Below are 57,671 nucleotides of genomic sequence, written 5' to 3'. Positions count from 1 at the left end.
CATAAAAACAGAGGAATATATAAAGAATCGTAGTCGGTTAGCGGAACAAAAAATTGCTCAAGCCGAAGCTAATGCAGTTCGGGTGGTTTCTTCATCTGCTATTGATTTAGCAATTTCTGCTGCAAATAGAGTTCTTACGAAAGAATTAGATGCTGAGCAAGCTAATAACTTGATTAAAGAACCTTTTGTTCAAGAATCCCTAAAAAAAATAGAAACATATTTTAATTAATATGTTTTTATTAGCGTTTTTTTAACATATTGAGAATGAATATTGCGTTTGTTGATTATCAAGATTTTTCTTAGCTTTTTAGCTATATTATTGATGTAAAATCTTTCTTATCATAAACGGATCTTAAGAGAAAAATTGTTTGGTGAAGCATTGGATTGAGATAATAAAGAAGCAATTGATCGTTTAAATTTTACTTATTTTAATTTTATCACAAATTTTACAATAAATAAGGTAGTGATTAATATAGACCTTTCTTTATGACTTGAAATTGCTGGTTGAAATAACGGAGAGCTTTAATTTGATTAACAATAAAAGCTTTATTTGTCAGAAGTGAGATACAAAAGCTCAACACTAAGGGTTTCTCTTTCTCAAAAGAGAAATACTTTTAGTTCAGAAAATAATATTAAAGTTAGAGTTTAATCATAGCTTTATAAAAAGGCATTTTATAATGCACGTAAACTGTGTGAACATTGGGAGTAAAATATGAATTTATATATTAAGTAAATATCGTTCTAATAATACTCTTTTATTAATAAAAAAATTTTATAATCGCAATTAATTTTTATCAAGATAGAAACTACTATCTTACACTAGCTATCAAAGTGAGCAACCTACCATAACTTTATAATTTATTATAATAAGAAAAAATAGCAATCTTTCTTAGTTTACAGATTATGAATAATTTGATGAATTAAATATTAAGTTACCACATAAAAAATAAAAAGATATACTATATCTAAAAACTTGCAATCCAAAAGATGAATTTCTAGAAGAAATAAAATAATAACTGATAATTATAAACTTTATTGTACCAGAGCTCCTAAAAACTCCAGAAACATACAAGAAAGTAATTTCAGTGAATTTTACTGAAGTAAAAAACTATCACACAAGGGCAATTGCTTGATCTATTATAGACTAGAATCTATGAAGATGCAGAAATTTTCAATAGTATGGAAATTTCTAGGAGAACTAAAATTAATAAAAAGGTTTAGATGGTAGCACTAAGGTTATAAAAACTTAAATTTACAGCGAAATTATATTTGTGATAATGCGCAGGTTTGTGAGATATTATATTTTATGGAAAGAGGCTGTTTTATAAGAAAGTAAAATTATCAATAAATAATAAAAATTATATCAATAATAAACATAAAAAAGTCGATAATCTCAATACGAAAATTATTCTTCAAAAATGCTTTTATCCGTTGTATGCAATATCTGGCTTGTCATAGTTCCAGCTAACATTGAACCATTTACATTAAGAGCCGTACGTCCCATGTCAATTAAAGGTTCAACAGAAATGAGTACAGCTACCAAAGTAACAGGAAGCCCCATAATTGGCAAAACAATTAACGCAGCAAAAATAGCTCCTCCTCCAACACCAGCAACACCAATAGAACTTAATGTTACAACACAAACAAGGGTAGCTATCCAGAGAGGATCGAGAGGATTAATGCCAACAGAAGGAGCTATCATAGTCGCAAGCATTGCTGGATAAAGACCTGCACAACCATTTTGACCAATTGTTGCACCAAAAGAAGCTGCAAAACTTGCAATTGAATGCGGAACACCAATCCATTGAGTTTGTGCCTCGATATTTAAAGGAATACTAGCGGCACTTGAACGACTACTAAAAGCGAATGTTAAAACAGGAAAAACTTTTTTGAAAAAACGGAATGGATTAATACCTGATATACCAAGTAATATGCCATGAACTCCAAACATAAGAGTAATACCAATATAAGAAATAACAATAAAAACTAGTAATTTTAAGATATCCGCAACATTTGAAGTTGCTCCCACCTTAGTCATAAGAGCAAAAATACCGTAAGGTGTTAAAGAAATTATAATACGCACTAATCGCATAATCCAAGACTGTATAATTTGAATCAATAAAAGGGCTTTCTCCCCTTTATCTGGTTCATCCTTTTTTAAAAGAATAACCGCTGCTCCTAAAAAAGCTGAAAAAATAACAACGCTAATAATTGATGTAGCCTTTGTTCCTATTAACTCAGCGAATAAATTTTGAGGAATAAATGATAAAATCAACTTTGGTATACTGATATCTTTAAGCTGAGAAGTATGACTTGCAAGAATAGTAGATGTATCTTCTCCTCCATGTACTAAACTACTTGCAGTGAGTCCAAAGAAATTAACCATAAAGATACCAATCAACGCAGAAAAAGATGTTGTCAAAAGGAGTATTGAAATTGTTATTATGCCAATTCTGCCGACAGCATAAACAGAATGCAAATGTGCTACTGCCGAAACGATAGAGATAAAAACCAATGGTATAACAATCATTTTTAATAACGATATATATCCATCACCAACAATGTTAAACCATTCAACAGACTCTAATAGAATAGGATTGCCTTCTTTATAAATAATCTGCAAAACACTACCAAAAATTAAACCAACGATAAGACCTAGTATAACGTGCAATGTAAAATTTTTTTTAATTTTTTTGTAACGAACAAGACATAACAAAAAAATAACAAATAAAAATACATTAATAAAAAAACTAAATGTCATTATTTATTCCTATTATTATTTTTTAACATTAAAAAATAACTCACAAATAAAATGTAAATATTATAATAATAAATAAAATATTTTTTATCTATAAATAATTTATTTCTAATAATTATTTTATCTAAAATAAATTGACTTAATAAAAATAAATGTACATATAATAAATCTCGTATTCCAACACAAAACAATGTACAACAATAATCAAGCAATTTATCTTTAAAAAAATAGGTTAATCTCTTCCTGATTATCTCAAAAACCTTACTTTAAAAATACAGTTGCCTAAGATTCCTTACCCCCCCCGAATATTTAGTGAAAGAAATTTCCCATTGCTTATCAATATTTTCCCTTTATCAACACATTAAAGAAGAAGATTTTTTAGAACTTGAATCAATGGCTTATCAGCGTCAGGCATAGAATATTCATCAAGACTGCTAATGAAAACCCATTCTAAATTTTGTCCTTCTCGTCCTTTTGGGGTTCCTTCATAACGGCGGCAAATATATAAAGGCATTAACAGATGAAAAGTTTCATAATTATAGCTTGCAAATGTTAAGGGTGATAAATTATTCGGTTGAACATAAATATCAAGCTCTTCTGCTAACTCACGAATTAATGATACCTCTGGCGTTTCACCATTTTCAATCTTTCCACCAGGAAATTCCCATAAACCAGCTAATGATTTTCCTTGAGGCCGTTGTGCAAGTAACACCCGATTATCCGGGTCTAATAAAGCACATGCAACAACAAGAAGGAGTGATTTTTTTATATGCATACTAATGACCAAAAAAGTAATAGATGACTATCATTCTTACTATTGTAAAGCCCTACCCCAGAATAAACAACTAAATATCCAGTATTTTTCAAAAGTATATAAATACTAAATATTCAAGTTTATGTTTTATTAATCAACTTCTATAATCACTATTGACCGCAACATATTCCTTCGTTAAATCACAAGACCAAACTGTTGCTTTCCCACTCCCAAGACCGATATCAACACAAATTGTAATATGTTGACTTTTCATATAAGCACTCACTGCTTCTTCGCTATAATGAGGATCACGTTCACCATTAAAAGCCAAACGATGTTCACCAAACCAAATTTTTAATCGATCACGGTCTGCTTCAACACCTGCTTTACCAATTGCCATAACAACTCTCCCCCAATTAGCGTCTTCGCCCGCAATAGCTGTTTTTACAAGGGGTGAATTTGCAATTGATAGAGCAATAGTCTTAGCAGCACTATTTGTTGTAGCACCAATAACAGATACCTCAATTAAATGACGGGCTCCTTCACCATCACAAACAACTTGTAATGCAAGTTCATGCAAAAGCTCACGCAAGTACTTTGAAAATGTCCAATAACGAGGATCTGATCGGCTTGTCAAACAAGGGAGACAGCCCTTCGCTTGTCCTGTTGCAAAGATCATTAATGTATCAGACGTCGAAGTATCACTATCAACAGTAATCGAATTGAAAGTCTCCTGAACAGCTTCTGATAACATCATTTGGAGTATATCTGAAGAAATCTCTGCATCACTTACCACAAAAGAAAGCATTGTTGCCATATCTGGTGCAATCATACCAGCACCTTTTGCAATTCCATTAATAGTAACAAGCTCTCCCCCAAAATCAAATTGACGCGTTGCAAGTTTTGGAAACGTATCGGTTGTCATAATAGCTTTCGCAGCTTCTAACCAGCATCCTTCCTTTGCTTTAGAAACCATATCAGGTAAAAGATTTAAAATACAAGCCTCATCCATTGGTTCACCAATAACACCCGTAGAAGCTATAAAAATTTCATTTTCTCTCGCTTTTAAAGCACTGGATGCAGAATGTACTATTGCATTTGTTGTCTGCTTACCTTTGCACCCTGTAAAAGCATTTGCATTTCCAGAATTAACAACAAGACCCCTAGCAACCCCATAAAGAAGCGATTCACGACAATGATCTACAGCAGAAGATCTACACTTTGAACGTGTAAAAACACCTGCTGCATTAGCTGGCTCATCAAACACAATAAAAAGAAGATCTGTACGACCTTTATATTTAATACCAGCTTCAGCTGTAGCTATCCGCACACCAGATAATGGTGGAAGCTCTTGTATTTGTTTAGGTGATAAAGGCGATATCTTTACAGCCATTACACGCTTTTCCATAAATGTGATTGAATACAATCTATAAAGGTGCTGGGCCTTGTAAAAATAGACCCAGCATAAGAAAAAGACTATTCTCCTCCCTCTAAATTGGATGCTTCACCTAGAAATGGTGCTTCATCTTTATTAAGAGATTGCATACGTTTTGCAATATTAGAATCAGGGTATTCTACATTGACCTTACTCCGTAAGTCAGTGATAAGTGTTTGATAATGCTCTCTTATAAGCTGTGTACGCAATACATCTTTAACATCATCAAAGACAGGAGGTTGTTTCAAACGACGATCCTCTATCTTAATAACATGCCAACCAAATGGACTTTCAATAGGTTTTTTAGTATACTCCCCTACTTTCAAATTAAACGCAGCTTCTTCAAATGATTTAACCATCTGACCACGACTAAAATAACCAAGATCTCCACCAACAGCAGAAGAACCGTCTGTTGAATCTTTTTTTGCAATTTCCTCAAAGTTTTCACCTTTATTCAAACGCTTAATAATTTTTTCTGCTTCTTCTTTTGTCTTGACTAAAATATGGCGCGCTTTAATTTCATCTTCTTTAGGCAAAGCAGCAATTTCCTTATTATAAAGGGCTTTCACATCAGCATCTGCAATCTTGTCAACAACCATCTCTTTAAAATAAAGTTGCTGAAGAATATTATCGCGCATTATTGCCATACGTTTATCATAAGCTTCTGTCTTATCTACACCTTTTTGCAGGGCTGCTTTAGCAAGTGCTTGCATATCCAAATAAGCTTTTAAGACCGTGACACGACGTTGTTCATCCGGAACACGAACTAAATTAGGATTTATTTCTAGTGCTAGCTCATCCAATTGCCCCGCTGTAATATTTTTCCCATCAATCACTGCTATTACATGAGAAAGAGAAACTGGTTTTTCAGTAGCGTTCTCTAAAGTACTTAAATCATTTTTCGCAGACTTTACACTTTCTTGGGCTATCACGCCCGCATGTATGCTAACTAATAAAGTTGAGGCTAAACATAGTGTGCTAAAATTGAATTTCATAAATATACTCCCTTTAAAAAATTAATGCATTTTCAAATTTAAATTTTCTTCACCATAGCACTTTAAAATCTAGACATAGATAAATTTGATAATTTTATTTCACAAAAACAAAAAATAATCCTTCCATTCTATTACACTTTATTCCAGATAATACAAAATATGATAATATAGAAAAATGTCACATTATACCCTAAATTACTTCATACCTTAATTATTCAAATAATATCACTAAAGTTGACATGATGCTTGTAGGCCCTTAATCTCTACTTTTAGAAAAAAATGAAAAAAACATATATTACTTAACATAAAACACTGCACGCACCTCATTATATCAAGCGTTTTAGGTGATGCAGAGCGATAGGTACAATTTATAAACACCCATTGCGGTGATAACAAATGAAAGAAAGGACCAGAAATGGTCAATTTAGGTGCTCTTGCGCATAAATTTTTTGGTTCGGCTCATGAACGCCGCATAAAAGCACTTCGCCAAAAAGCAATACAAATTAATGCCTTAGAAGAACAATTGCAGAAATTAAGCGATAAGCAATTACACCAAAAAACCGCTGAATTTCGTAAAAGATTAACTGAAGGAGCAACGGTTGATTCGCTATTACCAGAAGCATTTGCAACTGTTCGTGAAGCAGCGAAACGTGTTTACGGCATGCGCCCCTTTGATGTACAGCTTATTGGTGGAATGGTTCTTCATAACCGAGGAATTGCTGAAATGCGTACTGGTGAAGGTAAAACATTAATGGCAACCTTACCAGTATATCTTAATGCCTTAGAAGGAAAAGGGGTCCATGTTGTCACGGTTAATGATTATCTTGCCAGTCGTGATGCTGAAACAATGGGGAAAATCTACGATTTTTTAGGTATGACAACTGGCGTTATTCTCAACCACCTTGATAACGATTCTCGTCGAGCAGCTTATGCGTGTGATATTACTTATGCAACAAATAATGAATTAGGATTTGATTATCTTCGCGATAATATGGCTTTTGACCGTAGCCAAATGGTACAGCGTGGCCATCATTATGCAATTATTGATGAAGTTGATTCAATTCTCATTGATGAAGCACGAACCCCGCTTATTATTTCTGGTCCCTTAGAAGATCGTACTGATTTTTATAATCTTATTGATGAATTTATTGCTTTCCTAACACCAGAGGATTACGAAATAGATGAAAAACAAAAAACAACAACTTTTACTGAAATTGGTACTGAAAAAATTGAGGAAATACTTAAAAAAGCTGGGCATCTTAAAAATGAAAGCCTCTACGACATAGAAAATGTTACAATTGTTCACCATATTAATAACGCTCTAAAAGCGCATAAATTGTTTATTCGTGATAAAGATTATATTGTCCGCAATGGTGAGATCGTTATAATTGATGAATTTACTGGTCGTATGATGCCAGGACGGCGTTATTCTGAAGGATTACATCAGGCATTAGAAGCCAAAGAACATGTCACTATTCAACCAGAAAACCAAACCTTAGCTTCTATTACTTTCCAAAATTATTTTCGTATGTATCAAAAATTATCTGGTATGACTGGCACAGCTATAACGGAAGCTGAAGAATTTAATAATACATATGATCTTGAGGTTGTTGAAGTCCCTACAAATTTACCCGTTCAACGCCGCGATGAAGATGATGAAATTTATCGAACAGCAGAGGAAAAATATCGAGCCATTGTTCGCGATATTCGTCAAGCTCATGAAAAAGGACAACCTATTCTAGTTGGAACTACTTCTATTGAAAAGTCGGAACAATTAGCAGAACGCTTACGAAAAGAAGGTATTACTGATTTTCAAGTTTTGAACGCCCGGTATCATGAACAGGAAGCACATATTATAGCGCAAGCAGGTGTTCCTAAAGCGTTGACTATTGCAACCAATATGGCAGGTCGTGGTACCGATATACAACTTGGTGGTAATATTGAAATACGTATTCGGCAAGAATTGCAGAATATACCTGAAGGCCCAGAACGAACTGCTAAAATTGAAGAAATCAAAAAAGATGTTCAACAACTTAAAGAGAAAGCGTTAGCTGCTGGGGGTCTTTATGTCATCGCTACTGAACGCCACGAAAGTCGTCGAATTGACAACCAACTTCGCGGTCGTTCTGGTCGCCAGGGTGATCCTGGACGTTCAAAATTTTTTCTTTCTCTTCAAGATGATCTCATGCGTATCTTCGGTTCTGACCGTATGGATAGTATGCTGCAAAAGCTTGGGCTAAAAGAAAATGAAGCCATTATCCATCCATGGATTAATAAAGCTCTTGAGAAAGCTCAAAAAAAGGTTGAAGCGCGAAACTTCGAAATTCGTAAAAATCTTTTAAAATATGACGATGTGATGAATAATCAACGCCAAGTTATTTTTGAGCAACGCATGGAAGTTATGAATGCAGAAAATTTAACTGAAATGACCATTGAAATGCGTAATGAAGTCATTGAAGATCTAGTAGAAACGCACATTCCATATGGAACATACGCAGAAAAATGGAATGTGAAAGATTTACAAAAGGAACTATATCAGGTTTTCAATTTAAACCTTCCAATAGAACAATGGGCAAACGAAGAAGGAATTGCAGAAGAACAAATTGTAGAACGCATAACAAAGGCTGTTGAAAAATTTGAAAAGGAACGCTCTGAACGCTATAGTCCAGAAATAATCGCTTACTTTCGTAAAGCTATACTACTTGAAACAATTGATATGTTATGGCGTGAGCATTTAGTTCATTTAGATCATTTACGTTCTGCTGTTGGCTTCCGTGGTTATGCACAACGAGATCCTCTCAATGAGTATAAAACAGAGTCATTCGAACTCTTTCAAACTATGCTTATCAATCTCCGTAAAAATTTTATTTCTAAATTCATGCATTTTGAAATTATTCAACAACACGTAGAATCAAAAATACCGGAAAGATCTCGCTCCCAATATTCTTCCAGTACTCAGAGCGAAAAAAATAACACTACAGCATGGATGCAGATAAACGAAAATAGGTTAGTTAATCCCCAAAAACACAATCCTAATGATCCAAAAACATGGGGGAAAATTGGACGAAATGAATCTTGTCCTTGTGGTTCAGGAAAAAAATATAAGCATTGTCATGGATCCTTCACCTGAAAAATAAAAAAATTAAAATGAATAAACAAAGTTATGAAAAAGAATTACGAATTGCCGGTCTAAGAGTAACGCGTCAAAGACGTATCATTCTTGACGTTTTAGCCGATACAGATGATCATCCGAATGCGTTTGAAATTTTTCAGCGTGTTCATGAAATAGACTCTAGTATTTCGCTATCAACTGTTTACCGCACAATGAAAACATTAGAAGAAAATGGAACTATTCATCGCCATGCCTTCAATGGGGGACCTTCTCGTTTTGAGCAAGCAAAAAGCGAACATCACGATCATCTTATTGATATAGACACAGGAGAAGCTATTGAATTTCAATCTGCTATCATTGAAAAGTTGCAAGAAGAAATTGCCCATTCTCTTGGCTATAATATTGTTCATCATCGTCTTGAAATTTATGGAAAAAAACGCACATCCTAAATTAATAAACCTATGTGTATAATGAAAAAAACTACTTATGCACATCAAGTTTTACATAAATTATTCTAAAATTTGGTTGGCAGGAGTATTTTTCTTCTTTATTACCCGCTACAATAATATAATGGTGTAATATTATCAACTTCTAACATTCAATAAATTAGGCCGATACTGCCATGGTTTCTTTGCCACAAGACCGCATGAAGCAACTTGAAAAACGCTTCAAAATAATTGAAAGCCAAATGGCTGAGAACCCAAATGCGGAAACATATGTAAAATTAGCTTCCGAATACGCAGAATTACAGCCAATTATAGTTCCTATACGAGCATTAAATTCTCTCTGTAAAGAAATAGAAGATATCGAAACTATAATAAGTGATACACAAACAGACACAGAATTGCGTAATTTAGCTCAAGAAGAGCTATCATCATTATATCAAAAAATTCAGGAACTTGAGCAAAAACTCCAAATTCTTCTTTTGCCCAAAGATATTGCTGATGAAAAAAGCGTTATTATTGAAATTCGAGCAGGAACGGGAGGATCAGAAGCAGCACTTTTTGCAGGAAACCTTTTCCGTATGTATGAACGTTATGCTAATACTCATAACTGGAAAGTTGAAGTCATTTCTTTGAGTGATGGTGAAGTTGGTGGATATAAAGAAATTATAGCAGCCATTTCAGGAAAAGGCGTATTTTCTAAGCTTAAGTTTGAATCAGGTGTCCATCGCGTACAACGCATCCCTGAAACAGAGACAGGAGGACGCATCCACACATCAGCCGCCACTGTTGCAGTTTTACCAGAAGCGGAAGAAATTGATATTGAAATTTGCCCAGAAGATATCCGCATTGATACAATGCGTGCATCTGGTGCAGGTGGGCAGCATGTCAATACAACTGATTCAGCTGTCCGTATTACGCATATACCAACAGGAATTATGGTTGTTCAAGCAGAAAAATCACAACATCAAAACCGCGCACGCGCACTCCAAATTTTACGTGCGCGTTTATTCGATATTGAACGACAAAAAGCAGAGAGTGAACGTTCAGCATCCCGCAAAACTCAAGTTGGCTCTGGTGATCGATCAGAACGTATTCGCACCTATAATTTTCCACAAGGACGTGTAACTGACCATCGTATTAATCTGACTCTATATAAACTTGATCGTATCATGGAAGGAGATTTAAATGAGCTGATTAATGCACTCATTTCTGATCATCAGACGACACTCCTTACAGAAATGGATCAACGTAGATGAATGATCATTCGCTCAGTAAAACCATCCAAATAACACAAAAGAAATTGCAATATCAAGGAATTTCTGAAGCCGATCTTAACGCAAAAATACTCGTTGAATGGGTAACAGGAACTACTGCATCTGATAGAATTCTTCAACCAAATATGTGTCTATCTTCTGATCAGCTCGCACAATTAGAGCAAGCTATAAATCGACGTATTGCAGGTGAACCCGTCTACCGTATTATCGGAACACGAGAATTTTACGGTATACCTTTTACCTTGTCTAAAGATACGTTAGAACCACGTTCGGATACAGAAACACTTGTTGATCTTGTTTTACCAATTCTTAAAACATATCTAGAGAAATCAGAACAAACTACACTGCTTGATATGGGAACAGGAAGTGGAGCTATCGCTATAGCAATTCTCAAGCAAATTCCTCAAATCTATGCTGTAGCCGTTGATATTTCCGAAGATGCTTTAAAGACAGCTACAAAAAATGCACAGCATGCGAATGTTGCCCACCGTTTTACACCTCTTCTCAGCAACTGGTTTGATTCCGTCAAGGGACAATTTGATCTCATTATTTCCAATCCTCCTTATATTCCAGAAAAAGAAATCAAAAACCTTGCAAAAGAAGTGCGCCAACACGACCCTTTGCGTGCCCTAATTGGTGGAGAAGATGGCCTTGATTTTTATCGAAAATTGGCGCATGAATCAGCAAATTATTTAAAAGAAAAGGGCTATATCGCTGTTGAAATTGGCTATTCTCAAGAAAAAGAAGTTTGTGATTTATTTAAAAAAAATGGATTTAAATGTTTAAAAATACGTGAAGATTTAAATAGAATACCTCGTGCGCTTCTCTTTTCCTTCACTCATTAAAACGCCCAATCCTCATCCACAGTTGCAACTGCTTTACCAATAATATAAGAAGAACCTGATCCTGAAAAGAAGTCATGATTTTCATCAGAATTCGGTGACAAAGCTGCTAAAATAGCAGGGTTAACACGGCACACTTCAGGTGGAAAAAGAGCTTCAAAACCTAAATTCATTAATGCTTTATTTGCATTATAATGAAGAAAAACCTTAACATCCTCTGTTAACCCAATAGCATCATAAAGATCTTCAGTATATTTACACTCAATATTATAAAGATCAAAAAGTATATTAAAAGCAAAATCTTTTATTTCTTGTTTTTTAGCTTCATCAAGCTTCACAAAACCTAATTGAAATTTATAACCGATATAATAACCGTGAACAGCCTCATCACGGATAATAAGCCGAATTAAATCAGCGGTATTAGTCAGCTTAGCACGACTTGACCAATACATGGGTAAATAAAAACCAGAATAAAATAAAAAGCTCTCAAGCAAAGTCGAAGCAATTTTTTTCTTTAGCGGTTCATTCGCCTCATAATGCTCAAGTATTAATCTCGCTTTTTTTTGCAAATAGGTATTTTCTTCCGACCATCTAAATGCATCATCAACTTCCACTGTCGAACATAAAGTTGAGAAAATAGAGGAATAAGAACGTGCATGAACCGCTTCCATAAATGCAATATTGGTTAATACTGCTTCCTCATGTTCTGTTACAGCATCGGCCATAAGGGAAATAGCTCCCACAGTATTCTGAACCGTATCAAGAAGAGTAAGACCTGTGAAAACACGAATTGTCAGTTTTCGTTCTTCCTCCGTCAAACTAGCCCATGAAGGAATATCATTGGACAATGGTACTTTCTCAGGCAACCAAAAATTACCAGTTAAACGATTCCAAACTTCAAGATCTTTTTCGTCATGGAGTCTATTCCAATTTACAGCGCAAACAACAGGATTTTTGGTTGTAATTTTGGTCATATAATCATCTCCTATAAACTACATGAAACACAACCATCAACTTCTGTTCCACTCAATGCCATCTGCCGTAACCGTACATAATAAATACTCTTTATGCCTTTTTTCCAGGCATAAATTTGCGCACGATTAATATCACGTGTGGTTGCTGTATCAGGAAAAAACAACGTTAACGAAAGACCCTGATCGACATGCTGCGTAGCAACAGCATAAGTATCAATAATTTTTTCAGGCCCAATTTCATAAGCATCCTGATAAAACTCTAAATTCGTATTATCCATATAAGGAGCAGGATAATAAACACGTCCTATTTTTCCCTCTTTGCGAATTTCAATCTTCGAAGCAATTGGATGAATAGAAGAAGTTGCATAGTTAATATAGGAAATAGATCCTGTAGGTGGTACAGCCTGAAGATAGCGATTATAAAGCCCATATTGAGCAACTAATTGCTTGAGCTCTTGCCAATCTCTTTGGTTCGGAATAACAATATTATTACGTGTAAAAAGCTCTTGTACTAACTCAAATTGTGGTTTCCATTCTTTCTCAATATACTTTGTAAAAAAATGTCCATCTGCGTAAGCTGATTTTTCAAATCCTACGAACATTTTTTTACGTTCACGCGCAATTAAATTAGAAGCACGCAATGCATGATATGTAACTGTGTAAAAATAGATATTGGTAAAATCGATTGCTTCTGGCGTTCCATAATAGATCTTTTCACGCGCTAGAAAACCATGCAAATTCATTTGTCCCAAACCAATCGCATGACTCTCAGCATTGCCTTTTGCAATAGAAGGCACACAAGCAATATTACTCATATCAGAAACAGCTGTTAGAGCACGTACAGCTATTTCCACTGTTCTCCCAAAGTTATCACTCTCCATTGCTTTTGCAATATTCATTGAGCCAAGATTACATGATATATCATTGCCAACAGCACGATAAGTTAAATCTATTTCCAGCTCACTCGCTCCACTTACCTGCAAAATTTCTGTACACAAATTGCTCATACTAATACGACCTGCTATTGGATTTGCCCGATTGACCGTATCTTCAAATAAAATATATGGATATCCTGATTCAAACTGAATTTCCGCTAACGTTTGGAAGAAAACTCGCGCACTTATTTTCTTTTTGCGTATCTTTGAATTATCAACAAAAGAGCGATAATGCTCTGTCAAAGAAATATCACTAAAAGGTTTTCCTGTAACCCGCTCAATATCATAAGATGAGAAAAGATACATATCCTCATTATTGCGGGCAAGCTCAAAAGTGATATCAGGGATAATAACACCAAGAGAAAGTGTTTTAATTCTGACTTTTTCGTCAGCATTTTCTCGTTTTGTATCCAAAAATTTCATAATATCTAAATGATGTGCATGTAAATAAACAGCACCAGCGCCTTGTCGTGCACCAAGTTGATTAGCATAAGAAAATACATCTTCTAACATTTTCATCACAGGTAGGACACCTGATGATTGATTTTCTATTTTCTTAATTGGTGCCCCTGCTTCTCGTAAATTTGTCAAACAAAGTGCTACGCCTCCACCGCGTTTCGAAAGCTGTAAAGCTGAGTTAATCGAACGACCTATCGATTCCATATTGTCTTCAACGCGCAACAAAAAGCACGATACTAATTCACCTCTTTGTTTTTTGCCCGCATTTAAAAATGTTGGTGTTGCTGGTTGAAACCGTCCTGTAATAATTTCATCAACCAATCCCTCAGCAAGGGCTTTAATCCCCTGTGCTAAATATAAAGCAACAAGACAAACACGATCCTCATAACGCTCAAGATAGCGTTTACCATCAAAAGTCTTTAATGTATAACTCGTGTAATACTTGAACGCACCCAGAAAAGTAGGAAAACGAAATTTAAATGCGTAAGCGCGTTTAAAAAGCTTTTTAATAAAAGAAAAATCATAAAGTTCAAATAATTCTCTCTCATAATAATTTTCTTCTATCAAGTAATCTATTTTCTCCTTTAAATTATGAAAAAAAACCGTATTCTGATTAACATGTTGGAGAAAATATTGCCGGGCAGCAAGTCTATCCATATCAAATTGAATATGACCATTCTCATCATAAAGATTAAGCATCGCATTAAGTGCATGATAATCTGTAATTTGATCTGGCGTCTCCAGTTTTTTTACACTTATTGTTTCCAAAACTTTTCCAATCCCTTTTTAACACAAATAACGTCTTCCTCAGTTCCTCGAAGCTCAAAACGATAGAGACAAGGTATACAACATTTCTCTGCAATTATCTTGCTCGCTAAATTATAATAACAACCGAAATTGCGATTTCCACCACCAATGACACCACGAACCAATTCACGGTTTTCCACTTCATTAAGAAAATGAATCACTGCTTTTGGTACAGCCAATCTACCTTTACCATCTGCATAAGTAGGTACAGCTAACACGTACGGCTCATTAACCAATATTGATGGATTTTTTTTATCAATTTTGAAAAGTCGTTGATCAAGCTGAGAAACAAAATATTCAGTATTACCCGTTGCACTCGAATAATAAACAATAAGCCCCATTAGCCACAAAGACCATTAATCATATCTGGTCTAAAACCAGACCAATGATTATCATCGCAAACTACTACAGGCACTTGACGATATCCTAAAGATTGAACAAAATTATACGCTTGTTCATCACGAGAAATATCAATAACATTATAATCAACACCCTTAGCATCAAAAGCACGATAGGTAGCATCACATTGAACACAAGATGGTTTACTATAAATAGTGATCATTCTTTTCAACTTTCATAATTTAAAAAATAATTTAGAAACAAATTAATTATGATAATTTCATAACATTTACACAATAATTACATACCAAAATACTTAGTCATATTTCAATTAAAATGACTTACAAGCTGACGAACGTAGCTTTAAATCACTACATTTCCTTAAAATAAACATAGCACAAACGAAGAAACGGCTTACAGTCCTAAAATAACTGTTCTCCGTTATACAACAACTACCTACTAGCATTTTCTCGTTTCACTGTTTTTAATTAAAAGTACCATAAAGCCAACTGTCTTTTTAGCCTTTACAGCCACTTTGTTGGTGCTTTCGTTTGTTTTCCAGCACAAAAAACTTTAATACATAGACAATGAACAAAAAAACTCCCCTAAGGTGACATTCTAATTGAACTGCTACTCTAAAAATATATGGTACTTCACTATGAAATAATCTGATTGCGATAAAATGAACAATGTATTCACATTTAGCATTTAGCATTTATTTTGAATCACTGACCATTCTAATACTATATATAGTATACATAGACATGATTTCGTCAAGAGAAATTCAAAGCTATTTTAAATTTTCTACAATATTCCCATTGCCATGAAAAGTCTCCTAAAAGCAAAAGATATAATATAACATTTTATTGACATATGTAATTATATAACATAACATATTTGAAAATATTTTAAAAAGAATGGTATCAATATGAGCTTACAATTCAATAATGTGGTATTAGGTTACACAAACAGAATTGTTATAAAAAAGTTTTCAGCAAAACTGACAAAAAATTCATTAATTGCAATAACCGGTGATAACGGTTCTGGGAAATCTACACTTCTTAAAGCTATTGCCGGATTAATTAAACCGATCAGTGGTAAAATTACAAAACTAACGAAAAGCCGTATTGCTTACCTTGGCCAATACTGTGACATTGATCGAACATTCCCAGTTGATGTAGAAACACTCGTTAAAATGGGATTATGGTCTTTCTGTGGATTATGGAAAAGCCAACATTCCTACCAATATAAAATTCAAAATGCACTAGAAATAGTTGGACTTACAGCACTTGCTCACCGTTCACTTAACACACTATCAAATGGGCAATTACAACGTGCTCTTTTTGCACGTATTATTGTCCAAGATTCGGATATTATATTGCTTGATGAGCCTTTCAACGGTGTGGATCTTAAAACCCAAAAGGATCTCCTAAAACTGATTACTCATTGGCAACAAAAAGGTCGCACAATTCTTATAGCGCTTCATGATTCTCTTACTGTTCAAGAATATTTTCCACAAATGATTCATATCAATAAACAACACGCTTTTTATGGAGAAACGACACACTTATTAAGCGCCAATAATCATCCTATCACGTCACCTCTCATACCTAATTTTTCCATATCAATTCACAAACACGAGCCTTTTCTGTCAAGTAATTTTATCTAATCTGGATTATCTACACGTGTACGCATTTTTTCTCGCACCTTTTATTGATTTCCAATTTATGCAAAATGCTTTAATTGGCTCCATTTTATTAACGATCAGTGCCTGCCCTATTGGGGTATTTTTAATGTTACGTGGTATGAGTTTAACAGGTGACGCAATATCACACGCTATTCTTCCTGGTGTCGCCGTCGCTTTTCTTTTCTGTGGTTTTTCTCCCATATTCATGACTCTTGGTGGAGTTGGAGCTGGTATTATTGTCGCATTAGCAGCTACCTTGATTTCGCGAAATAGTTTTCAAAAAGAAGATGCCTCAATGACTGTCTTCTATCTTTTTGCATTAGCAATAGGTGTCATGATTATTTCTCTCAAAGGATCAACAATTGACTTATTGCATCTTTTATTCGGTTCAGTGCTTTCTATTAATACACAGGCCATTTGGCTAATTACTGTTATAATGCTCATAACAATAACTAATCTGTGTATTTTTTGGCGAGCTCTTGTAGTAGAAAGCTTTGATTCACTATTTTTTAAATCACTCTCTCCACTAGGAAAATATGTTCACATGTTATTACTTGGACTTATGGTATTAAACCTAGTTGGTGGTTTTCAATCATTAGGAACACTTATGTCCATCGGCATTATGATGATTCCAGCGATCACTGCCCGTTTTTGGCTTTCGCGTTTGGGCCCTATCTGTATATTATCAATTATTTTAGGAATAACTTCCAGTGTATTTGGTCTCCTGCTCTCTTTTCATACATCCTTGCCCTCTGGTGCGTCTATCATTACAGTTGCAGGATCTATCTATCTTCTTACCTGTCTTATAAGCCCACCTGGACTCATTGCAACCTGGTTCCCTCGCCCTTTTCTATACATCCTTTCCATCATAAGAAAACAACATGCATAAATTTGCTAAACAATTTGTTCTGCTGAACTCTATTCTATTACTTCTCTTTCCACTTTCTGCCACTGCGCATCAAAAAATTAATGTTGTCACAAGCTTTTCCATTCTTACAGACTTAGTAAAAAATGTAGGAGACCATCATATCTCGATCACTACCTTTGTTGGTCCCAATACAAGCATCCATAGTTACGAGCCTACACCTCGTGATGCAAAAACTATTAAAAATGCTCATATTATTTTCATCAACGGTCTATATTTAGAAGATTTCATAAATCGGCTTACGATAGCAACTGGAACAAAAGCGCTTCTTGTGGAAGTCAGTGCTAATATTCCCCCATTAGAAATTAAATACGAAAAACGCAATAGGACACATCACCACAGCAATATTGATCCACATGCTTGGCAAGCTATTCCTAATGTTGAAACTTACGTCAAAAATATTGCCGCCGCTCTTTGTAAAATCGATCAACAATCATGTGAAAATTATAATAAAAATGCTCAGACTTATATTCAAAAACTAAAAGCACTGCATACAACCATTACAACACGAATTTCCACTATCCCGAAAGATAAGAGAACCATTATTACATCTCACGATGCCTTTGGTTATTTTGCTCATGAATATGGACTCACCATCATTTCTCCCGAAAGCGCTTCAAAAGAAGCTACTGCAGCAGATGTTGCTAAACTTATTAAACAAATTAAAAACAATAAAGTATCCGCATTATTTGTTGAAAATATCTCTAATCCTCGTCTTATAGAACAAATTTCAAAAGAAACAGGTTTAAAAATTGGTGGCATACTTTATTCCGATGCCTTATCCGAAAAAGGAGGCCCTGCTGCAACTTACCTTGATATGATGGAATACAATGTTAACACCATCATTAACGCTATAACTGAACGTTAAGACAGGTAATATTATTGGAATGTAAACAATCAACCTAAAGATTATATCACCTCATATGAGAATCCTTGACTGTTTGCCTCTCTGATTATCTTTTTTCATTTTTTTTGGAATCATTGCCATTTTATAATGCCGGCTATTACAATCACATCCAGACAATTACAAAAGTTGAAAACTGGTCAATTTACACAAATTCGTTTGACCTTTGCATAGTTCATGTTTAAATGAATTGGCATCTTTCTGAAAGAGAACCATCATGATATATTTATGAATTACATTAATAGTCCTGAGAAAACCGTGCTCCATCAATTCAAAAAGGGATGAATCATGAATCGTCTTTATCTTTCCTTAGCAGCATTTATGATTGCTATAACTGCGGCAACAACGGGTTTCACACAAACAAAAATCAGCTTTTGGCACTCTATGAGTGGAGACCTAGGAAAACAAACAGAAAATCTTATTAATGATTTTAATAAAACCCAATCTGATTATAAAATTGTTCCTTCATTCCGCGGTGAGTATGAAGAAAGTATGGTATCACTTATCGCAGCATTTCGAGGGAAACAACAACCGGTTCTTGCCCAAATTTATGACGTTGGCACAGGTACTATGATGGCTGCAAAAGGTGCGGTCTATCCACTTTACCAGCTCATGGCTGATACACAGCAAGAATTCGATACCTTAGACTATTTACCTGCTATTAGTAGCTATTATTCTGACGCTCAGGGACGGATGCTCTCTATGCCATTTAATGTTTCAGCACCAATTCTTTTTTATAATAAGGATATTTTTAAAAAAGCTGGGCTTAATCCAGAACAACCGCCTAAAACATGGAAAGATATAGAAAATTTTTCAAAAAAAATTATTGATAACAAAGCTGCGAATTGTGGTTTCACAATGACTTATGCTGCACAATGGATTGGCATAGAAAATTTTTCAGTATTTCATAACATTCCTGTAGGAACAAAAAGAAATGGTCTTGATGGACTTGATGCAGAACTAACATTGAACGGTCCTTTGCAAATACGCATGTGGACAGATCTTAAAAAATGGTCAGATAAAGGAATCTTTCGTTACGGTGGTCCAGCTGGTGCACTCGATTCAGTACCAATGTTTATGGCACAAAGCTGTGCAATTTTAATACAATCATCAGGATCACTCGGTGGAATTATTTCAGAAGCCCAATTTAATGTTGGATTTGGTATGCTTCCCTATTATGATGATGTAAAAGATGCACCACAAAACTCAATTATTGGTGGCGCCTCTATTTGGACTTTGAAAGGTCATACATCTAAAGAATATGCAGGTGCAGCAGCTTTTCTTAAATTTCTCTCGCAAACAAATAATCAAGTTAAGTGGCATCAAAAAACAGGATACCTTCCTCTCACAAAAGCTGCTTACGAATTAAGTAGAGACCAAAATTTTTATGATAAGAATCCAGGTATAAATATTGCTATTCAACAAATCAATTTAAATCCACAAACAGAAAATTCAAAAGGAATAAGATTTGGTAGCTTACCACAAATTCGTTCGATCCTTGATCAAGAATTGGAAGCTGTTCTGAATGGTTCTAAATCACCAAAAGAGGGGTTAGATGAAGTAGTTAAACGTGGTAATAAACTTTTACGTGAATTTGAAAAAGCTAATCATTAACATTTCATGATCATTATTCAAAGTTGAAAAATTAGATCTTGAAAATCGATATATTTCAATTCTCTTTTCCCGATGACTCTTATTAAAGAGCCCTGCACATGCAAGAAAAACACGCATATTTCAAAAATAGCCTACTTCCTTATTGGCTACTTTTTCCTCAACTTGCGGTAACTTTTTTATTTTTTCTTTGGCCCGGCGCTCAAGCAATAAAATCATCCTTTGAGCGTGAAGACCCTTTTGGATTTTCAACAACCTTTATTGGTCTTGAAAACTACATAACTGTCTTTTCTGACACCACTTATATACAATCACTGCTTACAACGATCATATTTTCTATTTCTGTCACACTTGTTTCAATGACAATATCACTTCTTCTAGCTGTTTCTGTTGACCGTGTTATCTATGCAAAAAAAGCTTATACTACGCTTTTACTTTGGCCATATGCTGTTGCTCCTGTATTAGCAGGTATATTATGGTTATTTATTTTTCATCCAACTATCGGAACTTTTCCTTTTTTCCTCAAAAAAATAGGTATTATATGGAACCATCGTATTAACAATGTTCAAGCTATAATTTTAATTGTAATTGCTGCTAGTTGGCAACAAATTTCCTATAATTTTCTCTTTTTTCTTGCTGGTCTTCAATCGGTCCCTCACTCGCAAATAGAAGCAGCTGCCATTGATGGTGCCGGTCCTTTTAAACGATTTTGGACGATAATCTTTCCACAAATTTCACCAACAACTTTTTTTCTACTGATTATCAATGTCAATTATGTCATGTTTGATACATTTGGTATCATTGATAACATGACTTCTGGAGGACCTGCACGAGCAACGAGCACGATCGTCTATAAAGTGTATGAAGATGGCTTTAAAAATCAAATGATTGGTGCATCAGCTGCGCAATCAACCATATTAATGCTGATGGTTATTATTTTAACATTAATCCAATTCCGCTGGATTGAACGTCGCGTCCAATATTAGGAGACAAGTTATGGTTGAAAACCGTCCTTTTTTGAAATTTTTAACTCATGTCATTCTCATTATTGGTATTCTTATCATCTGTTTTCCAGTCTATATTGCCATTATTGCATCAACACATAATTCAGCAACATTTAATGCAGGAACGCTTCCTCTCTTACCAGGACAATACGGTTTAGAAAATTATAAAACAATCTTTGGTGATGGCCTTGTACAACTTGGTCTTCCACGTCTCTGGCCACTTTTAATAAACTCATTTATTATGGCTATTGGTATTAGTATTGGAAAAATTATTATTTCACTCTTCTCTGCTTATGCGATCGTCTATATGCGTTTTCCCTTTCGTAAAATTGCCTTTGCTCTTATCTTTATTACATTAATGCTTCCTATTGAAGTCCGTATTATTCCAACATATACAATAGTTGCACAATTAGGAATGATAAACACTTATAGTGGAATGATTATTCCATTAATTGCATCAGCAACCGCTACATTTTTATTTCGTCAATTTTTTCTCACTGTCCCTGATGAACTCTTAGAAGCTGCACGTGTTGATGGGGCAGGACCATTGAAATTTTTTAAGGATATTCTTCTTCCCCTTAGCAAAAGTAATATTGCGGCTTTATTTATTATTATGTTCATTTACGGATGGATACAATATCTCTGGCCTCTTATTGTTACAACAGATCAAGACCATCAAACTATCCTTGTTATATTGAAACAACTCGTTGTTGAATCACTGCAACATGATCCTCAATGGAATATCCTTATGGCAGTATCGGTTGTTGCTATGGCTCCACCCGTTTTAGTCGTTATCTTCATGCAACGGCTTTTTATCAAAGGTCTCATTGAAACGGAGAAATAATTTTGGCTACAATCCAACTATTAAATATAATAAAACAGTATGACAATGATAGTCTAGTTATTAATAACTTGAATTTAACTGTTTTTGATAAAGAACTTCTCGTTCTTGTTGGTCCATCCGGATGTGGGAAATCAACCTTATTACGTATTATTGCTGGACTTGAACAAGTTACCTCTGGTGAGCTTTATATTGACAATGAGCTTATTAATAATCGCGAGCCAGCAAATCGTGACATTGCTATGGTTTTTCAAAATTATGCACTTTATCCACATATGACTGTACGTGGAAACTTGGAATATGGGCTCAAAAATCGAAAAACGCCTAAAGAGGAAATGAATAAACGTATTGCCCATGCTGCAAAGCTTTTGGAAATAGAACCATTCCTTGATCGTAAACCACGGCAATTATCAGGAGGACAACGTCAACGTGTTGCAATGGGGCGTGTCATTGTTCGCCAACCACGTGTTTTTCTCTTTGATGAACCACTTTCAAATCTTGATGCGAAATTACGCGCTCAAATGTGCATTGAAATTAAAACACTCCAGCGTTCATTAGGAACAACCAGTCTTTATGTCACACATGATCAATTAGAAGCTATGACATTAGCTGACCGAATAGTTGTCATGAATAAAGGATGTATTGAACAAATTGGAACGCCAATGGAAATCTATGATTATCCAGCCACAACCTTTGTTGCTGGCTTCATTGGTTCCCCACCTATTAATTTTCTTGATCGTCAGATCTTAGAGCAATATTTAGGCTTCTCATTTTCTTTTAACAAAGAAACCGATATTTTAGCATTTAGGCCAGAAGCAACTTTGTTAGGCGAATATCCAGAAAAAGGACCCGTTTTTCATGCACATATCGAACTCATAAAACCTGTAGGCACAGGATGTCACGTTTTAACACGCTGGAACAACATTATTTTCACTGTTGAAATCAAAGAACGTCTCACAAATGATTATGGACAAAAATTAAGCTTCACTGTTCCTAATCAGAATTTTCACACTTTTAATAAACACACAGGAAAACGCACATAATCAACCTAGAAAAATTTTCCTTCCAGATTACTTAATCAGTAAGAAAAGCTCTTTTTTTTTATTTTTGTGAACGTAATCGTAAAGCAAGATCAGGTTGGTCTGTTGTAATATAATCCACCGGCATATCAAACCAATGAGACAAACGGGACACCCCATTAACTGTCCATACACCTACAGTGAAGCCAAAATCAAGAGCAGATTCAATAAAGTCTCGTGATACAATAGAACTATCCAAACTTAGATCAGAATACCCTAATTTTTTCCATTCAGAAAAACAGCAAGACATATCGCCTTTAAAACTATCAATACATGGCCCAGATGATATTCCTGCCTCAATAAAAGGACGAAGACTCGTAGCATCAAAACTAATTGCTGAAACTCGTTTTTCTAAGTTTCTACCTTTGATTAATTCAAGCGCTCTTTGAGATAAAAGAGTTTCACGCTCAATTTCACCACATGTTTTGATTTCAAGATGAAGTGCTACATTGGTTGGCACCAAAAGATCAAGCAATTCTTCTAATAAAGGAGGTGCTTCAGTACTCCCTTTCACACGGAGTTGCTGACGTGTTTCATTATCAATCTCATAAATATATCCTTTTTTCCCAACCAATTGTTCAAGAGAAAAATCATGAAATATAACAACTTCACCGCTTTTAAGAAGATGAATATCACATTCAATTTCGTCCACTCCCAATGCAATCGCATGACGAAATGCTGAAAGTGTATTTTCAGAATAAAGACTAGCTCCACCACGATGAGCAATAATTTTTTGTTTCAGCATATTTTCAAACTTCTCTTAATTTCAAACGCTATTCGCTAAAACGGCATTAATGACAATTAAAAATCATTAATACAAAGCTTCTAATAATTTTCTTTTTTTACTTTCTAATTTTCTGAAATATTCAATCCTAAAAATGCTATTCTTTACTATTCTTGATTTCAGTCATTCCCACTCAATAGTACCAGGAGGTTTAGAAGTTATATCATAGACAACACGATTAATACCCCGAACTTCATTAATAATACGTGTTGCTACTTTACTCAAAAATTCCATATCATACGGATAAAAGTCAGCGGTCATACCGTCTACAGATGTTACAGCACGAAGAGCGCAGACAAACTCATAAGTGCGTGCATCACCCATTACACCAACGGTTTGAACAGGAAGAAGAACAGCAAAAGCTTGCCAAATTTTACCATAAAGGCCAGCTTTTCTGATTTCATCAAGATAAATAGCATCTGCCTCACGTAAAATTTCCAATTTTTCTCGTGTAATTGCACCTGGACATCGAACTGCCAAACCAGGTCCTGGAAAAGGATGACGCTCAATAAATTGTTCAGGTAAACCTAATTCTCGCCCTAAAGAACGAACATCATCCTTAAAAAGTTCACGCAATGGTTCTATAAGTTGCATTTTCATCCGTTTTGGTAGCCCGCCTACATTATGGTGACTTTTAATCGTTACAGGTTCACCAATCGCTGAAACACTTTCAATAACATCTGGATAAAGTGTTCCTTGTGCTAAGAACTCCGCACCTCCTATTTTTTTTGTTTCTTCTTCAAAAACTTCAATAAAAAGGCGACCAATTATCTTCCGCTTTTTTTCTGGATCTGTTTCATCTTCAAGTGCATTGATAAACATATCAGCAGCATTAACATGAACCAGATTTATATTATAATACTCTCGAAAAAGTGTAAGAACTTCTTCTACCTCATTTTTACGCATCAACCCATGATCGACAAAAACACATGTTAGCTGATCGCCTATAGCCTCATGAAGTAATATAGCTACAACAGATGAATCAACACCACCTGAAAGACCACAAATTACATGACTTTTTCCAACCTTTTTACGTATTGCAGCAACTGCTTGTTTACGATAAGCAGTCATTGACCAATTATTTTTAAGACCAGAAATTTTATAAACAAAATTTTTTAAGAGTTTTGCTCCATCTGTTGTATGAACAACTTCAGGATGAAATTGCAATGCATAAAAACGACGTTTTTCGTCAGCAATAGCAGCATAAGGAGCTCCGTGTGATGTTCCAATAACATGAAAGCCTTCTGGCAAAGCAACCACACGATCACCATGACTCATCCAAACTTGATGAGATGACCCTTTCTCCCAAACACCATCAAAAAGAGCACTTTCTTCTTTTATATCTAACAAAGCGCGTCCAAATTCACGTTCATGTCCTGCTTCAACTTTTCCACCAAGCTGAACACACATAATTTGTTCGCCATAACAAATACCAAGAACCGGAATACCAGCGTTAAAAATCTCCATTGGAACACGTGGTGAACCGTCATCGACAGCCGAATAAGGACTGCCTGATAAAATAACAGCCTGAGGATTGATTCGCTTAAATCCTTCTAAAGCAGACTGGAAAGGAACAATTTCGGAATAAACGCCTACTTCTCGCACCCGTCGTGCAATGAGTTGCGTAACTTGTGAACCAAAATCAATGATAAGGATAGTATCTGAACGCAATGTGCTCATAGAAAACCAATCAATAATTATCTAAAATAAAAAAATCAAAATACGCATTAGAATTCCTTTTGTAAAATAGATAAAAAGAAACCATCTGTTTTAGTTGCTGCTGGTGATAAAGTCAGTCCATAATTTGAAAATGCTGGCTGCATAATTAGAGAACTAAAATGTCGATGCCAAAGTTTCTGCATATTGATTGGAAAAAAATTAGAATGCTTCTGAAGAAACCGGGAAATTTGTTCTTCATTTTCATCATTAAAGAGAGAACAGGTGATATAAACTAAACGCCCTCCTGGCTTTATATAAATTAAGGCTTCATTCAAAATAGCGAACTGTTCTTCCTGACGTTGTCTCACCTTTTGTAAGGTCAAACGCCATTTCGTATCTGGACGACGGCGCCATGTTCCTGTCCCACTACATGGAGTATCCAATAAAACGATATCTATTTGACCTATTAATGATTTTAATTCTTCTTTACTCACTCGTGGTTGTACATTATGAATACCAGCACGCTGAAGTCGATTAAAAATAGGAGCTAAACGAATCTTCTTTGAATCATAAGCATAAATTTGGCCTCGATTCTCCATACTGGCAGCTAAAGCTAATGTTTTTCCCCCAGCTCCCGCACAATAATCTAATAACTGCATACCTGCTTTTGCTTCTATAAGATAAGAAACAAGTTGAGACCCCAAATCCTGTATCTCAAAATATCCTTTTTGAAAAGCAGGTTCAGCCTGAACATTAGGATGGCGCTCAAATTTTTCAATCGGTTCAATCCTTAACGCTTGTTGGAACCATGAAAAAGACTTAACCTTTATTTTTTCTAAGGCTTTAAGCACCTTTTTAGGCGTTGCCTTTAAACTGTTCACACGTAAATCTAAAGGAGGACGTGTCGCTAAAGCAGCTGCTTCCTTAACCCAATTATCTGTAAATAAAGGATACAAATGAGCTTGACACCATTGAGGAATATTAGCGCGAATATAGTCTGGTGCATTTACTAACTGACGTTGTTGCCATGCTTTTCTCTGCTGAGGTGCTAATAACTGCGGTGCGAATCGATCTCCCTCTAAAACTTTATCAACTTGCTCAATCGTCATCATACCAGAATCGAACAAAGCACCAAAAACTATATCTCGAATATTGTTACTATCCATACGCCATTGCAATGAATAACGCCGCCTTAAAACATCATACACAATTGTTCCAATTGCTGCACGATCACCTACCCCAGCAAAACGGTGAGAAAGCCCCCAATCTTTTAAAGCTTCACTGGTAGGGCGATAACGCGTTTCTATTTCTTGTAGAATATCTATTGCAGCCTGCAACCGCCCACCCAATCGCATTTACTTCTCCTATTCAATCTCTAAAAATCTAAATGATTTAACTGAAAAATAAAAATTATCGTACCCATTTTTTAGCATTAACTTTAAAACAATCAAAAATGGATATTGAAAACCGAATAGTTCTAGTACTATGATCTAGAATATTTTATTCTAAAGCGAAAGAGGGGCAATCATCTTATAATTTATAAACCTTAACGAAGCTAATAAAATATTCTATAACATGAAAGCATTGAGAAACTAGCAATGACAAAACCAATACTCGCTCTTATTGATTCCTCAATATATGCAAATTCTGTATGTGATTTAGCATTATGGGCTGCTAAATCTATGCAAACAACAATTCGATTGTTGCATGTATTGGATAAATCAGAAGAAGAAATTCATTTACCAAATACACAACAAATGGATATTAACAGTAATATCCTGAATCCATCGCCCTTAGCACGACAAGATCCTACTCTTGCTAAAGCACTTTTTGCTCAAAAAATCGGACAAACCGCTTTAGACGAAGCCCAAAATTACCTCAACTCTCATAGTGAAATTGAAGTTGAAACACGCTTACGTCATGGAACTCTTCTAGATGCATTAAACACTTATAGCAATAAATCATCAATGATTGTGATGGGGAAACGTGGTGAACAAACAGCACTTGATAAAAAGCGTTTAGGACTTAACTTTGAAAATGTCGTACGCTCTTCTGAGCTTCCAATTCTCGTTGCCTCCCGTCACTTCCAGCCTATTCAACGAATTTTAATAGCCTTTGATGGTGGCCCATTAATTATGAAAGCTATTGATTTCATTTGTACACAAGAATTTTTTAAAAATGTAACCTTTATATTAGGGATGGCAGAGCAGCAAACACAAACCATACAAACCAGCTTTGATGAAACCTTAGCACGGTTACAATCTGCAGGATTTAACGCAGAACCACTCAGAACAGAAATTAATTTTGAGCAAATGGTTCTTCATAATATAGAACCACTTAATCTTAACATGCTCCTTATGGGCGCTTTCCATCATTCCAAGGTACATAATTTTTTATTTGGTTCTAAAAGTCAGGCTATTATCCACAACACACCTATTCCGGTTATGATTATGAGAAAATTATAAATTATTATCAAATCAGTAGAAGAAAACATTTACTGCCCCAATAAGTAACTATAAATATTTAAAAATAATACCCTGCAGAATTTTATTTTTCTGTGAAAAATGAAAATACATCTGAAAACACTATATAGATTTACCTTTTCTCTTTAAAAAGCATAAGAGAACTTTTTGGAAAATTATTGGAACTACTCTTTAGCATGACCGTTTGTCTTACACTGGTATATCAGTGGTATATGCCAGATAATTAAAAAGGAGAAAATAATGAAGACTTCTAGTCATGGAAAAATAACTGCATCCAAAAGCAGCCAAAATAAAATGCCCTCAAACAGTGGCAAGAAATCCGTCCAAAGTGGTATGGCTAACAATCGCCAATATGCATCAAAAACAGGACGGAAGAATGTAAAAAGTTAATTTTTTATTTATATAACTTCTACATAACTACAACTTCCAGAAAGAATTGGATGTTAATACTCCAATTCTTTCCTTTGATTAAGTCTAAAATAATTAAATAGGAAAACTATTTAGAAAGTGATCAATACTTAATTATTTCCCTCTAAAAGATTCCTCATAGTGATAACCTTTACCTAACAAATAGGACCGCGATAATTTGGACTTTCACGCGTAATAGCAACATCATGTGTATGGCTTTCATAAAGACCAGCGTTGGTAATACGTACAAAAGTTGCTTTTTCACGAAACTCAGCTAAATTTTTCGCTCCCACATATCCCATAGAAGCACGCAATCCACCCGCCAGTTGATGTAAAACTGATGCGATGGGGCCTTTATATGCAACTTGTCCCTCAACACCTTCAGGAACTAATTTGAGTGTATCTCGAACTTCAGCCTGAAAATAACGATCTGCTGATCCCCTCGCCATAGCACCAACTGATCCCATACCACGATAAGCTTTAAAGGATCGGCCCTGATAGAGATAAACCTCTCCTGGGCTTTCTTCTGTACCAGCGAGAAGAGAACCTATCATAGCAGCACAAGCACCACCTGCTAAAGCTTTAGCAAAATCACCGGAAGCTTTGATACCCCCATCGGCAATAATAGGAATACCTGCTTTATCAGCAATTTCCGCAGCTCCCATAATAGCTGCAAGTTGAGGAACGCCAACACCTGCAACAATTCGCGTTGTGCAAATAGAACCGGGCCCAATACCAACCTTTACCGCATCAGCACCACTGTCAATCAAAGCTTGTGTTGCTTGAGGTGTCGCTACATTACCAGCAATAACAACAGTAGAAAGCGCCATTTTTTTAATACGTTCAACCATATCCAATACACGTTGAGAATGACCATGAGCCGTGTCGATTACTAATAAATCAACACCTGCATCAATTAATTGTTCAGCACGTTCGATTCCTTCATCCCCCACACTACTCGCAGCAGCAACGCGCAAACGACCCTGAGAATCTTTTGCAGCATTCGGGTTTAATCTTGCCTTTTCAATATCTTTAACTGTCACCAAACCAACACAGCGACCTTGTTCATCTACAACAAGTAACTTTTCAATACGATGATGATGTAAAAGATATTTTGCTTCATCTAGTTGAACATTTTCACGCACCGTAATTAAATTTTCATGCGTCATTAATTCATAGATTTTTTGTTTCGGATCTGATGCAAAACGCACATCCCTATTAGTCAAAATACCAACAAGTCGACCAGAAATTCGGCTTTTAGCACCACTTTCAACAACTGGAATACCTGAAATACTATGAGAACGCATCAAATTCTTGGCTTCTTCAAGTGTTGCATCAGGACCAATTGTTACTGGATTAACAACCATACCGGATTCAAATTTCTTTACTTGACGTACTTCTTCAGCTTGCTCCACAGGAGACATATTCCGATGAATAACACCAAGACCACCAGCTTGAGCCATAGCAATTGCTAAACGAGATTCTGTTACCGTATCCATTGCAGCAGAGAGAAGTGGTAAATTCAACTCAATATCTGCTGCAATACGGGTTTTAAGATCCACTTGGCTAGGCATAACGAGAGAATGGCCTGGCTGCAAAAGCACGTCATCAAAGGTTAGTGCCAATGCACCTGTGCTTGTTTCAATAATTTTTGCCATAGCCAAATTCCTCTAATACTAAAACACTGCGACAGTTATAGGGGCAACTTTAATTCTCTTAAGTCGCGAATTGGCAGTCAATTATGCCATGTGACCGATAAAATGAAAAGAGAAAATAAATATTTTTCTAAAATAGAACTTGTATAATCTATAATTGCGATTCAATGGGCAACCAACTCATTATTTTTACAAATGCACGACGCTTCAAATTACTTTCTGGTTCATAATCAACACTGTGTTTTTTTTCATTTTCAATAAAATCCCAGTAAATGCGATCATTATCACCAAGACGTAAACAATAACTCATTTCACCGGTCGTTTCCTCAGAAAAAAGTAAATCTAATCTTGCTGCAATTGGTGCGCATTCAAAAAGAATTCCCATTTCTGTATTCAATGAAACCGAACGAGGATCAAAATTTAAAGAGCCAATAAAAGCAGTTTTACAATCAATTAAAAAAGCTTTCGTATGCAAACTCGCTTTATTAGATCTAAACAATCGCAATCGGTGTACTCCTCCATCCGGCTTTAATTCATAGAGTTGAATACCACTTTTCAATAACACTTTACGATAAGATGCATAACCTCCATGTACAATGGCCACGTCAGTAGCCGCTAAAGAATTAGTAAGAATTTTGACATTAATACCTTTTGATACCAAATTGCGAAAGCTCTGTGTCCCTTCTTTACCTGGAACAAAATAAGGCGATGTAATCTGAACTGTTTTTTTTGCGCTATCAATAACCTGTGAAAGGGCTTCCATAAGCCAATTTGCTGTATGCTTTCGCAATGCCTTTTCTGGAGGATCTGAAAGAACATCTACTTTATCTGCTACAAATAATCGTTTACCTATTTGAATAAAATATTCAAAATTGATATGCTTATTGACATAAGTTAAGTAAACTTTGGCAACTTTTGAATTACGGAATCTACGTAATTTAGCTTTCCAAATATCGAGGTCTCTCGCTCTGTCAGGAACAACCAAAGTATGAATCGGTAAAACCACAGCACTATTCCAAAAGTTATCAAAGATCGTTTCTATTTTTTTAACCGACGGACCAATTAACATGAGATCTAAATCTCGAAAACTTGACTGTTTACCTGCACCTAAATAAGAATCTGCAAGATTTCGTCCTCCTACAAAAGCTACACGCCCATCAACAATAAAGGCTTTATTGTGCATTCTGCGCGTTACCATAATCGCCCGCAATATAATCTCTAAACCACGGCGTAAACGACCTTTACGTACGCGTCCTGGATTAAATACTCTCACCTCAATATGAGGATGTTTATCAAGTGCAACATAAGCCGGATCACGTCCCTGAGCATTAATATCATCCAAAAGAAGACGCACTCGTACACCACGATCAGCTGCCTCAACCACTTCGCTAAGCAACAAACGTCCTGTTAAATCATCATCCCAAATGTAATACATCAGATCAAGACTGCGTCCAGCTTTTGCTGCTCCTATCGCACGAACACAAAATGCATCTAAATTGCTTACAATAAGCGAAAGAGCATCTTTATCAATCCCCACCCCATTTGTTTCTTTTGCTAGTCGGCTTACTATACGATCAATTTCAGTCTCACTTTTCTCAACACTTAGTGCATAAGAAGACTCTCCTCTGGCATTTCTAGCGAAGCAACCATAAGTATAAATTGCTAACATAGAGGCAATAATGAAAAGTGTAGTTAGGACAACAATAATGTTTAATAGAGTCAAAGAGATAAACTTTCTTTCTAAAAAAGATCATACACTCAATAAATACGTAAAAAAACATTAGAATCAATGGCTCTGTTCATATTCAAAAATTCTGAGCAATCTTACTATTGTTGTTTGAAAATATTTTCAATGAGCAAATTATTACAATAAATGACGTTTCATTTTTATAGCTAAAAGGACTTTTCTTTTTTGCTGATAAGACAATTATACCTTTTTGAATTATTATGATTCGTAAATATAGATATTTTGTTAAAGATCTTTTACTGCTTTTGATTATTTATTGTATTCAATTCCTCTATTCTACGATAAAGAGTAGAACGCCCAATCTGAAGACGCCGCGCAATTTCACTCATACGCCCTTTATAATGTACAACTGCCTTTTCAATAATATCACGCTCCATCTCAGAAAAAGTACGTACATGTCCATCAACATTTAAAAATCGTATAAATTTTCTCTCATAGCATTCTTGAATATCATTATCAGTTATCTTTGAAATATTCATGTATGGATTTTTTATCAATTGCGGAAAATCTCGCACAGTTAATAATGGTCCTTCGCTTATCAAAACCGCACGGAATAGCAAATTTTCCAGTTCTCTATAATTACCAGGCCAATCATACTGCATAAACATAGAAATAACCGTTCCTGCTAAACCATGCACATGCGATTGCCCCGTTTCAGCAATAATATGATCAATTAAACATTGAGAAATTTCTGGAAGTTCACCCCTCAACTCTCGCAAAGCGGGAATATTAATATATAATTGGGAAATTTGTTCAAAAAAACTATGTGTAAAAAAACCTACCTGAACTAAATCTGCAAGACGTGATGTTGAAAGAGCAATAATGCGAAAAGGTAGATTTTTATCTTTTGTTGTTTCTGCTCTCTCTTGCAGGTAATGCGCAAAACGTTTTTGCTGTATCGGCTCCAATCGATCAATATCACATAAGCAAAGCGTCCCATGCTCAAGAGAAGAAACAAGCGGTAAAAACTCTTTAAACCAAAAACGACTCTCTTCCTCTGAATCAAAAACCGGTAAACATTGGAAGCGTACAAAAGTCCCCTTCGAAAAAAAACTTTCATCGTGGATGATGCGAGCTAATTTCTCATGACCAGTCCCTACTTCACCCTCTATCAAAAGATTCTGAGAAGAAGTCGCTGCACTTTTTGATTGTTCTAAAATAACTTGCATTACACTGCTTTTTTTATAGATATCAGAAAATTGTAAATGATTTTCTTTTTGTCTACGAATATACTGAATTTCATTTTCTAATGCGGAAATAAAGGCAAGATTATTCAAAGTAATTCTTAACCGTAGTGGTGTAACTGGATAAATCCAATAATCAATAGCCCCAGCTTTTAAAGCTTTTTGAATCAACTCTTGATTATCTTGTTTTGCTATAATAATGACGCGAATAGAGATTCGGGCTGTTCTAATCATTTTAATTAGATCACTTACGCTTAAATCACTCATAGCAACATCAAGCAATACAAGCATGATATTTTTACGTCTATATAAAAGATCAATTGTACGTAAGCTATTTTCTGCTTCAATAACGCGGTAACCAAATCCTCGAAGCATAGTAGAAAGCTCTGCACGCTTTCCGTGATCTTCGCCCGCAACAAGAATAGGATCAGCCATAACTTTAATAATCTCCTTTGAGACTACTAAATATATTTATAATAAGATTCATTATAAACCACAAAATACATTTTACCTTTTATAACCGGCATGCTAATTTTAGCAAATTACTCATTAAGCACAATGTTTAAAAGTCTTTTCAATTTTTTGCTTTTACTTTAAACTTGTCGTAAAAAGTAATAAAGAAAACATATAGAGTAAAGAACATGAAACACATTTGCTGTATTTTATACCTAACAATAACTGCTTTGATATTAGTTGCTTGTAATCATTCGCAAAATCACAGAAATTTCTTATTTATCAACAATATGCCAACTGGAATCGATGGAGAATGGATCGACACAAACGGTATTATTTCTTCTTTTCATAGCGGTGTTTTTGAAACACGAGCAGCAGATACAAGAGAAAAACTTTCAGAAGGTACCTACCATTATATCAATACTCACCACGTAGAAATTGAAATATATTCTCTTCTTCGTGGAACTGTTTCTAGAGCAAGTTGCACAATATCTAATGATACAATGCAGCTCCTCTGTACATCAAATACTGGTTCACAATTCTTCCTCAAACGCAAAACCTAGATAAAATTAAAACTTTTTATAAGAATAAACAAAATATTCTCACAGGAAAAAAATTCTTTCTTCCTGTGAGTAAATTATTAGATAAAAACATATTACGATATCCCTAAATCTCTAAGCTTATATTATTTCATAAACTTTTAAAATAACCACTCACAAATAGATACCTCAAGTCTTCTTCTTAAAGATGTTAATGCTATTGTTTCATCATTTTTTACTGATAAATAATATTGGATGCTCAGTATTAATGAACTCATGCCACACCAATACGCAAAAGATCATGAAAATGAACGATTCCAATAGGCTTTTTATTTTCAATCACGAAAAATGCTCCAATATGATGATCATTAATAAACGCTGTCGCTGCACCAACGAGTGTATCTGGAGCAACAGTCTTTGGATTTTTAGTCATTACCTCATCAACATTGAACTGTGACAAATCATTGTGAATATTTCGTGCAAGATCACCATCTGTTATAATCCCAATTAATTCACCTCTTGAATTTATAACACCAACACAACCAAAATGTTTTTTAACTAAGATCTCCATGGCTGCTGTCATGGATACTCCCTGCATAACTAAAGGGACACGATCACCTTGATGCATAATATCACGCACGTATTTAAGATTTGCACCAAGAGAACCCCCAGGATGATAAATTTTGAAATCAGTTGCAGTAAAACCTCGCATTTCCAAAAGAGCAATAGCTAATGCATCCCCTACCACTAATTGCATAGTTGTTGAAGCTGTCGGAGCAAGCCCGTGAGGACAAGCCTCCTCTACTTTTGGCAATAATAATACAATATCAGCTTGCCGCCCTAATATAGAGTGCTCACCAGATGTTATCGCAATTAGTGGTATATGGAAGCGTGCAGTATGACTTATAATACCACTTAACTCTGTAGTTTCCCCAGACCATGATAAAGCAAGAACAACATCATCAGAACCAATCATACCAAGATCACCATGATTAGCTTCCGCAGCATGGATAAAAAAAGCAGGTGTTCCAGTTGAAGCTAAAGTCGCAGCAATTTTCGTTCCTATATGACCGCTCTTGCCAAGACCAGTAATTACCACGTGACCATTTGCATTACTAATGGTTTGGACAGCTGCTTTAAAAGAATCCGCAAGCTTCTCACGAAAGGCCTTTTCAAGAGCTTCAAGCCCTCGTTTTTCAATAGAAATAGTCTTAAGCGCTAAGATAACCGCATTTTGTAAATTTAACGTATGAAGAGACTCTATCGTCATAATTAAATTCGATAAATGAAATCAAACTCAAAGTCTATATCATTTTGCAACGTTAACTTTTGCAAGTAAGTTTTTCAATGATGTAAAAAGTTGCTGATGCATATCAGTACGTGAGAGAGCAAATGCGACATTAGCTTCAATAAAGCCAATTTTAGACCCACAATCAAAAGTGCATCCATCTAATTGAAAACCAAAAAAAGCCTGTTCATTTGAAAGTTGCACCATAGCATCTGTTAATTGAATCTCATTTCCTGTTCCTTGTTTTTGATCAGCTAAAATATCAAAAATCTCTGGTTGCAAAATATAACGTCCATTAATATACAGATTAGATGGAGCTTTTTCTATGGCTGGTTTCTCTATCATTTGTGTAATTTCAAAACCATTTGCAATCTGCTTTCCTTTTCCTACAATACCATATTTATATACTTCTTCATGATTACACTCTTGAACAGCAATAATATTACCTCCTCCTATTTTTTCATAAAGATGTATCATCTCAGAAAGACAACCCTTTTTAGTTTGCATGAGCATATCCGGCAATAATAAAGCAAAAGGCTCTTTTCCAACGAGCTCACGCGCACACCAAACAGCATGCCCTAATCCTAAAGGTTGCTGTTGCCGAGTGAAAGAAGTCATTCCTGGCTGTAATTGCAATTTTTTTAAATGCTCTAGCTCCTCTGTCCTTTCACATTCAGCAAGAGTTGTATATAACTCAACCTGAGCATCAAAATAATCTTCAATAACTGCCTTATTACGCCCAGTAACAAAAATGAAATGCTCAATACCTGCTTCACGTGCCTCATCTACCACGTATTGAATAACAGGCTTATCAACAATAGTTAGCATTTCTTTAGGAACTGCTTTTGTTGCTGGAAGAAAACGAGTACCAAGACCTGCTACAGGAAATACTGCCTTTCGGATTTTATGCACACTCATCTTCCTATTTAATTTACTATATAACTCTATTTACTGTATAATTTTCTGACATAATATATTTAACTACAAATAAATAAAAATGTTCTATTCTCTGGATTTTCATATAATAAACATAGAAAGGACGCAATAATTAATAAATTACTTTATTAAAACAATTAATTTGAATAATTTGCTTAATCTGATATATAATTCACTAAATACAAAAATTAAACGATTGCATACTCAAATACTTCATACAAAGATAAAAATTAGAAAATGAAAATAACAAAATTTAGTGCATTATTTTCTTCAGAAAAAAACATAAATCGAATACTCCTTCTCATTGGTTTAGTTTCTATCTTTACTATTCTTCCAATAGTTTTTTCCTCGCTCACATATGCTGATAGTCGTTTTCAACACTGGATTAATGAATTTAAAAAAACGGCTTTAGCTAACAATATTTCACCATCCACATTTGATATAGCTTTTAAAACAATTAATACAATTGACCAAGAAGTCTTAAAAAAAGCAGCATATCAACCAGAATTTGTTGATATGCCATGGGAATATTTTGACAATCGCATTCATGATGATGCAATTATAGAAGGAAAACAGCAAGCTAAAAAATGGCAACAATGGTTACAAAAAATTGAAAAGCGTTTTGGTGTTAACCGTAATCTCCTCCTCGCTATTTGGTCTATGGAAAGCAACTACGGAAAAATTTTAACAAATAAAGGCATAATGCGTGATACTATCCGTTCACTTGCTACTTTAGCTTATGCTGACCAAAAACGTCAAAAATATGCGCGCACACAACTTATTGCAGCAATGAAAATTCTACAAAGCGGTGAAATTCACCGCTCTCAACTCGTGGGATCTTGGGCGGGAGCATTAGGACATACGCAATTTATTCCAAGCAGTTATCTCATCTATGCTATTGATATGGATGGAAGTGGGTGCTCTGATATTTGGAATTCGATTCCCGATTCACTTGCTACTGCTGCTAACCTTCTCCATATGAATGGTTGGCAATCTAATCTCACCTGGGGAATTGAAGTTAAATTACCAAATAACAAAAAATTACCTGAAAATTGGTTATCTTTTAAACAATGGAAAGAATTAGGTGTTCAACATGCACATAAAAAACCTTTTCCTTCTTTATCTGAACAAGCGATATTAAAATTTCCTGATGGACCAAAAGGGCCTGCGTTTTTGGTAACAAAAAATTTCTTTGTGATTAAACGTTATAATAATGCAGACCGTTATGCTTTCGCTGTTGGCCTTCTTGCTGACCGTATTGCTGGGCAGCCTAAATTATCCCAAGATTGGAATCGACCATTTAGACCTATTACTTTCAAAGAGCGTATAGAATTGCAATCTCGCTTAGCAAAACTTGGGGATTATGAAGGAGAGATTGACGGTAAAATTGGTTCAGCCTCCAAGAAAGCAATTAAAGCTTTTCAGCTACGTCACGGTTTAGAAGCAAATGGATATCCAAGCTACGAAACTCTTTCTCATATCAGAAAACAATAACCTTAAAGTAAAACACTCGTCTCATGTTCATTTGATTTATTGAATTGTCTATTTTTCTTATTGATTATATGACATCTTAAAATTGGAAAAAATTCTTAGTTTCAGGATGATTTTCTTATTTATAAAGAATCGCTAAGATAAATTGAAATGAAATTTTCACTCTATGAAATGCATCATGCAATTAGAAAAAAGTGCTATAATTGGCAACTGTGCATTTCAAAAATAAGGATTTCGTTACATTATTCAAATACAACTATATCTCAAAAAAAATTTAATAAAATTATTCAAAACTATAGAATTATCATTTAGTGATGTCATAAGAAATACAAGCTTTGGTTGAAGCTAAAATAGGTAACATACAAAATTTTAGTTCCAACTTTCAAAAATCATAATATTTTTATTGGTGCCTTAATTTATCTTCAGACAAAATCAGTATATCCACACCCTATTCTTTATCTTTACAGTCCACGTTTCTTTATCATTGATTCTGGTGAAGGTAATCGCCCTCGAAAAGATTCATAGAGTTTCTCGGGATCATAACTCCCTCCAGCAGAATAGATAAAACGCTTTAATCGACTAGCAAGTTCTGGATTGAAAACATCACCTGTTTCTTCAAAAGCTTGAAAAGTATCAGCATCCAGTACTTCTGACCACATATAAGAATAATAGCTAGCCGCATAACCATCACCTGAAAATATGTGTGCAAAATGCGGAGGACGATGACGCATAATAATTGCGTCAGGCATTCCTAGCTTTTCTAGTTCCTTACGTTCAAAAAATGTTGGATCCACCACTTTTTCTTCTTGATGGAAAGCCATATCTACTAAAGCAGATGAAAGAAACTCAACAGCATTAAAACCAGCATTAAATGTATGTGCTGACAAAATTTTATCCAACAAAGCTTTCGGCAAAGGAATACCTGTTTCCATATGCGTAGCATACGATTGCAATACTTCTGGTACAATTAGCCAATGCTCATAAAGTTGAGAGGGAAGCTCAACAAAATCACGCACAACTGATGTTCCTGCAACAGATGGCCATGTGACATCAGAAAGCAAACCATGCAACGCATGCCCAAATTCATGGAAAAGTGTGCGTGCATCATCAAGCGATAAAAGAGCAAGATTCCCTTTAGAAGACTTAGCAAAATTGCATACATTATAAACGATGGGCTTTTGTCCTCCATTCAATTTATGCTGTGATTGTAATCTGCTCATCCATGCTCCAGATCGTTTTGAAGAACGTGCAAAATAATCACCAATGAAATGCCCAAGTAAACTTCCATCAGATTTTTTGACTTCCCATAAGCGTGCATCAGGATGCCAAAGCGCAACAGTAGTTTTTTCTTCAAATGAAATTCCAAAAAGTTTTTTTGCAACAAAAAAAGCTGCTTCAATCATGCGATCAAGCTGCAAATAATATTTTACTTCTGTTTCATCAAACAAAAATTTCTCAGTACGCAATTTTTCAGCATAATAGCGCCAATCCCAAGCTTTTAAAGGCTCATTATTTCCTTGATTTTTTGCAAAATTTTGTAATTCAGCTTGTTCAGTAGCAGCTTTAGCCTTTGCACGCTCCCATACAGGGGTAAGCAAACTCATAACTGCATTAACATTTTTAGCCATAGTATTGTCAAGCTTTAAATCTGCAAAAGATTTATACCCCAACAATTTCGCTTTTTCAGCCCGAAGTGCAATCATCTCAACAATAATTGCTTTATTATCATGAGTATTTTCACCCCGCTGGGACCAAGCTTGAAAAGCTGTTTTGCGCAAATCACGACGATGAGAGAATTTTAAAAAAGGTTCAATAATCGAGCGCGCTAAAATTAATGCATATAGTCCATTACGACCTCTTTCACAAGAAATTTCCTTCATAGAAGCAATAAGGTCATCTGGCAAACCAGATAAATCTGTTTGTTCTAAAAACAAAATCCACTCAGCCTCATCTTTTAAAATATGCTGACCAAAAGTAGCACCTAAAAAGGCAAGTCTTTCATCAATTTCAACAAGACGTTTTTTACCTTTTTCATCAAGTTTTGCACCATTATTAACAAATTTCCTCCACCATAATTCAATCACACGTTTCGTTTCATGATCATACGAACCTTGCTGTGATTGTTTATAGAGCATATCCATTTTCGCAAATATTCGTGTATCCATCATAATTCTTGAAGAATAACGCGAAAGCTTGACAACAAATTCTTGTTCTAATTTTTGAATCAATTCATTACTATGTGCACTCGCACGCAAAAAAAATATTGAGCATACACGATCAAGGTTCTTGCCAACAAGCTCAAAAGGCTGCAAAAAATTCTCAAGTGTTGGTAGCTCTTCCAAAGCAGCAATAACTTCTACTTCCTCTTCAGCTTCTTTCAGTACATGTTCAAAAGCAGGTTTAAAATCATCATCATTTATTGAAGCAAAATCAGGAAGCCCTGAAAATCCCATCCAGTCGAATATTGCTGCTTGTGTCATAATATTATATTGCCCCTATTAATATTAATAAGTTTAAAACAAAATAATCACCTACATGATATAATCCATTAATAACAACTTTATACTTCAAAATAGCCTCTTAAATCGAACTTTTTATATAAAATAAAATATTATTTTATCATTACGGAATACACAAAAAAGACCTCTTTTGCTGGTCATATGATATTGTTTACAGTTTTTACGATTACATTCTATCCTTGACTTTACTTTAAATACTAACAATTGAAAAACTTGTATTCTAAGTTGTTTATAATTTTGATTCATTATATCTATAGATCTCTAATCTTTTAGAAAGCACTTCACTATGACTGAGACTGAAATCAAAACAACTACCAAGAACCTCAAAGATTTACCTTCTGAAGCTCTTGCTGAAGAATTAAAAAATCTTCATTTTGCTGACTCGATTGATATCATTAATGACCTTGATATTATGGAGCGGGTAACTATCCTCAGTCTTTTACCCCTTGATTATGCCATTGAACTTTTTGACAAACCAGAACTTGAAAAACCAGCAGCTATTCTTGAACTTTTGCCCGTGAATCTCGCTGTTGAAATTCTTGACGGTATGTCCGCAGATGCCGCTGCAGATGTCTTCCAAGAAATGAATAAAGAAACGCGTACACGGCTTTATGCTTTACTAAAACCTTTAACCCGAACTGAACTCAAAAAGCTTACCAGTTATCCAGATCATACAGCTGGTGCATTAATGACAACAGAGTTTATAGCAGTACCAGCAAATTGGACTGTAAAAAAAACTTTAGATTATATTCGTGATGTTGAAAGAACACGTGAGACCGTATACACAAGTTATGTCATTGATCCTAAAACAAGCAAGCTTCTCAAAGCTGTTTCTCTCCGTAACCTTATTCTTGCCTCACCTGATAATAAAATTTTAAACGTCTCCACACACGATACACCTATCACAATATCACCCTTTACGCATCACGAAGATATTGCTCGTCTTTTTCAACGTCATGATCTTCTTTCTGTACCAGTTATTGATGACAGTAATCATGTTATTGGTATTGTAACAGTTGATGATGTACTTGACTCTATGGTCGATGAAATGAGTGAGGATGCCTATAAATTTGGGGGACTGGAAGCTTTAGATAAACCATATATGCAGATAAATTTTTTTGGGATGATGAAAAAACGCGGTGGTTGGCTGGCTTTACTCTTTATGGGTGAAATGTTGACAGCAAGCGCCATGCAATATTTCGAAACAGAACTTGAAAAAGTAATTGCTCTCACATTATTCATTCCTCTTATTATGAGTTCAGGAGGAAACTCTGGTTCACAAGCAACATCTCTTATTATTCGCGCATTAGCCTTACGGGAACTCACACTCAAAGACTGGTGGAAGGTCATCATTCGTGAAATCCCAACAGGCATATCCCTTGGTGTTTTACTCGGAATCATCGGTATTACGCGGATTGCTGTCTGGCAACAGCTCGGAATTTATAATTATGGTGAATATTGGTTTTTTATTGCTATAACTGTAGGAGCAGCCTTAGTTGGAATTGTTACATTCGGTTCTTTAGCTGGGTCTATGTTGCCCTTTATTCTTAAACGTTTAAAATTTGACCCGGCAAGTGCTTCAGCTCCCTTTGTTGCAACCTTAGTAGATGTCACAGGTATTATAATCTACTTTTCTGTTGCTTCCTTTATTTTATCTGGAATCTTACTTTAATATAGCACGTATTAAAATCTTTTCTGTCATTTTTTTATAAAAAATGTTCTTCCTCTTCCCAAAGTCTAAAAAAAGCTGTAAAAGATTTGAAATCTGTAAAGAGAGAAGCTTTACTTCAAAGAAAATTTCATTAAACGAAAAGAAGAAAATTTATGCAATTGCGTAATATTGCTATCATCGCCCACGTTGACCACGGTAAAACAACACTTGTAGACGAACTCCTCAAACAATCAGGAAATTTTCGTAATAACCAGCGCACAAGTGAGCGCATGATGGATTCAAATGATATCGAAAAAGAACGCGGTATTACAATTCTAGCAAAAGTAACATCCGTTGTTTGGAGAAATACCCGAATTAATATTGTTGATACCCCTGGTCACGCCGATTTTGGTGGTGAAGTAGAACGTATCCTCAATATGGTAGACGGTGCTATTGTTCTTGTTGATGCCGCTGAAGGCCCCATGCCACAAACCAAATTTGTTGTTGGAAAAGCATTAAAAGTAGGATTACGTCCTATTGTTGCAATCAATAAAATTGATCGACCTGACGCTCGCGCTGATGAAGTTGTCAATGAAGTTTTTGACCTTTTCGCAGCTCTTGATGCAACCGATGAACAACTAGATTTCCCTATTCTTTATGGATCAGGTCGTGATGGATGGATGGCTGAATCTCCTAAAGGCCCGAAAGATCAAGGACTAAATGCCTTGTTTGATCTTGTAACCCGTCATGTACCTACACCAACCATTGCTGAAGGACCATTCCGCATGATCGGTACTATCCTTGAAGCTGATCCTTTTTTGGGACGAATCATTACAGGACGCATTCATTCAGGCTCAATTAAATCTAATCAAAATATTAAGGTTTTGGGACAAGATGGAAAACTTTTAGAAACTGGGCGTATTTCAAAAATTTTAGCATTCCGTGGACTAGAACGACAGCCTATTGAAGAAAGTGCTGCTGGGGATATTATAGCAATTGCAGGGCTCCAAAAAGGAACTGTTGCTGATACCTTTTGTGATCTTTCCGTTAATGAATCTCTTATTGCTCAACCAATTGATCCACCCACTGTTACTATGAGTTTTCTTGTAAATGATAGTCCTCTTGCTGGTACAGAAGGAGATAAAGTAACAAGTCGCGTGATCCGTGATCGTTTGTTAAAAGAGGCAGAAGGAAATGTAGCTCTTAAAATTGAGGAATCAGCTGATAAAGACTCCTTTTATGTTTCAGGACGAGGAGAATTACAGCTTGCAGTTCTTATTGAAAATATGCGTCGTGAAGGATTTGAACTAAGTGTTTCACGACCACGGGTAGTCATGCAAAAAGATGAAAATGGAACAACTTTAGAACCAATTGAAGAAGTTGTGATCGATGTTGATGAAGAATATTCCGGAACTATTGTTCAAAAAATGTCAGAACGCAAAGGAGAAATGGTTGAACTGCGTCCATCAGGTGGAAATCGTGTACGTCTTGTGTTTTACGCACCGACTCGTGGACTTATTGGCTATCAATCTGAACTTTTAACAGATACACGTGGTACAGCAATTATGAATCGTCTTTTCCATGCCTATGAGCCTTATAAGGGAGAAATTAGTGGCCGTACCAATGGTGTAATGATTTCAAATGATAATGGTGAAGCCGTTGCTTATGCACTTTTCAATCTTGAAGATCGTGGCCCTATGATGATCAATGCTGGCGTTAAAGTTTATCAAGGTATGATCATTGGCATACACTCACGCGATAATGACTTAGAAGTAAATGTTTTAAAAGGAAAAAAGCTAACCAACATGCGTGCTTCTGGTAAAGATGAAGCCGTAAAATTAAGTCCTCCAATCAAAATGACCTTAGAACGTGCGCTATCGTGGATACAAGATGACGAGCTGGTAGAAGTGACGCCTAAAAATATTCGTCTACGTAAACTTTACCTAGATCCAAATGAACGTAAACGTTTCGAAAAAACACGTTCGTCACTTTCCTGATAGATGATCTCTTCACATCAATGTACTATTCTATTTGATTTTATTTAATCCTAGAAAGGGTAATGACATGAATATTAATGAAATACCTATTGGCAAAAATCCGCCAGAAGATATTAACGTTATCATTGAAGTTGCTGTTGATAGTCAACCAATAAAATATGAAATGGATAAAAAATCTGGATTATTATTTGTTGACCGTTTTCTCCATACACCAATGGCTTATCCTGGAAATTATGGCTTCATCCCGCACACACTTTCAGAAGATGGTGATCCTATTGATGTTCTCATCAGTAGTACCCGTCCTCTTATCCCAGGCTGTGTTATTAATGTATACCCAATCGGTGTTCTTATGATGGAAGATGACGGTGGTAAAGACGAAAAAATTATTGCTATTCCTGCTGCAAAATTAACAAAACGCTACGTTAATGTTCATAATTATACAGATCTTCCTGAAATCACATTAAAACAAATTGAGCATTTTTTTAAACATTACAAAGATCTTGAACCTGGAAAATGGGTTAAAATTGAAGGTTGGCGTGATAAAGATTGTGCACATGAATTGATTAAAAAAGCGATTGAGCGCAATAAACAGTATAATTGTTCACTTTAGATAAAAACATAACCTGCATTTTAAACAGGCTATTATCTTACTCATTTTTCTATAGGATCACAATCTCTAAACAATTGTAATATTCGCTCTATCTCTTTTAAATATTTTGAAAAATAAAGTTCTTTATAGTGTGATGTTGCACCACTTCCAAGAGAGATGCAAGATGATGGAATCTTCCACTGTTTGGCCAAAAATTTAATTAATGCTTTATTTGCCTTTCCATTTTCAGGAATAGCACGCAGACGTATAACCAAATACTGTTTCCCATCATCTCTATTTTCAACCTTTATTATACTATCAACTGAGGCTTTTGGAATCAAACGGACAAATAAAATCAAACGATGAGGATCAACTCGATAAAACATCTTTATTCGCCTAAGGGAATATCTTCACTTTTATAAAAACATCCCTGCATAAGCACGCCACATAAAGATACGAATAAAATAAATAATCATAAAAACCACAATAGGTGAAATATCGATTGTCCCCAAATTGGGTAAAAGACGTCGAATATAGCACAAAATTGGTTCTGTTGTACGGTATAGAAAGTCCCCTATCATAGCGACAAAAGCATTTCGGGTATTGACAATATTAAATGTATAAAGCCAAGAAAAAATAGCGTGAGCTATTAAAATAGCAATGTAAATACTAAATGTCAGATCCAGTACACTAAGAAAAGCATAGATCATTCCTGTTTCCTTTACCAATCAATAGAATGGAAGCTCACATAGAAAACTTTAATGAAAATAAATTTTTTTATAATAGTCTTACCGATTATTCTTCTTTTTCGTCGCTAAGAGAATTAAGACAAAAATTAACATTTTTAGCATATATCATTATGTCGTAATGTAATAAAATATTAAAGTGAAGCGATAATACACCAAAATAAAAAAAGAATTTATAAAACTTTTCATCCTTCATATAATTAGCCAATGAGCTAACTTAATTTTTGTTTTCTTTACAAACTATTCTAAATTAAATCGGCCTTTAAAGGCCGATTTTAAATTACATTTGCAAAGCAATAAAACGGTTAAGTGCATCGTTAAAACCAGTTAATTGCACAAATAAGTCATTCAGAGCTGGCTCTCCTGGAGTAGAAACTGTCATCGCTAAATTCAACTTTTTTCCTGCACGTAAAGCTGCCACATAACTTTTGTCAAAAGCTATTGGAACAATACAACCTGCTGGTATGCAGGTTCGAATACTCGTTTCAATAACATTCTTCCCACCATCTACTTGTAAACGAATAGGTTTAGAAACTAAAATACCGAAAGGGACTGTCAAGTTTCCTGACAAAGAACCATCGGAATTGGAAGAAATGTTCATAGCTAATATGACACGATTTTGATCATTAACTTCTTGGCGATACATAAAGCAAACTTTTTTTCCTTCCTGCAAATTACAGTTAACATTCCACAAACCATAAGTCTCGGTTAAAGAAGAAGCACCGTTCGGCAATGAAGCTTCAGAAAGCTTTGTTGCAGTTGGTTTTGTATTCTGTGCAAATGCAATAGAAATACTTAAGAGTGTAAAAGTTATAACGAAACTGAATATTTTTTTCATCTCACATCCTAATTTTAAAACGCACAATAGAATCACTTCTATTATTTCTGATAAAGAGGTATAATACAAAGCTTCTTAAGAAAAAAAATAGCTTTTACGATTATAGGAGTTATAAACACCTAAAACTATTTCGGAATTCTTTTACAATTTGTGTATAAACATGCTTTTTAAAAGAAACAACAATTGACGGGAGCGTTTCTAAATCAATCCATTTCCACTGATCAAACTCTGCTTTATTGCCATCAGGTGGTGGATTAATCTTAATTTCAGAAATCTCTCCCGTAAACTGAAAAGAAAACCATTTTTGCATTTGACCACGATATTTATTGCTTAAAACATGTCCAATAAGTTCTTGTGGAAAATCATACTCAAACCAATCCTGAACTTCCTTAATCAACTTAACGGATTGGATACCTGTTTCTTCATAAAGCTCACGCAGTGCTGCATCTATCGGTTTTTCTCCCTGATTAATTCCCCCCTGTGGTAACTGCCAAAGTTTGGACATGTCAACTTGTGCATAAGCAACTGTCATCAAACGGCGTCCAACCCAAACCTTACCTTCATGATTAAACACAAGAATTCCCACACATTTTCGATAAGGGAGAGCTTTAAAATCAATAATTGTATCCACCTCATTATCCCTTAATAAAAGTACAGCTCATATAAAAATATAAGCTGTACACCTTTCTTCTTACTTTAAAGTATCTTGACGAGGATCTGGTGGAAACGCTTTATGCGTTATCTCACCCCGTAAAAGCTTATAAGCTTCATTCAATTGCATATCATCTTTAGGATCTTTAGGAACAAAAGCAGCCGAACCAGAGCCTTTTTCACTTTCTTGTTTTCCTTTAATATGTCCCCTTAACTCAGATTCACCAAGCGTTACATCATAGCCCTTATATTTTTCAGGCAATGGCTGCTCGACAATAATATCAGGTGTAATCCCGGTTCCTTGAATTGATGTGCCCGCAGGTGTGTAATAAAGCGCTGTCGTTAAACGTAAAGCTCCATTTTCACCTAAAGGAATAATCGTTTGAACAGATCCCTTACCAAAAGATTGTGTTCCCAAAATTGTAGCACGGCGATGATCTTGTAAAGCTCCTGCGACAATTTCAGAAGCGCTTGCTGAACCACCATTAATAAGAACAATGAGAGGCTTCCCATTAAGCAAATCTCCTGGTCTAGCATCAAATCTCGTCACATCTTTCTTTCTGCGGCCACGAATCGATACAATTTCACCTTTATTAAGAAAAGCACCTGAAATACTAACAGCCTGTTCTAAAAGCCCTCCAGGATTAAGGCGTAAATCAAGCACATACCCTTTCAAACGATCTTGAGAAATTTTGGATTGAATATCTTTAACTGCAGCCTGAAGATCACCAAAAGTCTGTTCAGAAAATTGAATGAGTCTTAAATAACCAATATCATTTTCAACACGATACTTAACCGCTTTCACTTTGATAATATTACGAATAACTTTGATCTCAAGCGGTTTATCAACACCAGAACGAATAATTGTGAGCGTAACCGGTGTACCAACAGCACCTCTCATTTGATTCACAGCTTCATTCAAAGATTGACCGTTCACCTGTTTACCATCAATCTTTGAAATAACATCTCCTGCTAAAATACCAGCTTTTGAAGCTGGTGTATCCTCCATTGGGGAAACAACCTTAAGGAGATTCTTCTCCATAGTCACTTCAATACCAAGACCACCAAACTCTCCCTTAGTAGCAGCTCTCATGTCTTTGGCTGCTTCAGCATCCATATAAGAGGAATGTGGATCAAGCGAAGAAAGCATTCCATTAATAGCATTTTCAACAAGTTTTTTATCATTTGGAACCGTAACATAGTGCGTCCGCACTCGTTCAAAGATATCACCAAATATAGCCAACTGTTTATAAGTATTACTATCATTATTCGCAGAAACAGATTGCACCATAATCATTGAACTGGTGCTGAGCAATATCACAGCAACCGAAAGAATAACTTTACGAATCATTTTTGTTCCTTTTTAATTGTTCAGTCTGCCACCAAGGGTTTGGATCCACAGGTTTTCCATGCTTTCTAAACTCAATGTAAAGCATTGGAGTACTTTTTCCTATATCCAATGCAATAGTATTCGCAATAAATTCCGTTCCCATTGTACCAATAGGTTCACCTGAAAGAACAAACTGCCCCTGAATTACATTGATTTTAGCCATCCCGATAAGAGTAATATAATAACCATTTCCAACATTAAGAATGATTAATTGTCCATAAGAACGGAATGCTCCAGAAAAAGCAACAAGAGCATCAGCAGGAGCTATAACTACAGCTTCTGGTTCTGTTGCAATAACTTCACCAAAACGCGCAACATGCGAACTATTATTAAAATGTTGAATTTTTTTTCCCGAAACAGGTAAAAGCAAATGACCCTTTTTATTTTGAAAATCCATCTGCTCTAATAATTGTAAACTCTTCCGTATATTTTCTGATGCAGCGGAATTAGATTGTGATTGATAATCAAGCTCTAAAATTAATTCTTCTAAAGACTGAGCTTTCTTAATAAGAGTAATATTTTTCTGTTGTAACATCATAAGCTCTTTTTCTGATCTTTGCTGTAATTTCGCTTTTTTATCTAATAAAAACTCTAAATATTTAAGCTGCTCTGCTTGATTCTGCATTTTAGCTTTTAAATCTGCGCATTCCGTAGCAATTACATGACTTAAGTTGGACAATTTTTTTAGATTCTCTATTAAACTCTGTGTTTTTTCTTGCATATCAGGAATGATGACTCCTAATAAAATAGAGCTGCGTATGGAAGCAAGAACATCTTCAGGTCGCGCTATAAGAGCAGGAGGTGGTTTTAATTCTGTCCGCACTAAAACGGCTAATATCTCTGCAAATTCAGCCTGGCGATTTTTTAAATTGTGATCCGCTTGCATCTTCTGCCCTAAAAGTTGCTTAAGCTTTTCCTCCCTTTCAATAATATCATTTGCTACATTGCGCTCTACTTTAGCAACTTTTATAAGTTCATCAGTTAAAGTACGTTGATCTTTTTTTAAGCGATCAACTTGTTGTATCAACGAAGCAATATGCTTACGCGATACAGAAATATTATTGCGAATGTCCATTAATGTTTTTTGTACTAATTCGCGACTGTCTATATCTTCAGCATACAAAATAGATGTCCTGATATCCATGCTTAATATTAGCATCAGAAATATCATCCATTTCTTGCATAAATACTGCATCTTTATCTTTTCATGAAGAAACCTCTTCATTTGTCCAACCATTAAATTCCATTATATAAACTAATGATGCTTTAAATGCTGTCACCTAAAACAATGTTAATAAGTGCATGAATAGGTGTAAAAAATATATATAATTTAAAGACGATGATAAGGATGATGGTTGATAATTGTTATGGCTCTATACAACTGTTCTGTGAGTAATATACGTGCAATCTGATGCGGCCATGTCATAAAACCAAAAGATAAAAGAAAATCAGAACGGTTTTTAACCTGTTCGCTATGTCCATCAGGTCCTCCTAAAGCAAATATCAAATCACGAACACCTTCATCACGGTAAAATGCTAATTTTTCAGCAAAAACAGATGATGACATCAACTTTCCACGCTCATCCAATACGATTAATCGGCATTTTTCAGGCAAATATTCAAAAAGTTTTTTTCCTTCTTCTTCCATACGTTGACAAACTGTATGAGCACGACTTTCTGATATTTCTTGCATTTTTCCAAAATGAAAACCTACAGTCCCAGCACTTTTAGAAAAACGATCCAAATAACGGTGAACTAATATCTGTTCCACACCTTGTTTCATACGACCAACAGCAAAAATAGAAACTTGCATGTCAGTTATCTCCAACAAAAATTGTTTCAATATTCTCCAAACCTGAATCAAACCATATTTTTTCTAAATTATAAAAAGTACGAATTTCTGGACGAAAAAGATGAATAATGATATCGCCTGCATCAATCAGCACCCAATCCCCTCCAGCCATTCCCTCTACCCTTGCTTTACCGTATCCACTTTCTTTCCAAACAGATAAAAGACGATCAGTAATAGCCAAAATATGACGCTGCGAACAACCAGAAGCAATAACCATATAATCAGCCAAAGAAGACCTTCCCTGCAAATCAATAGAAACAATATCTTCTGCTTTTATATCTTCTAAATTGCTAAGAATAATTTTAAGACCATTCGTAACTGACAAGCCTTTTTCTTCTGCCAAAGGAGCAATAATATTACAACATTTTTGTACAAATTTTTCCAGACTAATATCCTTTCTTATTATTTGAAACATAAGAGTTAAGAGTAAAAATAAGTTACTCTAAAATAGTTGCAGAATCCTATAGAATCTTCAAGAAAAATCATTCTCTTGTAAACGAAGCTTTGTTGAAGACTGAAAAGATAAAGGTCCATGTAAATAAATCCAAGCAGGTGGTGCCATAAAAGGCAATAATGTGCTTGCTCTCTCATCCACACGAGAATAACAATAAGTTCTAGCCATAGGAGAAGAAAGTGCTGACATACGTGCTAAAGGACGATCAATGATTGCAATGGGAATCATAGACATGATATCTCGCCACCTATGCCAATAATGAAACGTTGCTAAATTATCTGCTCCCATAACCCACACAAAATGCACTCCCCTATGGCGTGTAAGAATATAAGAAATCGTATCAACAGATATTTTGCTCCCTATAGTCTTCTCAAAACCTGTTACGCGAACCTTTGGATGATTAAGAAGTTCCAAGCTTAACTGCATTCTCTTACGCAAAGACAACAATTGTAGACAATCTTTTAAAGGATTTCCTGGAGTTATCATCCACCATAATTGGTTAAGACGCAAACGCAAAATTGCAGTCTTTGCAACAAGAAGATGGCCTGCATGTGGTGGATTAAATGACCCACCAAAAAGGCCAATAACATTGGATTTTTCAACATGTGGTATACGATTTTCCCATGGAAAAAAAAGTTGCTGCAAGGCCTAACCTACCCATTTCCACTAATGTAATATTGAAATGATGTCAATTGTTCAACTCCTATTGGTCCGCACGCATGCATTTTCCCTGTTGCAATACCAATTTCTGCTCCAAAACTAAATTCACTTCCATCAGCAAATTGTGTTGATGCATTATGAAGCAAAACGGCTGAATCTAAATGATTAAAAAACATTTTAACTATCCCTATATCCTCACTAATAATTGTTCAGTATGTCCTGATGAATAACGCTGAATGTATGCAATAGCTCCCTCAATACCATCAACCGTTTTAACAGATAAAATTGCATCAAGATATTTACAAGACTAATCTTCTTCACAAGCTAATATAGCTCCTTGCATAAGCGATATGATATCTTCTGTTACACGAATTTCACATTCCTTCTCTTGTAAAGCAATGAGAACAGGAAAAATTTTTTAATGCCTGACGGTTAATCAAAACTGTCTCAACAGCTCCACATATACCCATACGCCTTAATTTTGCATTTAATACAATTTTACGTGCCATATCTAAATCCGCTGATTTATCAATATAAATATAACAAAGACCTTCTAAATGTGTGAAAGTAGGAACACGCGCACGGATTAAATGCGTGCCACAAGATTTTTCCTACCACGGGATATAATAACATCAATTGCTCCATCCCAACCTTTAAACATTTCACCAACAGTATCGCGATCTTTTTTTTCCACTATTTGAATAATGCTCCTAGGTAAGCCGGCTTGTTCCAATCCTTTCACTAATGCCGAATGAAGCGCAAGTACAGAATGAAAACTATTTGAACCACCATGCAAAATTGCAGCATCTCCATCTTTCAAATACAAAGCACTTGTATCAATTGTAACATTTAGCCGCCTTTTATAAATAATACCAATAACACTAAGTGGTGTTCACACACGACGAACACAAAGCCCATTTGGATGCGTCCATTCACTGATTACTTCTCCAACAGAATCGGACAAGTAAGCAATCTGACGAACACTATCGATCATTGCATGTAAACGTGCTTCATCCAACTTCAGCCGATCAACCATTGCGGATGTTAAAATATTCCGAGCAGCATTTTCTAAATCTTGACGATTAGTCCATAAAATTTCAACCGACTGATTTTCTAGGTTCAGAGCGATCATTTCCAAAGCACTTTTTCTTTGGTCAGCAGAAGCACTTGCAAATATCGAAACAATATCACATGCTTTCTGCCCCATAACTCTCATCTGCTCTGCTAAAGTCATATGATCACTCATTTACAAACTCACAAAAAAGAGAACTTTTATATTCAATCCTATAAGCAACGTAAAACCATATCATTGCGATGCATTACAACGGAACATACTCCATTCCCAAGAATATATTCTATTTCTTCGTTCTTACAACCTATAATAATTTTTGCTTCATCTGCTCCATAATTTATAAGACCACGAGCAATCTCAATTCCATTTTCATCAACAATCGCAACCGTATCTCCACGATCAAACATTCCCACAACAGCAACAACTCCGGTAGCAAGTAATGATTTTCCAACCTCAAAGGCTTTAATAGCTCCCTGATCAACAGTCAAAACACCAGATGGATCTAAATGACAAAAAATCCATTTTTTCCAGGTATTTACTGGCTTCTCATTTGCAGTAAAAAAACTACCGCGTTTTCCTTTGTCAATTGCAACAATGGGATTCATGCATTTTCCTGAAGTAATAAGCATTGCTGTCCCAGCAGCAGTAGCTATTTTCTCGGCCTCAAATTTAGTTTTCATTCCACTCTGTGAAAACTATGAAGCAGCAATGCCCATCATTTTCTCAATATCACGTGTAATTAACGCAATATAAAGAAACAAATTCAGCTCCTGGGTTCAAATGAGGAAAATACGTATAAAGACCATCAACACCGGATAAAAGGATTAAAAGATCTGCTCCCATCATCGTTGCAACATGTGCTGCTAAACGATCATTATCACCATAACGAATTTCACTTGTTGCTCCAATATCATTTTCATTGATAATAGGTACGATCCCCAAAAGTAAAAGCGTATCAATAGTAGCACGCGCATTAAGATAATGCTGACGCTCTTCCTTATCGGATAATGTCAGCAAAATTTGACCTGTTCTCAATCCATATTGGGACAGTCCATCACTATAAGCTTTAATAAGTTCAATTTAGCCTAAGGCAGCACATGCCTGACTCTCTTCTAATTTTAAAAAACTTTAGAAAGATGAAGTGAGATAAGCCCTAAAGCAATAGCACTAAAAGAAACAAATAAAACCTCAACACCATTTTGGCGTAGTACAACAGCATCATTAATTAAACTTTTAAGCCATTCAACGCGTAAACCTGTTTGAGGATCAACTAAAAGCGCAAAACAAACCTTAATCACAATACATTTATACTTATACTGCGAAAGTTTTTGCATTCCAATGATCATCGCCATGAATCCTATTTATGCTTCATAAACATTATCTTGTCGTTCTTTTTCAATGATATGTGCAATAGCACGCAATACATGATCTAAACCTTCATGACTAACCGCAGAAAACATCATAACCGATTTACCAGATGCTCTTTGCAATATTTCTTGTTTGACGGCACGTTCCCCAATAGAAAGAGTATCGATTTGACTTAAAGCCACAATTTCAGTTTTATTGCTCAAATGATGTCCATATGACTCAAGCTCATGACGAATAATATGATAAGCTTTTGCCACATTTTCTTCTTGAGCAGAAACTAAATGAAGTAAAACACGGCAACGTTCTACATGCCCTAAAAAACGGTCACCGATTCCCACACCTTCATGAGCTCCTTCGATCAAACCAGGAATATCGGCCAAAACAAATTCGCGAGCATCAATAGATGCAACACCAAGATGAGGATACAAAGTAGTAAAAGGATAATCCGCAATTTTTGGCTTTGCGGCTGTTACTGCCGCTAAAAAAGTTGATTTGCCAGCATTTGGCAGACCAACAAGTCCCCCATCAGCAATTAATTTCAAACGTAGCCAAAGTGTACGTTCTTCTCCACTCAAGCCTGGATTCGCATACCGAGGTGCTCGATTCGTAGAAGTTGTAAAATGAAGATTACCAAAACCGCCATTGCCTCCTTTGGCAAGACGATAACGTTGACCAACTTCTATCAAATCACAAATCAATGTTTTATTATCTTCTTCAAAAATCTGTGTTCCAACTGGCACTTTCAGAATGATATCATCACCCTTTACGCCTGTCATATTGCGCCCTTTACCATGCCCTCCTGTTTTTGCTCTAAAATGCTGCTGATAACGATAATCAATCAGTGTGTTGAGCCCATCAACGACAAGAGCCCACACATCACCACCACGTCCTCCATTCCCTCCATCTGGACCTCCAAATTCTATAAACTTTTCACGACGGAATGATACTGCTCCTGCTCCACCATTACCAGAACGAATGTAGACTTTAGCCTGATCAAGAAATTTCATAAAACGCCTATTGAGGAATTAGTTTCTTCTATTTATACAAAAACACGTTTATTTCACAGTTTTTTATTCTGTACAAAAAACACATAATAATTACTACAAATTGATTAAAAAAGTTCTTGTGATATCAATAAAACCAAATAACTTTTAGCCTTTTATATATAAAAACTATTTTTGTGTTTCAGTTATACCCTTAAATTCAAGAGCTAAAAGATAAAGTTCAACTGATTCTGCTCGGCTTGCAGGGGGTTTGACATGATGAACCGTTTTAAAATTCTGTTTTAATGTAGTGAGAAGAGTATTCTCTGCTCCTCCCTGAAAAGCCTTTGCCAAAAAATGACCTCCAGACTTAAGAACAGAAAGAGCAAAATCAGCAGCCATTTCACATAAATATACTGTTCTCAAATGATCCGTTTGACGATGTCCAGTCGTTGGCGCTGCCATATCAGAAAGCACTATATCTGGCTGTTCTCCTAAAGCATCCATCAATTTCTGCGATGCATTTTCATGTAAAAAATCCATCTCCAGTACTACAACCCCCGGTAGTGGATCCACCGGCAAATAATCAATACCAACAACGCTTGGCTTTTGATCACTTGATTCCACTTTACGGGCTGCAACCTGACACCATCCCCCAGGAGCAGCTCCTAGATCGATGACTTTCTGGCCTTTTTTGAAGATCTTATAACGCTCATCAATTTCAATAAGTTTATAAGCAGAACGTGAACGATAACCATCTATTTTTGATTGATGAACATAAGGATCGTTTAAATGCCTTTCTAACCATCGCCGTGACGATGCTTTAATCGTTCCTGCTTTCTTTTTTACACGCTGATATAGTGCGTATGACCCTGAACCACCTCTACCACCTTTTGATGTCGTTTTTTTCATAAATTTACTATTTCTATATTCTGATAATTTTTAATACTTAAAACATTTATTCTTATGATGATGCCCCAAACACTATCATTCAATATTCAATCCTAGCAAACCTCTTATTTGCTTCATAAGCTGCAACTCTTAAATCATTAACTGAACAAAATTTAAATACCATCTCAAATAGCACAACCAGCTAAAACTAAATTTTTCTTTTGTCTTCAATGCAAGAAGTAGTTGCACATTTTTCTATATTCTACGACAATAAATTTTCTATCATAAAGGTCATAGCTACTCTACCTCTACACCTTTTATCAAAATATCTTCAATTTAACTTTGATCGTACTTTTTATAATTGAGATAATAAAATTATTATTGCTCCAAAAGTTCCCAAAAGATAAAATTTTAAGCCTTGTAATAAAATTTTTAATTTGTAAGGATCTAAAAAATTAAAAAAAAACTCGCACATAATTTTTCAACGATCTAAAACTATCTGAACACATATCTTTTTTTCCAAAAATATTTAGTGAGCATAACAATACAAATGAATAAAAAAGCATCCAATAATCTGTTTCTTCTCAACAATCTTTAATGCAAGACCAGTTGTACCTAAAATATGCTAAATAAAATAGCACGTATCCATTGCAATTAAATGATAATGCTTAATCTGCCTTTTCTTTAATTTCAAACGACAAACTTTTAATGCTTCAATCACATAATTTATTGCTTTTATGCTAAAAAATCATTCTTTCTCCTAATCCCAAAATCAATGAACAATTCGCGCGACAAGAAAACGACAATTACTGGCTTCTAAATCAATTTCCACATAAAAGGTAAAGATTTTAAATGAGAAAAATTTTTGATTTTGCAACTGCAATTATTTGATCATACAATCAATTCACTCTATCCTGTTGAACAAGAACATTTATCTCTAGTGTTTCTTCGTGGTTGCTGTTGATTCACAATAAAATAAAACACAACTTTATCTACAATAATATAAAACGATTATTTAATCATTATTATGTATAATACACTAATTTATTAAGAAGATTTATAATGTAAAGCTTATATGTAAAAATATAATCTTTTTCTAAAATCTGTAAAATTATTTATAAATACAAAATACAAATATTATTGATACTCTATATATTTTTTAAAATAAATATACATGATAATTTTTTTACTTTATTATTTAAATTAAAAAAAATAGTGACTATTTAGCTAAAATAGCAATCTTTTTTTCTTCATCTTATTACATCTTTTATCGTTGTAAAGAAAATAGTGCTTCACTCAACCCATTAAATGGTAAGATAAAAGAGAGTGTTTTTCCTTCTTTAAGCTTATAGGAAATACGTACATTCTTCTTTTTCTCTATTTGATCACTTAAGATAGGACTCAAAGCTGACTGTGCTAAACAGACCATTTCATCACACTGCGTATAACGAACAAAACTAGGTTCTTTAACATCTTCTACAGATATTTTTATAGGAATAGTTGTGTCAGAATTTGGCAATGTACGGAAAAGCATAGCTGGTTGACCATTTTTTGTAGAAACAAGAGACCAACTAAACACTGTATTATCCTCTTCATCATGAACTGTTTGTGTTACATTACATACACCCTGCTTAAGAGTTGTGTTTTCATCACAAATCAAAGTCCAATTATAAAACTGCATAATGAGACGTCGTATTTCTCCAGGTTTTCCGGATGGTACAGACAGTTGGGGTGGATGTAGCGTATACATATTTTTTTCATGAGCAAAACTTCCCCCTTTGCCTAATAAGACAAAGACAAAAAAAAGACTTACAAAAATACTTTGATATTTCATCATTATTTTAGTCTCACACTTATTCCTGCACCTATACCCCAATGACCACCAGCAGTTGTTACAGAAACGTTAGAGCGAATATCTCCGCTTTCAGATGTATAACCAGCACCAAAAGCAATTGCAGATTGACTGCGCCATGAACCACTACTAAATGCAATGCTTAATGCACCAGGAGCATCTTCATAACGCAAACTAGATACAGCTAAACCAATAGCTGCTGCTTGCCTTGCTTCTTGTTTTACACCCTCGATATTATAATTTAGGCTATCAAACTTCATATCAGTATAATCTTTAGCTTCAGAAACAATATTCTCCACCTTTTCATCTGTATATTTTTTTGCATCATCGAGAACAGTTTCCATTTTCTC

49 protein-coding genes and 2 pseudogenes (1 of these 51 running past the window's edge) are annotated in these 57,671 nt (G+C 35.1%); 19 read left to right on the top strand and 32 right to left on the bottom strand.

Annotated features, from left to right (window positions below; all coding sequences use genetic code 11):
- On the top strand, positions 1-229 hold the end of the coding sequence (locus tag M4Z11_RS03975; protein WP_249676573.1) for a F0F1 ATP synthase subunit B. The gene continues 266 nt to the left of window position 1, outside the view; only the last 229 of its 495 coding nucleotides appear in the window; its start codon lies off the left edge, out of view; its stop codon occupies positions 227-229.
- Between the two features lie 1,176 nt (positions 230-1,405).
- Here the strand turns inward: M4Z11_RS03975 and M4Z11_RS03970 are convergent.
- The 4 genes from M4Z11_RS03970 to M4Z11_RS03955 form a co-directional block, all read right to left on the bottom strand.
- The gene (locus M4Z11_RS03970; protein WP_249676570.1) at positions 1,406-2,761 is read right to left on the bottom strand and encodes an L-cystine transporter; all 1,356 of its coding nucleotides are present in this window, start codon (positions 2,759-2,761) and stop codon (positions 1,406-1,408) included.
- Positions 2,762-3,119: 358 nt separating this feature from the next.
- On the bottom strand, positions 3,120-3,533 hold the full coding sequence (mutT, locus tag M4Z11_RS03965; RefSeq protein ID WP_249676567.1) for an 8-oxo-dGTP diphosphatase MutT: 414 nt from the start codon (positions 3,531-3,533) through the stop codon (positions 3,120-3,122).
- A 133-nt stretch (positions 3,534-3,666) separates the two neighbouring features.
- A complete protein-coding gene (gene argJ, locus M4Z11_RS03960) occupies positions 3,667-4,905 on the bottom strand; it encodes a bifunctional glutamate N-acetyltransferase/amino-acid acetyltransferase ArgJ (RefSeq protein ID WP_249676564.1) in 1,239 nt (412 codons plus the stop codon).
- Positions 4,906-4,988: 83 nt separating this feature from the next.
- Positions 4,989-5,942 carry a peptidylprolyl isomerase gene (locus M4Z11_RS03955; protein ID WP_249676561.1) on the bottom strand — a complete coding sequence of 318 codons (954 nt, stop codon included), beginning with the start codon at positions 5,940-5,942 and terminating at the stop codon, positions 4,989-4,991.
- A 415-nt stretch (positions 5,943-6,357) separates the two neighbouring features.
- Here M4Z11_RS03955 and secA point away from each other — a divergent pair, with 415 nt between their 5' ends.
- The 4 genes from secA (at position 6,358) to prmC (ending at position 11,619) form a co-directional block, all read left to right on the top strand.
- On the top strand, positions 6,358-9,072 hold the full coding sequence (gene secA / locus M4Z11_RS03950) for a preprotein translocase subunit SecA (protein WP_249676558.1): 2,715 nt from the start codon (positions 6,358-6,360) through the stop codon (positions 9,070-9,072).
- A 17-nt stretch (positions 9,073-9,089) separates the two neighbouring features.
- Entirely contained in the window at positions 9,090-9,503 is a 414-nt protein-coding gene (locus M4Z11_RS03945) for a Fur family transcriptional regulator (RefSeq protein ID WP_249676557.1), read from the top strand.
- Between the two features lie 173 nt (positions 9,504-9,676).
- Positions 9,677-10,756 (top strand): peptide chain release factor 1, encoded by a 1,080-nt coding sequence (prfA, locus tag M4Z11_RS03940; RefSeq protein ID WP_249676556.1) that lies wholly within the window; start codon positions 9,677-9,679, stop codon positions 10,754-10,756.
- Positions 10,753-11,619, top strand: coding sequence for a peptide chain release factor N(5)-glutamine methyltransferase (gene prmC / locus M4Z11_RS03935; protein ID WP_249676553.1), 867 nt, complete (start codon positions 10,753-10,755; stop codon positions 11,617-11,619). The genes prfA and prmC overlap by 4 nt, the downstream gene beginning before the upstream one ends.
- Here prmC and nrdF read toward each other — a convergent pair.
- From nrdF to nrdH, 4 genes are read right to left on the bottom strand one after another with little or no spacing between them, the layout of a single operon-like run.
- Positions 11,616-12,590, bottom strand: a complete 975-nt coding sequence (gene nrdF / locus M4Z11_RS03930) for a class 1b ribonucleoside-diphosphate reductase subunit beta (protein WP_249676550.1) — start codon at positions 12,588-12,590, stop codon at positions 11,616-11,618. The two genes, prmC and nrdF, sit on opposite strands and share 4 nt — an antisense overlap.
- Positions 12,591-12,601: 11 nt before the next feature.
- Positions 12,602-14,752, bottom strand: coding sequence for a class 1b ribonucleoside-diphosphate reductase subunit alpha (nrdE, locus tag M4Z11_RS03925; RefSeq protein ID WP_249676545.1), 2,151 nt, complete (start codon positions 14,750-14,752; stop codon positions 12,602-12,604).
- Positions 14,740-15,132, bottom strand: coding sequence for a class Ib ribonucleoside-diphosphate reductase assembly flavoprotein NrdI (nrdI, locus tag M4Z11_RS03920; RefSeq protein ID WP_078679901.1), 393 nt, complete (start codon positions 15,130-15,132; stop codon positions 14,740-14,742). The genes nrdE and nrdI overlap by 13 nt, the downstream gene beginning before the upstream one ends.
- Positions 15,132-15,353, bottom strand: coding sequence for a glutaredoxin-like protein NrdH (nrdH, locus tag M4Z11_RS03915; RefSeq protein ID WP_078679900.1), 222 nt, complete (start codon positions 15,351-15,353; stop codon positions 15,132-15,134). Before nrdH ends, nrdI begins: the two co-directional genes overlap by 1 nt.
- Before the next feature lie 705 nt (positions 15,354-16,058).
- On the opposite strand from nrdH, the gene M4Z11_RS03910 reads away from it, so the two are divergent.
- The 7 genes from M4Z11_RS03910 to M4Z11_RS03880 all read left to right on the top strand — a co-directional run bounded on the left by M4Z11_RS03910 (position 16,059) and on the right by M4Z11_RS03880 (position 23,145).
- Entirely contained in the window at positions 16,059-16,799 is a 741-nt protein-coding gene (locus tag M4Z11_RS03910) for a metal ABC transporter ATP-binding protein (protein WP_249676542.1), read from the top strand.
- A gap of 16 nt (positions 16,800-16,815) precedes the next feature.
- A complete protein-coding gene (locus M4Z11_RS03905) occupies positions 16,816-17,706 on the top strand; it encodes a metal ABC transporter permease (RefSeq protein ID WP_249676539.1) in 891 nt (296 codons plus the stop codon).
- Positions 17,699-18,610 (top strand): metal ABC transporter solute-binding protein, Zn/Mn family, encoded by a 912-nt coding sequence (locus M4Z11_RS03900; protein ID WP_249676536.1) that lies wholly within the window; start codon positions 17,699-17,701, stop codon positions 18,608-18,610. Before M4Z11_RS03905 ends, M4Z11_RS03900 begins: the two co-directional genes overlap by 8 nt.
- Before the next feature lie 324 nt (positions 18,611-18,934).
- Positions 18,935-20,260 (top strand): sn-glycerol-3-phosphate ABC transporter substrate-binding protein UgpB, encoded by a 1,326-nt coding sequence (ugpB, locus tag M4Z11_RS03895; RefSeq protein WP_249676534.1) that lies wholly within the window; start codon positions 18,935-18,937, stop codon positions 20,258-20,260.
- 98 nt (positions 20,261-20,358) lie between these two features.
- On the top strand, positions 20,359-21,243 hold the full coding sequence (ugpA, locus tag M4Z11_RS03890) for a sn-glycerol-3-phosphate ABC transporter permease UgpA (RefSeq protein ID WP_249676532.1): 885 nt from the start codon (positions 20,359-20,361) through the stop codon (positions 21,241-21,243).
- A gap of 10 nt (positions 21,244-21,253) precedes the next feature.
- Complete coding sequence (gene ugpE / locus M4Z11_RS03885) at positions 21,254-22,105, top strand: sn-glycerol-3-phosphate ABC transporter permease UgpE (RefSeq protein WP_249676530.1); 852 nt, start codon at positions 21,254-21,256, stop codon at positions 22,103-22,105.
- Between the two features lie 2 nt (positions 22,106-22,107).
- Entirely contained in the window at positions 22,108-23,145 is a 1,038-nt protein-coding gene (locus tag M4Z11_RS03880; RefSeq protein ID WP_249676527.1) for a sn-glycerol-3-phosphate import ATP-binding protein UgpC, read from the top strand.
- 58 nt (positions 23,146-23,203) lie between these two features.
- On the opposite strand, the gene M4Z11_RS03875 is transcribed toward M4Z11_RS03880, so the two are convergent.
- From M4Z11_RS03875 to M4Z11_RS03865, 3 genes are all read right to left on the bottom strand, one after another.
- Positions 23,204-23,926 carry a glycerophosphodiester phosphodiesterase gene (locus M4Z11_RS03875; protein ID WP_249676525.1) on the bottom strand — a complete coding sequence of 241 codons (723 nt, stop codon included), beginning with the start codon at positions 23,924-23,926 and terminating at the stop codon, positions 23,204-23,206.
- Between the two features lie 162 nt (positions 23,927-24,088).
- Complete coding sequence (guaA, locus tag M4Z11_RS03870; protein WP_249676521.1) at positions 24,089-25,645, bottom strand: glutamine-hydrolyzing GMP synthase; 1,557 nt, start codon at positions 25,643-25,645, stop codon at positions 24,089-24,091.
- Between the two features lie 47 nt (positions 25,646-25,692).
- Entirely contained in the window at positions 25,693-26,979 is a 1,287-nt protein-coding gene (locus tag M4Z11_RS03865) for an RsmB/NOP family class I SAM-dependent RNA methyltransferase (protein WP_249676517.1), read from the bottom strand.
- 243 nt (positions 26,980-27,222) lie between these two features.
- Here M4Z11_RS03865 and M4Z11_RS03860 point away from each other — a divergent pair, with 243 nt between their 5' ends.
- Both M4Z11_RS03860 and M4Z11_RS03855 read left to right on the top strand, forming a co-directional pair.
- Positions 27,223-28,089, top strand: a complete 867-nt coding sequence (locus M4Z11_RS03860; RefSeq protein ID WP_249676513.1) for a universal stress protein — start codon at positions 27,223-27,225, stop codon at positions 28,087-28,089.
- Between the two features lie 258 nt (positions 28,090-28,347).
- A complete protein-coding gene (locus M4Z11_RS03855; RefSeq protein ID WP_249676509.1) occupies positions 28,348-28,497 on the top strand; it encodes a hypothetical protein in 150 nt (49 codons plus the stop codon).
- A gap of 173 nt (positions 28,498-28,670) precedes the next feature.
- Here M4Z11_RS03855 and guaB read toward each other — a convergent pair whose 3' ends face one another.
- The 3 genes from guaB to M4Z11_RS03840 form a co-directional block, all read right to left on the bottom strand.
- Complete coding sequence (gene guaB, locus M4Z11_RS03850) at positions 28,671-30,173, bottom strand: IMP dehydrogenase (protein WP_249676505.1); 1,503 nt, start codon at positions 30,171-30,173, stop codon at positions 28,671-28,673.
- A 148-nt stretch (positions 30,174-30,321) separates the two neighbouring features.
- Complete coding sequence (locus M4Z11_RS03845; RefSeq protein ID WP_249676502.1) at positions 30,322-31,893, bottom strand: phospholipase D family protein; 1,572 nt, start codon at positions 31,891-31,893, stop codon at positions 30,322-30,324.
- Between the two features lie 260 nt (positions 31,894-32,153).
- Positions 32,154-33,536 carry a sigma-54-dependent transcriptional regulator gene (locus tag M4Z11_RS03840; protein ID WP_249676498.1) on the bottom strand — a complete coding sequence of 461 codons (1,383 nt, stop codon included), beginning with the start codon at positions 33,534-33,536 and terminating at the stop codon, positions 32,154-32,156.
- A gap of 206 nt (positions 33,537-33,742) precedes the next feature.
- On the opposite strand from M4Z11_RS03840, the gene omp10 reads away from it, so the two are divergent.
- Positions 33,743-34,117, top strand: coding sequence for an outer membrane lipoprotein Omp10 (gene omp10, locus M4Z11_RS03835; RefSeq protein ID WP_249676496.1), 375 nt, complete (start codon positions 33,743-33,745; stop codon positions 34,115-34,117).
- A 250-nt stretch (positions 34,118-34,367) separates the two neighbouring features.
- Here the strand turns inward: omp10 and M4Z11_RS03830 are convergent, their stop codons facing one another.
- Positions 34,368-35,363 carry a KpsF/GutQ family sugar-phosphate isomerase gene (locus M4Z11_RS03830; protein ID WP_249676494.1) on the bottom strand — a complete coding sequence of 332 codons (996 nt, stop codon included), beginning with the start codon at positions 35,361-35,363 and terminating at the stop codon, positions 34,368-34,370.
- A gap of 39 nt (positions 35,364-35,402) precedes the next feature.
- Entirely contained in the window at positions 35,403-36,293 is an 891-nt protein-coding gene (galU, locus tag M4Z11_RS03825) for a UTP--glucose-1-phosphate uridylyltransferase GalU (RefSeq protein WP_249676493.1), read from the bottom strand.
- Between the two features lie 261 nt (positions 36,294-36,554).
- Between galU and M4Z11_RS03820 the strand changes: the two genes are divergently transcribed.
- Positions 36,555-37,811 (top strand): lytic murein transglycosylase, encoded by a 1,257-nt coding sequence (locus M4Z11_RS03820; RefSeq protein ID WP_249676491.1) that lies wholly within the window; start codon positions 36,555-36,557, stop codon positions 37,809-37,811.
- Between the two features lie 458 nt (positions 37,812-38,269).
- On the opposite strand, the gene M4Z11_RS03815 is transcribed toward M4Z11_RS03820, so the two are convergent.
- Complete coding sequence (locus M4Z11_RS03815; protein ID WP_249676489.1) at positions 38,270-40,288, bottom strand: M3 family metallopeptidase; 2,019 nt, start codon at positions 40,286-40,288, stop codon at positions 38,270-38,272.
- A gap of 325 nt (positions 40,289-40,613) precedes the next feature.
- Here M4Z11_RS03815 and mgtE point away from each other — a divergent pair, with 325 nt between their 5' ends.
- The 3 genes from mgtE (at position 40,614) to ppa (ending at position 44,585) form a co-directional block, all read left to right on the top strand.
- A complete protein-coding gene (mgtE, locus tag M4Z11_RS03810; RefSeq protein WP_249676487.1) occupies positions 40,614-41,999 on the top strand; it encodes a magnesium transporter in 1,386 nt (461 codons plus the stop codon).
- A 152-nt stretch (positions 42,000-42,151) separates the two neighbouring features.
- Complete coding sequence (typA, locus tag M4Z11_RS03805; protein WP_249676485.1) at positions 42,152-43,975, top strand: translational GTPase TypA; 1,824 nt, start codon at positions 42,152-42,154, stop codon at positions 43,973-43,975.
- Between the two features lie 67 nt (positions 43,976-44,042).
- Positions 44,043-44,585 (top strand): inorganic diphosphatase, encoded by a 543-nt coding sequence (ppa, locus tag M4Z11_RS03800; RefSeq protein ID WP_249676482.1) that lies wholly within the window; start codon positions 44,043-44,045, stop codon positions 44,583-44,585.
- 41 nt (positions 44,586-44,626) lie between these two features.
- On the opposite strand, the gene M4Z11_RS03795 is transcribed toward ppa, so the two are convergent.
- From M4Z11_RS03795 to M4Z11_RS03725, 15 genes and pseudogenes are all read right to left on the bottom strand, one after another.
- The gene (locus M4Z11_RS03795; protein WP_249676478.1) at positions 44,627-44,950 is read right to left on the bottom strand and encodes a DUF167 domain-containing protein; all 324 of its coding nucleotides are present in this window, start codon (positions 44,948-44,950) and stop codon (positions 44,627-44,629) included.
- A gap of 30 nt (positions 44,951-44,980) precedes the next feature.
- Positions 44,981-45,274: a YggT family protein gene (locus M4Z11_RS03790; protein ID WP_249676475.1), complete on the bottom strand. Its 294-nt coding sequence runs from the start codon at positions 45,272-45,274 to the stop codon at positions 44,981-44,983.
- Between the two features lie 316 nt (positions 45,275-45,590).
- Positions 45,591-46,148, bottom strand: a complete 558-nt coding sequence (locus M4Z11_RS03785) for an invasion associated locus B family protein (RefSeq protein WP_249676472.1) — start codon at positions 46,146-46,148, stop codon at positions 45,591-45,593.
- Positions 46,149-46,257: 109 nt separating this feature from the next.
- The gene (locus tag M4Z11_RS03780) at positions 46,258-46,779 is read right to left on the bottom strand and encodes an RNA pyrophosphohydrolase (protein ID WP_249676470.1); all 522 of its coding nucleotides are present in this window, start codon (positions 46,777-46,779) and stop codon (positions 46,258-46,260) included.
- 60 nt (positions 46,780-46,839) lie between these two features.
- Positions 46,840-48,150 carry a S41 family peptidase gene (locus tag M4Z11_RS03775; RefSeq protein WP_249676467.1) on the bottom strand — a complete coding sequence of 437 codons (1,311 nt, stop codon included), beginning with the start codon at positions 48,148-48,150 and terminating at the stop codon, positions 46,840-46,842.
- Positions 48,140-49,426 carry a murein hydrolase activator EnvC family protein gene (locus M4Z11_RS03770; protein ID WP_249676464.1) on the bottom strand — a complete coding sequence of 429 codons (1,287 nt, stop codon included), beginning with the start codon at positions 49,424-49,426 and terminating at the stop codon, positions 48,140-48,142. The genes M4Z11_RS03775 and M4Z11_RS03770 overlap by 11 nt, the downstream gene beginning before the upstream one ends.
- Positions 49,427-49,519: 93 nt before the next feature.
- Positions 49,520-50,002, bottom strand: a complete 483-nt coding sequence (gene rlmH / locus M4Z11_RS03765; protein WP_249676462.1) for a 23S rRNA (pseudouridine(1915)-N(3))-methyltransferase RlmH — start codon at positions 50,000-50,002, stop codon at positions 49,520-49,522.
- A 1-nt stretch (position 50,003) separates the two neighbouring features.
- Positions 50,004-50,456, bottom strand: coding sequence for a ribosome silencing factor (gene rsfS / locus M4Z11_RS03760; RefSeq protein ID WP_249676458.1), 453 nt, complete (start codon positions 50,454-50,456; stop codon positions 50,004-50,006).
- 57 nt (positions 50,457-50,513) lie between these two features.
- Complete coding sequence (locus M4Z11_RS03755; protein WP_249676455.1) at positions 50,514-51,140, bottom strand: nicotinate-nucleotide adenylyltransferase; 627 nt, start codon at positions 51,138-51,140, stop codon at positions 50,514-50,516.
- A gap of 8 nt (positions 51,141-51,148) precedes the next feature.
- Positions 51,149-52,371, bottom strand: a pseudogene (locus tag M4Z11_RS03750) (glutamate-5-semialdehyde dehydrogenase).
- Between the two features lie 68 nt (positions 52,372-52,439).
- Positions 52,440-53,573: pseudogene (proB, locus tag M4Z11_RS03745) on the bottom strand (glutamate 5-kinase).
- Between the two features lie 15 nt (positions 53,574-53,588).
- On the bottom strand, positions 53,589-54,602 hold the full coding sequence (obgE, locus tag M4Z11_RS03740; RefSeq protein ID WP_249676451.1) for a GTPase ObgE: 1,014 nt from the start codon (positions 54,600-54,602) through the stop codon (positions 53,589-53,591).
- 165 nt (positions 54,603-54,767) lie between these two features.
- Positions 54,768-55,490 carry an RlmE family RNA methyltransferase gene (locus M4Z11_RS03735; protein WP_249676448.1) on the bottom strand — a complete coding sequence of 241 codons (723 nt, stop codon included), beginning with the start codon at positions 55,488-55,490 and terminating at the stop codon, positions 54,768-54,770.
- A gap of 1,246 nt (positions 55,491-56,736) precedes the next feature.
- Complete coding sequence (locus M4Z11_RS03730; RefSeq protein ID WP_249676446.1) at positions 56,737-57,306, bottom strand: invasion associated locus B family protein; 570 nt, start codon at positions 57,304-57,306, stop codon at positions 56,737-56,739.
- Positions 57,306-57,671 (bottom strand): YadA-like family protein (locus tag M4Z11_RS03725; protein WP_249676444.1); only part of this gene is annotated, 366 nt, incomplete at its 5' end. The genes M4Z11_RS03725 and M4Z11_RS03730, both read right to left, overlap by 1 nt.

Origin of the sequence: Bartonella bilalgolemi (assembly GCF_023500045.1) — a bacterium.
Taxonomy (GTDB): Bacteria; Pseudomonadota; Alphaproteobacteria; order Rhizobiales; family Rhizobiaceae; genus Bartonella; species Bartonella bilalgolemii.
This window is presented reverse-complemented; position numbering and strand designations above follow the sequence as displayed.

What these genes read in the sequence shown, in the direction of transcription:
- M4Z11_RS03970 (WP_249676570.1), bottom strand. Translation starts at nt 2,761, where the DNA reads ATGACATTTAGTTTTTTTATTAATGTATTTTTATTTGTTATTTTTTTG.
- mutT (WP_249676567.1), bottom strand. Translation starts at nt 3,533, where the DNA reads ATGCATATAAAAAAATCACTCCTTCTTGTTGTTGCATGTGCTTTATTA.
- argJ (WP_249676564.1), bottom strand. Translation starts at nt 4,905, where the DNA reads ATGGCTGTAAAGATATCGCCTTTATCACCTAAACAAATACAAGAGCTT.
- M4Z11_RS03955 (WP_249676561.1), bottom strand. Translation starts at nt 5,942, where the DNA reads ATGAAATTCAATTTTAGCACACTATGTTTAGCCTCAACTTTATTAGTT.
- secA (WP_249676558.1), top strand. Translation starts at nt 6,358, where the DNA reads ATGGTCAATTTAGGTGCTCTTGCGCATAAATTTTTTGGTTCGGCTCAT.
- M4Z11_RS03945 (WP_249676557.1), top strand. Translation starts at nt 9,090, where the DNA reads ATGAATAAACAAAGTTATGAAAAAGAATTACGAATTGCCGGTCTAAGA.
- prfA (WP_249676556.1), top strand. Translation starts at nt 9,677, where the DNA reads ATGGTTTCTTTGCCACAAGACCGCATGAAGCAACTTGAAAAACGCTTC.
- prmC (WP_249676553.1), top strand. Translation starts at nt 10,753, where the DNA reads ATGAATGATCATTCGCTCAGTAAAACCATCCAAATAACACAAAAGAAA.
- nrdF (WP_249676550.1), bottom strand. Translation starts at nt 12,590, where the DNA reads ATGACCAAAATTACAACCAAAAATCCTGTTGTTTGCGCTGTAAATTGG.
- nrdI (WP_078679901.1), bottom strand. Translation starts at nt 15,132, where the DNA reads ATGGGGCTTATTGTTTATTATTCGAGTGCAACGGGTAATACTGAATAT.
- nrdH (WP_078679900.1), bottom strand. Translation starts at nt 15,353, where the DNA reads ATGATCACTATTTATAGTAAACCATCTTGTGTTCAATGTGATGCTACC.
- M4Z11_RS03910 (WP_249676542.1), top strand. Translation starts at nt 16,059, where the DNA reads ATGAGCTTACAATTCAATAATGTGGTATTAGGTTACACAAACAGAATT.
- M4Z11_RS03900 (WP_249676536.1), top strand. Translation starts at nt 17,699, where the DNA reads ATGCATAAATTTGCTAAACAATTTGTTCTGCTGAACTCTATTCTATTA.
- ugpB (WP_249676534.1), top strand. Translation starts at nt 18,935, where the DNA reads ATGAATCGTCTTTATCTTTCCTTAGCAGCATTTATGATTGCTATAACT.
- ugpA (WP_249676532.1), top strand. Translation starts at nt 20,359, where the DNA reads ATGCAAGAAAAACACGCATATTTCAAAAATAGCCTACTTCCTTATTGG.
- ugpE (WP_249676530.1), top strand. Translation starts at nt 21,254, where the DNA reads ATGGTTGAAAACCGTCCTTTTTTGAAATTTTTAACTCATGTCATTCTC.
- M4Z11_RS03875 (WP_249676525.1), bottom strand. Translation starts at nt 23,926, where the DNA reads ATGCTGAAACAAAAAATTATTGCTCATCGTGGTGGAGCTAGTCTTTAT.
- guaA (WP_249676521.1), bottom strand. Translation starts at nt 25,645, where the DNA reads ATGAGCACATTGCGTTCAGATACTATCCTTATCATTGATTTTGGTTCA.
- M4Z11_RS03865 (WP_249676517.1), bottom strand. Translation starts at nt 26,979, where the DNA reads ATGCGATTGGGTGGGCGGTTGCAGGCTGCAATAGATATTCTACAAGAA.
- M4Z11_RS03860 (WP_249676513.1), top strand. Translation starts at nt 27,223, where the DNA reads ATGACAAAACCAATACTCGCTCTTATTGATTCCTCAATATATGCAAAT.
- M4Z11_RS03855 (WP_249676509.1), top strand. Translation starts at nt 28,348, where the DNA reads ATGAAGACTTCTAGTCATGGAAAAATAACTGCATCCAAAAGCAGCCAA.
- guaB (WP_249676505.1), bottom strand. Translation starts at nt 30,173, where the DNA reads ATGGCAAAAATTATTGAAACAAGCACAGGTGCATTGGCACTAACCTTT.
- M4Z11_RS03840 (WP_249676498.1), bottom strand. Translation starts at nt 33,536, where the DNA reads ATGGCTGATCCTATTCTTGTTGCGGGCGAAGATCACGGAAAGCGTGCA.
- omp10 (WP_249676496.1), top strand. Translation starts at nt 33,743, where the DNA reads ATGAAACACATTTGCTGTATTTTATACCTAACAATAACTGCTTTGATA.
- M4Z11_RS03830 (WP_249676494.1), bottom strand. Translation starts at nt 35,363, where the DNA reads ATGACGATAGAGTCTCTTCATACGTTAAATTTACAAAATGCGGTTATC.
- M4Z11_RS03820 (WP_249676491.1), top strand. Translation starts at nt 36,555, where the DNA reads ATGAAAATAACAAAATTTAGTGCATTATTTTCTTCAGAAAAAAACATA.
- M4Z11_RS03815 (WP_249676489.1), bottom strand. Translation starts at nt 40,288, where the DNA reads ATGACACAAGCAGCAATATTCGACTGGATGGGATTTTCAGGGCTTCCT.
- mgtE (WP_249676487.1), top strand. Translation starts at nt 40,614, where the DNA reads ATGACTGAGACTGAAATCAAAACAACTACCAAGAACCTCAAAGATTTA.
- typA (WP_249676485.1), top strand. Translation starts at nt 42,152, where the DNA reads ATGCAATTGCGTAATATTGCTATCATCGCCCACGTTGACCACGGTAAA.
- ppa (WP_249676482.1), top strand. Translation starts at nt 44,043, where the DNA reads ATGAATATTAATGAAATACCTATTGGCAAAAATCCGCCAGAAGATATT.
- M4Z11_RS03795 (WP_249676478.1), bottom strand. Translation starts at nt 44,950, where the DNA reads ATGTTTTATCGAGTTGATCCTCATCGTTTGATTTTATTTGTCCGTTTG.
- M4Z11_RS03790 (WP_249676475.1), bottom strand. Translation starts at nt 45,274, where the DNA reads ATGATCTATGCTTTTCTTAGTGTACTGGATCTGACATTTAGTATTTAC.
- M4Z11_RS03785 (WP_249676472.1), bottom strand. Translation starts at nt 46,148, where the DNA reads ATGAAAAAAATATTCAGTTTCGTTATAACTTTTACACTCTTAAGTATT.
- M4Z11_RS03775 (WP_249676467.1), bottom strand. Translation starts at nt 48,150, where the DNA reads ATGATTCGTAAAGTTATTCTTTCGGTTGCTGTGATATTGCTCAGCACC.
- M4Z11_RS03770 (WP_249676464.1), bottom strand. Translation starts at nt 49,426, where the DNA reads ATGGTTGGACAAATGAAGAGGTTTCTTCATGAAAAGATAAAGATGCAG.
- rlmH (WP_249676462.1), bottom strand. Translation starts at nt 50,002, where the DNA reads ATGCAAGTTTCTATTTTTGCTGTTGGTCGTATGAAACAAGGTGTGGAA.
- rsfS (WP_249676458.1), bottom strand. Translation starts at nt 50,456, where the DNA reads ATGTTTCAAATAATAAGAAAGGATATTAGTCTGGAAAAATTTGTACAA.
- obgE (WP_249676451.1), bottom strand. Translation starts at nt 54,602, where the DNA reads ATGAAATTTCTTGATCAGGCTAAAGTCTACATTCGTTCTGGTAATGGT.
- M4Z11_RS03735 (WP_249676448.1), bottom strand. Translation starts at nt 55,490, where the DNA reads ATGAAAAAAACGACATCAAAAGGTGGTAGAGGTGGTTCAGGGTCATAC.
- M4Z11_RS03730 (WP_249676446.1), bottom strand. Translation starts at nt 57,306, where the DNA reads ATGATGAAATATCAAAGTATTTTTGTAAGTCTTTTTTTTGTCTTTGTC.